This is a genomic window from Ruegeria sp. CDSA034 (genome assembly GCF_059612275.1).
This window is the reverse complement of the sequence record NZ_JBXWQH010000004.1, coordinates 225,328-277,635: the sequence shown is the minus strand read 5'-3', so window position 1 is coordinate 277,635 and position 52,308 is coordinate 225,328. Positions and strand designations below refer to the sequence as shown.

Here is a 52,308-nt window from a genome sequence, read left to right as displayed (position 1 = left end):
TCGACAACGCATATGGCGACAGAAACCTAATCTGCACATGCCCCCCAATGGACGCTTACGAAGAAGCCGCTGAGTAAGCGAGCTGAAACTCACGACCGACCCCCGAAATTATGGGGGTCGGCCATAAGAAATGGGCGGTGCCCCGAAGGGCAAAGCCAAAGACCATCAGGTGGAGGAACAATGAAACACTATGTCCTCAAAAATGCCCGTTCACGGCAAGCCTGCGTTGCCAGGCAAACACCCAACAGAAATCATCACGTCGATGTTGTCCTCTCTGGCGAGGACACCGAAGCATCTGCACAGATCGTCCTGGATTTCTTTGATGCCTTGAACAGGCTGGTCGAACATCATTCTTACATCATCAACATTCGCAGGTTGGCTAAAGATCCGGTCGAAGGGCCGCTGTACTGGTCTGGGCGAACGGCACTGTTTTGGGGGGATATCCACGAAAACTGGCGGTTGGATGACTCTGAGAAATCCTGGACCTCACAGGTTGTGAACCTGTCGTCGCGCACAATATTTGTCGGCAGCGCCGTTTTGCTGCTTGCTCAGATCGGGCGGGCAGAAAAAACAGTCGCCGCGGTGCACCCCAACTTCACGGCCGCAGCGCAGGAAATCGGACTGATCGAAGATGGATCGGGTATCCACATGGCCAATGATAACCGTTTGCACAGCGCATCGACCCGGTTAAGCGCTTTACGGTTGTTGTCCAATTTCGTTTCGATCGATCACGGAGAGCACCTCGCAGACACTCTGCGCGGATACATCGGACTGTCCGAGCCTAAAAGGACCGCCAAGAGCCATCTTGCAATCCGGCTTTTCCAACGGTCCGAGGCCGATCCACAAGTGCGACGAGCCATCGAAACGATGAGTGATAATCTTGAGGAGCCATTGCGGATCTCGGATCTGGCGCAAATGCTGGGTACGTCCACCCGACAGTTGCAGCGTCGATTCCTAAACAGAACCGGGACAAAGCTTTTGACAACGTACAGAGAGTTGCGTCTGGAACGGGCTGACACGTTGCTTCGGACAACGGATTTGTCGCAGCGAGAGATTTCGGCAGCCACCGGGTTTTCTTCTGCCGTCGCTTTGGGGCGCGCCTTTCGCGCCCATTACAAGACATCCCCGGACGACATCCGAAATCAACGCTTTGCGGGACAGTTATCCGCCAGGTAGGACGAAAAGGACCGCGCCCCGGCAAACAGTCGGTTCGTCACCCTCACCTTAAGTCAAACACACTCGCTGACCCACGCGTCGAGTGAGTTGCCGTTCCCATTGGGCCGTCTTCAGAGAGCGCACTGAAGCCGTTTTGGTTGGCTCAGTCTTGTAGGTTGTAGGCGCGCTCATCGCTGGCACATGACCGCCGGACCCCGCCTTTTGAAGTTACGACGGGCGCAACTCCCTGCATTTGTCAGGGATAGGGGGCACAAACGTGAGGCGCCGCCCGGCTTTCGACCAGACGCGCCAATTCAAAGGCCGAAACGCGGGTTCCAATGCCTTTAAGATCGAACGGTCCCGCCGGGGTCATATCTATCCGGACCTGACGCGCAGTTGCATTTGAGACAAGCACCTGACCGTCCTTGGCGATTTCACACAGGCGTGCCGCCAGATTGGGCGCAGGCCCGATGGCCGAGTAATCCAGACGACCCTCAAAACCGATCCGACCCAAGGTCGCTGCGCCCGTTGCGATCCCAATGCCGAGGCCAAGACCATGCTGCGCTATACCCGCCCTGTATGGGACCATCGCCTTTCGAACATCCACTTGCATTTTCTGGGCCAGATCAACGGCTCTCTGCGCGGCATCATCCAGCGGCACCGGCGCGCCGAACAAAACCATCAAACCGTCGCCAAGAAACCGTTCCAATGTTCCCCCGCAGGCCTCAACAAGCGGCCCGCAAGTGCCGTGAAATGAGTTGAGCGCCGCGACAACCTGATCCGCATTGGCAACGGTGGCGAAGGCCGTGAACCCGCGCAGATCAGCAAAAAGAACCGTGATCTCGGCCTTACGGGTTCTCAAGACATCCGCCTCATCCGTCGCGCCGACAATCATCGCTGCCACCTGCGCCGGCAAGAAACGTTTCAGACGATTGGTGCGCTCGATCTCTTCTATCTGGTTGGCGACCCGAGTTTCCAGCGCTGCATTCAAATCAGCTAGTTGTGCTTTTTGCACTTCGACTTGCCCGTAAAGCGCACCCAGTTTTTCGCTGGTCTGGTTCACGTGGTTTGCCAGCTCGCCCAGTTCGTCCCGATTGGGAACCGTAATCCGGTTGTCGAACCCACCCCGGGACAGCTTGCTGAGCACCGCATGGATACGTTCGATCGGCCACAACAGGGACGACGAAATCGAATATCCCAACAAAAGGGCAATCCCAATCGCCGCGATCGCCGCAGCCGTGATGCTTAGGCGTGAAGTCAAATATGCTTGTTCTGTAGTCCGCGCCAGTTCGCGCACTTCCTGTTCGACATTCTGCGCCACGGTATACGCCTCGCGCTGCATGGCTTGGAGCGGCTCGAACATGTGGTCGATACCGTGTTGCGCTGCGGCTAACAGATTGCCTTCGCGGTTTAGACGGCGCAGTTCAGTGATTGCCGGTAAAATGTCCTGAAGGTCAGATCGAAGGTTCGCAATCGCCTGCGCATCCGGCATTCCGGGCTGCCCGAAACTGCGAAAACCAAGGGCAAGGTTACGCTCTAGTGCTGCCGAAACGTGAAGTATCGAACGCGTAGAAGCTCCCAGAAATCCGTTCTGACGAGGAAAGTCTTTCAGGTTTTGCGGAACGAACAAGGACAGTAGATGTGTGTTCAGGTTCGAGATCGTCGTGTGGGTGTCATTAAAAAACGCAATACGCTCCTGATCGCGCATCATCGTCTCGGACCGCAGATTGGCCTGATGCAAAGCATATAGACCAAACAACACCAAACAGACCAGCAGACCGGTTATTCCTAGAAAAGCCACCAGCAGCTTGGCCCGAACCGAAAGAGCGACCTTGGCGACGCTGAGCGCAACCAAGGGCGGCCTGTCAGGGCCACCGTTGCGGTCGTGTGTCATGCTGCACCCCCCGCCGAAATACGCGGCAGAACTGGCATCATTGTACACAAACATGCGAAAAAACGCTAGCAAATATGCCAAAATGTCTGCGCTAATAACCCTATCGAAGCGGAATGTGCGCTACTTCTCGGACGAGTCGCGTTCGGCATAGTCACGCAGGCTTTGGATATCCGCGATTTCGGCGTGATTGCGATTGATCTTCACACCCACCGGCTTGAGTCGCGAAAACGCCCGGCTCAGACTTTCGGGTTTCATGCCCAAGCGCCCGGCAATCAGCATTTTATCATAAGGCAGCTCAACCTCGCAGCCGCCGGACACCTTGTCGGACAGGTTCAGCAAAAACTCGGCCACTCTTTGCGCGCCGGTTTGGGCCTTGAGTTGCTCCAGCTGCGCGACCAGTGAATGCAAATGGGTAAAGGTCGAAGCCAGGATCGACACGCCAATCTCAGGGTCTTCGCGCATCAGGGACAAAAGAAGTGGGCTGGGAATATGCATGATTTCGCAGGCCGAAACAGCCTCGGCAGAGACTGGGTAAGGCACATTGCGCAGCGCGACCGCCTCACCAAAGCTTTCGCCACGGGTAAAGACGCTGACGACGGCCTCGGCCCCAGTCGGCGCCATGCGAAACAGCTTGACCCAACCCGCCAGAACAACGTGTACGGCCTTGGCTTCTTCCTCCTGCAGAAAGATCGTCTCACCCCGGTCGTAGCGCCGCCAGATCGCATGGCTGAGCAGTTTGTCGATATGGTGCTCTGGCAGGCTTTTCAGCAGTAACGACTGTCTGGCGATTGCCTTTTGTGTTTCATGGGCCAAGAAGTGCCCCCTTTTTCCCTGGCCAATCTCTCAGCCGGTACATTCGTTGCCTTATGGCTATGCCAAACCTGAATCCTCTGCACCAGCTTTTTCCTGCGCCACAACTTGACAATTGTCATGTCATCGCACCGCCACCATGCCTAACCTCAGGTCAAAGCCAGTATTCCCGGGAGTGTGTGAGATGGACTACCAGCGATTTTTCACCCAGAGCCTTGATGATTTGCGGGATGAAGGAAACTATCGCGTTTTCATAGATCTGCAACGGAACTGCGGGGCCTTCCCGAACGCGCGCCAGACTGATGGAGCGGTGCAGCGAGATGTGCGGATCTGGTGTTCCAACGACTATTTGGGCATGGGACAGCATTCGGAGGTGATCGGTGCGATGCATGACGCATTGGATCGCTGCGGTGCAGGTGCGGGTGGCACGCGCAACATCTCGGGCACAACACATGACCACGTGCTGCTGGAAAATGAACTGGCCGATCTGCACGGGAAAGAGGCCGCGCTGCTGTTCACTTCGGGCTATGTCTCGAACTGGGCCGCGCTGGGAACTCTGGCGGCCAAAATCCCCGGCCTGATCGTTTTCTCTGATGCGTTGAATCACGCGTCGATGATCGAAGGCATCCGCCATTCGCGCGCGCAAAAGGTCATCTGGAAGCACAACGACCTTGAAGACCTCGAGGCGAAACTGGCCGCGGCCGCCCCCAACGCGCCCAAGATGATCGCGTTTGAATCTGTCTATTCGATGGATGGCGACATCGCTCCGATCAAGGATATCTGCGATTTGGCCGACAAATACGGCGCGATGACCTATCTGGATGAAGTTCACGCCGTTGGTCTTTACGGCCCCCGTGGCGGTGGCATTGCCGAGCGTGAGGGGCTGATGGACCGGCTGACCGTGATCGAAGGAACGCTGGGCAAAGCATTCGGCGTGGTTGGCGGTTACATCGCCGCTTCGGCTGCGCTGTGCGATTTCGTGCGCAGCTTTGCCAGCGGGTTCATCTTTACGACCGCCCTGCCCCCCGCGATTGCAGCTGGTGCTGCGGCCTCGATCCGGCATCTGAAACAGTCGAATACCGAACGTGATCTTCAGAAAGCACGCGTGGGGCAGGTGCGTGCCCGACTGGATGCCGAAGGAATTCCTCACCTTCCTAACCCCAGCCATATCATCCCCGTGATGGTAGGCGATCCGGTGAAATGCAAATTCATCTCGGATACGCTGTTGGAAGAGTTCGGTATCTATATCCAGCCGATCAACTATCCAACCGTGCCCAAAGGGACCGAGCGTTTGCGGATCACCCCCTCGCCTGTGCATACGGACGAGGATATCGACCATCTGGTCAGCGCCCTGTCGGCCCTGTGGCACCGCTGCCAGATCGCGCGGATGCCGATGGCCGCTCAATAGCCATGGTGCCCAATCGCACCTGAGAACTTGCCGCTCTTGAAGGCGGCTTTTTCTTTGATCACATGAGGTAGAGGGAAAAGATGACGAGCACAAAGCCGGTCAGCACCGCTGTGAATCCGCGCAGCCAGACCTGACTTTTTGCGAGATCCAGATACAATGCAAGGATAACGCGGGCTTTGATCAGCGCGAGGATCAGGATACCGGCGCCCAGAAGCTCCGGTAGTACCGGCAGCATAGTCAACAATGCGGAAACAACGCTTAGCACAAGCAATGTAAGCCAGGCGCGCGGGAGTGAGTTCGTGAGCCTCTGGCGGGCGCATTTGAAAAAAGATGAAGCCTGTGACACGGTGCCTATCCCAGAAGGTAAATCACGGGAAACAGCATGATCCATACCAGGTCGACCATGTGCCAGAACTGAGCGCCCGCCTCGATGTTACGTGCATCGTCGCGCCAGGCAACGAGCAGCAGGATACCCACCCCTGCCAACACATGTGCTGCGTGAAACCCGGTCAGCAGGTAGTAGAACATGAAAAACGGGTGGATCTCAAACGTGATCCCCTGCGCCGCTTTTCCCGTGTACTCGACACCTTTGATGATCAGGAACACTACTCCCAGCAGGGCAGCACCGATCAAGGCAAGACGCGCGGCACCACGGCGTGCCGCCTTGCGCCAGTTCAGCGCCTGCGCGGCGAGGAAACCTGACGTGACCAGCACTGCTGTATTGAAGGCCGCACCCGTGCGATAAAGATGCGACTGCGCCTCGGCAAAGCCCGCAGGGTCGGTCAGGCGAACGGCCATGAAGGCGATCAAGCCTGCCCCGAATACCAACAGCTCCGAGATGATGAGCACCCACATCAACAACTCACCTGGAAGCTCGTCGATCAGGGAGGTATCGCTCATGCGCCGACCAATTGGCGGTAGATCTGCGGCAGCGCCATAGTCAGGCGGTGCGGGTCGGGGATGACCGCAAACCCACCTTGTCCGAACATTCGCGGGAACCAGCTTTTGCCGGTTTTGTCGATGGTCACACCGAACACCGAATGCCCGGCGCGGCGCGCCTCGCGGACGGCCATGCAGGTATCTTCGATACCATGGCGCCCCTCGTAATGGTCCAGATCATTGGGCTTGCCATCGGTGATGACCAACAGCAACCGCCGCTTTCGGCTTTGACCTGCTAGATCGGCCGAGCAATGGCGGATCGCGGCCCCAAGCCGCGTGTAATGGCCCGGCCGCAGCGACGCGATGCGCTGTTCGACAGTCGTACCCATCGGCTCATCAAAGCGCTTGCAGCGCTGGACGTAGACACGTTGGCGTTTTAGCGAACTGAAGGCGTGGATGGCGAAATCGTCACCACAGGCGTTCAAGCCCCAGGCCAGCGCGGCCAGTGCCTCGCGCGCGATGTCGATCACGGCCCGTCCTGTGACGGCGCTTTCAGTGGAGCGGCTGACATCCAGCAGGATCGAGACGGCAAGGTCGCGCGCTTCGGGACGGGATTGCATCCAGATACGCTCGGTTCCTTCACCATTTGCGCAGCGATCAACCTGTGCCCGTACGGCGGCCTCGATATCCAGTTGGTCGCCATCCAGATGGCCGCGCGTCATGATACGACCGGGGCGCAACGCCTCGAACTGGCGCTTGACCGCGCGGATACGGCGGGCGGTGGCTGGGTCCTTGCCAAACTCCGCCGCGTCTTCGCGGATATCTGCATCCGAGAGCAGAACATTGACGTGATCGGGCAGATACCGACCCGTACGCACATCCCATTCGGGATAGAGGATACGGCCCGACAAACGCTCTCGGTTCACATCCTCAGGGGCGAGGTCCAGATGCAGTTTCAGCTTGGTGGGCGGGGCTTTTGAGATTTGTCCAAGGCCAATCTCTTCTTGGTCGTCGGCAGCCTTTTTGGCGTTGTCGGGATCATCGTCATCGATACGGCGATTGATGTTTAGAAACTCAGCCCAGCTGAGGATGGCTTCGAACTTGTGCAGTATGAAACTGTCACTACGGGATGCCTGATCCGATTTGCGGCGGCGGGCGCGATGGGTTTTCTCGCCAGATTCTTCGGGCGGGCCTTCAGTGTCTGGGTTTTCGACCTCGTTGTGTTCGGAAAAGCCGACGGCGCGCAGTTCGGGCCACAAGGGTATCGGGCGCATCGGCTGATAGCCGCGCGGGGCGACCACGTCATCGTCCAGCTTCAGAAACTGTTCGGCTTTTTCCGACAACGGATGCAGTTCGCCCAGGTTATATCGGATCAGCTCTTCGACAGCAGCCTCGACGGGTGGAAGGCTGGGTATGTCGCGTTGATGCAGCACCCCTCTGCAAAGCTCGGCGTAAAGTGGGCGCAAGCCGGGGGCGTTCTCCAGTGTCGCCTCGACCATGTGTCGAGCGGCGATCAGCGCAGTCAAGTCGGCGCGTAACGGATCATAGTCATCAATTCGGGTTCCGGCATGGGCGGCCGCAGCCGCCAGCCAGACGTACAGTGCGCCGTTGGCCGCGCGCACGGGAAACACCGCCAGACGATCTGGCAGGCGCAGAACCTCGCCATCAAACGAGGCGCGCGGCATCAATTCAGTCTCGGTAGCCAGCCGGCGACGCCAGCTCAAACGATGACGAGAAACCTCGGGTGAGACCGGACGCAATTCAACGCCCGGACTACCTCCCAGCCCTCGGAAAAGGACTGCCAGCCGCCCCGCGACCTCAGAGAGGTCGACCGCGGCTCCTACGTGCACCTCAGGTGCATCAAGGCGGCTGGCGAGGGTGTGCCACAGTTTCCCGATCGTTTCTTCGGGTTCCCATGGCTCAAAGTCGATCTTGACCATCGGCCGGCCTCACCCAAAGACAGCCGTGACAAGATCGAGGAGCCCGCGTTTGATATCCTCGTCATCCGTCAGAGGTTCGATCATTGCGGCAAGGATGGCGCGGTCGGTGGACATGCCTTGTGCGATCAGCGTCGCGGCATAGACGACCAGACGGGTGGAAACGCCTTCCTCCAGATCCTGACCCTTGAGGCCCCGCAGCTTGCCTGCAAGGCGCACCAGTGGTTTGCAGCGCTCCAGCGGCAGACCGCTTTCCTGGGCGACAACTTCAGCCTCCATCTGGGGCGACGGAAAGTCGAACTCCAGCGAGATAAACCGCTGCCGGGTCGAAGGTTTCAGGGTTTTCAGGATATTCTGATAACCGGGGTTGTAAGACGCCACCAGCATGAAACCGGGCGCAGCCTCGAGCTCTTCACCTGTGCGGTCGATCGGCAGGATGCGCCGGTCGTCGGTCAACGGGTGCAGCACGACAGTCACGTCCTTGCGGGCCTCGACGATTTCATCGAGGTAACAGATTGCGCCTTCGCGCACCGCGCGGGTTAGTGGGCCATCGACCCAGACGGTTTCGCCACCTTTCAGTAGGTATCGCCCGATCAGGTCGGCCGCGGCCAGATCGTCGTGGCAAGCCACTGTGTAAAGCGGGCGGCCAAGACGGGCGGCCATATGGGCCACAAAGCGGGTTTTTCCGCAGCCTGTCGGACCTTTCAGCAGGACCGGCAAGTTGTTGGCATAGGCGGCGGTGAACACATCGCGTTCATCGCTTTGGGGCAGGTAGAAGGGGGCGTCAGCCGCCCCCGTTCCCATTTGAATGGAGCCATCCATTTGCATCACTCCGCTGGGGTTTCAGCTGCGCCCGGCTCGATGATCTCTTTGCGAGGCACCCAGACCGAGTAGATGAACAACAGCGCACCAAGGACCACCACGACGCCAGAGCCAAAGCGCATCCAGTAGAAGATCGCGATCTGGTCTTGCACGTCCATGAAGTAGTCTCCGACCACGCGCTGCATGTGCGTCTGCACGGTTCCGCCGAAAGTCAGCACGAAGGTCATGAAGACCATGCCGCTGGTCATCAGCCAGAACGACCCCATGTTCATCACCTGATTGTACGGATCGCGGTTTTTGAGGATCGGCATGGCATAGCTGAAGATCGCCAGGTTTAGGCAGACATAGGCACCGTAAAAGGCCAGGTGACCGTGGGCTGCGGTGATCTGCGTACCGTGGGTATAGTAGTTCACCCCGTGCAGCGTGTGCAGGAAGCCCCATACCCCGGCGCCAAAGAAGGCCAGCGTGGCACAGCCAAGCGACCACAAAAGCGCGGCCTTGTTGGGATGGTCCCGACGGCCCTTCCAGACCATGACGAAAGCAAAGGCCATCATCGCGAAGAACGGGATCACTTCGAGGCTCGAGAAGATCGAACCGATCCACTGCCAGTACGCGGGTGTCCCGATCCAATAGTAGTGGTGCCCAGTTCCAAGGATGCCCGAGAACAACGCGGCCGCGACGATGACATAAAGCCATTTCTCGACCACCTCACGGTCAACACCGGTAAGCTTCAGCATCAGGTAGGCAAGGATCGAGGCCATGATCAGTTCCCACACACCTTCGACCCACAGGTGGACAACATACCACCAGTACTGCTTGTCCAAGGACAGGTTGCCAGGGTTGTAGAAGGCAAACAGGAACAGCAGCGCCAGCCCCCAAAGACCCAGCAGCAAGATGTTGGTGATCGCGGTCTTCTTGCCCTTCAGAACGGTCATCGACACGTTGTAAAGGAAGATCAGTGCGGCCACGACGATGCCGGCCTTGACCCATTTGGGTTGCTCAAGGAACTCGCGCCCCTCTTTGCCCAGCAGCCAGTTTCCTTCGAACAGGTTGAACGTATAGGTCAAAACCACGCCCAATGTACCGACCACCAGAATAATCAGCTGCAAATAGGCCAGCATGGGCGAATGAATCTCACGCTCGGCCTCTTCCGGGATCAGAAAATAGGCCGCGCCGAAGAAGCCCAGGATCAACCAGACGATCAGCGCATTTGTGTGCAGCATCCGCACAATGTTGAACGGCAAAAGCTCGCTCAGGAAATTGGGCGATACATAGATCCAGCCGGCGATCAGACCGCCGATCACCTGGATCGCGAACAAGCCCATCGCTACGGCAAAGTAGGCATAAGCAATTTTTTGGGATTCGTATTTCATTACTCTGTTCCCTTCCTCAGCCGGCCTCGTTGGGCGGCCAGTCCTGAGCGTCGATATTGTCCGTCCAGATCAAAAAGTTGGTCAGATCACGGATTTCTTCGTCGCTGAGGTTGAAATTGGGCATCTGCCGACGACCAGGAATGCCTGTGGGTTGTGCTTCCATCCATCCCTTGAGGGCATCAAAGGCCGATTCCGGATCATCCAGAACATCCCACCGGGTCATCACGTTGCCGACCTCTGGGGCAAAGTAAGCCCCTTCACCCAGAATCGTGTGACAATTGATACAGGCGTGTTTTTCCCAGACGTGTTTGCCCCGCACCACGCTGTCATCAAGATTCGCGGCATTCTCGGAATTCACGATGTACCAGTGGGAATGGGCCGACAAAGCCAGAAAGATAAGAATAAAGAACAGTGACCCGCCATAGAAAATATTGCGGGCCATGCTCTTGGTCATGACTTCTCGCATCGCGCTCTCCTTTGCGCAGATTAGCTTGTGAAGATCAGCATGCAGTTGGGGACCGTGCAGCGCCTTAACGAAAGTCAAGACTGGCAAACATCGCTGATGAAGCACCCAGAGCCCGCAACAAAAAGGCCAACCCGAGTGTGGCCTGCGGGAGACTATTGCACCTACAATTGGTCTAAATACCCCAAAAATGCCGTTTTAACGCCTTGAAAAACGTCGCCAGACTTAGCAACATTTTTTCGTGAGCACTCAGTAGCGACGCTTTTGCGCGGCCTCGCAGAAGCAAAGCACACAAAGGTCAGGGTAACGATGGCAATTGATATTTACGGTGCATTCCGTTCTGACTCGACGATGTCGACCAGTCAGGCGCAACTTTACCAAGTCAATACTACATTCCAGATATCTCAATACAGCCAGATTACGATTTCCGACGGTGCCGATCCTACGATCATCGATGGGGATAACGTATCCAATGAAACTCCCAATGACCCAACCCAGACATATCTTGGGCGCGCGTTTGATTGGGATTACACCATCCGGGTCCGTGATGAAGATGGCAATACTTATGAAATCGGCGTCATGGATTGGGACATCAACAACAACGGGTCTATGAATACCAACTCCGCTGAGCAGGGTTACTTCCTTGGCTTTATTGGCGGCAGCGTCCCTCCTCTGAACACGACGCTCACTATTATCGAATTGACCGACAATGGCCCGGACATTCCGGTTGATACGGTTGTGCCGTGTTTCACAAAGGGTACGCTGATCGAGACGCCAGATGGCATGCGCCCTATCGAGGCGCTCGCGGTCGGGGATGAGGTGGTGACGATGGACAGGGGTCCGCAGCGTATTCGCTGGATCGGCGCACGCGCATTGACCGGCCAGGAGCTGTCGGAAAAGCCCAAACTTCGCCCGATCCGCATCGCGGCTGGAACATTGGGCAGCGGACTGCCGCAGCGCGACTTATTGGTATCGCCACAGCATCGGATGCTGGTGCGCTCGGCCATCGCGATCCGAATGTTCAACACCAGCGAAATTCTGGTGGCTGCTCATGCGCTGGTTGGCGTTCCCGGCATAACGGTCGAGGAAAACGCAGAGTCGGTCGAGTATTTTCACATGCTGTTCGAACAGCATGAGATCGTCTTTGCCGAAGGCGCCCCATCAGAAAGCCTGTTCGCCGGAGCCGAAGCGCTCAGAACCGTGCCACTTGCAGCCCGGGCAGAAATGCTGGAGATGTTTCCTGCCCTGGCCACCGAGGATTTTGTGCCGCCATCCGCGCGTCCGATCCCGAGCAAAGGCAAACAGGTCCGACACATGGTGCAACGCCACATCAAAAACAGCCGCTCATTGATCGAATGATTTCGATCGTTTGAAACGATAAGGAACCTAGTCTTGCTTCGCGCGCGGTCTTGTCAATGCGGGCCACATCGCAACCAGATACAGCGCAAAAGCCGTGACCCACAGACCGTCAGACAACAGCATTGCGACCAAATAGCCCGTGTCCATCTCGGCCCCGATCCAACGCGACAGCGCCGCCGCCGCCATCAATCCATAGGCCACAACCATCGGTCCGGGTGCGACCAGCGCGCGACCGCTATGTCCGAGCGCGGCGCGACTCATGACCGCCAGTGTCATGCCACCTACGCAACCGATACCCAGGACATGCAGGGCGGCAACCTCATTGCCAAGACCCAGCACCGCCAAGCCCCACAGGATCAGACCCAGTGCCAGCATACCCAACCCCAGATGCAGCGCCAGCAGGATCGGTTCACGCGCAGCCCAAATTGTCCGCCACCGAGCCATGCGCAGGATTTGCACAACGCCCAACGTTAGGGCAACAGCCCCGGCAATTTCCCAATCGCCTGATGCCAGAACGCTTAGCGGCAAGATAAGCGACAATCCCATACCGGCCTTGTTCAGCGCACCGACGGAAACGGGCCAGTCAGCCTCAGACGCCCCGGCGCGTTTCATGGCGTTGCGGGTAAAGGCCGGCGTGATCCGCCCGCCCAGAATGGCTATCATCGCGCAGAGCGTCAGCAAACCCATCCGCAACCCGGATTGTAACGTGTCATCCGTCAGCCCGATCCACTCAAAATGAGTCAGCAAGTCCGCGATCCAGATCAGGCTGAGCAACAGTAGGAAAATCATGTTCTGCGGTTTCGGCCGGCGGATCAACAGCGTCGCTATCTTGGCTGCAAGGATCGGAACAAACGCAAGGTCGATCACGGCAACCATAACCGGCGGTAGCATACCGGAAAACCACATTGCCATCCGGCCTGCCAGCCATACCCCTGCCGCGAGGGCGATGAACCGCGCGCGTGCGTCAGGTGCACCGGTCCAGTTTGGCACCGCCGTCAGAAAGAACCCGCCCAGCGCCGCAGTGGCATAGCCAAAGATCATCTCATGCGCATGCCACATAGGCGGCGTCATGCCGTAATCCGGTGCCACGTAAGGCACCGTCAGCCACAAGCCCCAGACTAGCCCCACAAACAGGCCATACAGCCCGGCGGACAGAAAGAATACGCGGAACCCCTCACCAAAAATACGGGTGATGACTGCGGGCATGGCTGCTCTCCTAGGTCGTTTTTCCAAGCCCTAGCAGCCTGCTTGTTCGCGGCACTTAACCAAAATCAAAACGGCGGAAAACATGCCTCTAAAACACAGATTTTCTGAGGTTTTTTGGGTGAATTTTTGCATCTCCACCCCGGTTTACGCCCCATCCGTTGACTTTCGTCAAGGAGCCGAAGGCTTCGGTGGGCCAACCTTAGCCCTGCCTCACCAGCAAATGGAGAGTGATCATGTCACTTGGAATCAGCTACAAAAAAACTGGCCGTGCCTTTGGGGTCGGTTTGGCGATGCTGCTGGGCAGCGTCGCTGCTCCGACACTCGCCGAAGAGCCAACCCTTGATAAGGACGCCTTTGAATCGTCAAAACAATTGTACTTTGAACGCTGCGCTGGCTGTCACGGCGTGTTGCGCAAAGGGGCGACGGGCAAAAGCCTTGAACCATTGGTGGAAACGAAAAACGCCGACGGCACCGTGACCGAATCCGGCACCCTCAAACTAGGACAGGAACGGCTCGAAAAAATTATCGCTTGGGGCACCGAAGGCGGGATGAACAACTTCTCGGACGTTATGTCTGAGGACGAGATCAGCAATATGGCGACCTATATCCAGATGGAGCCACCCAAGCCGCCGGAAATGTCGCTTGAGCAAATGATGGCGACCCGTAAGGTCTATGTCGAACCCGAAGATTACCCAAGCGAGCCACTGCACGGCCGAAACTGGGAAAACTTCTTTGTGGTTATCGAACGTGACGTAGGCAAGGTGGCTGTGATCGACGGCGACACCAAAGAAGTGCTGGCGCATATTCCGACAGGCTATGCCGTGCACGTTCTGAAAGCGTCCGAGCACCATAAACTGGAAGAGCCGGAAAACCCGGGCCGCTTCTGGTACACCATGGGCCGCGACGGCAAGATGACCAAGATCGACCTGTGGCAGAACCCTGAGAATATGCTCGTGGCCGAGGTCACCATTGGCTATGACGCCCGCGACGTGGCCGTTTCTGGTGATGGTAAATACGTGATCGGTGGGGCTTATTGGCCGCCGCATTTCGCGATCGTCGATGCCGAAACAATGGAACCGAAGAAGGTTGTCTCGACCCGAGGCTACAACGTAGACGGTGACTACGTGGAAGAGGCGCGTGTTGCGGCGATCTACACCACTCCGAACGAGCCAACTTGGATCGTCGCCGTGAAGGAACTCGGCCAGCTCTGGCAAGTGGATTACTCAGACCTGGACAACCTGCGGATCGACAAGATCGACAGCGCCAAGTTCCTGCATGACGGGTTCTTTGATCCAACCGGCCGTTACTTCCAAATCGCCGCGAACGCGTCGAACAAGATGGTTGTGGTCGATACCGAAACCCACAAGCTGGAAGCCATGATCGACACGGCGCCGCTGCCGCACCCCGGCCCGGGAGCCAACTGGGAAGACCCGAATTGTGGCCCGGTTGCCGGTACGACCCACCTGGGCGAAGGCACTGTCACTGTGTGGGGCAACGACCCCGAAGGTCGTCCGGATGACGCCTGGAAAGTCTGCTACGAAGTGGAAACCGACGGACCCGGTCTGTTCATCCGGACACACCCGGAATCAGATTATATCTGGGCCGACCAGACCAAGCACCCCGAGCCTGAGGTTCAGCAATCGGTGCAGGTCATTGACAAGGCAACCGGTGAGATCGTGAAAACGATCCAGATCACAGAAGAGGAAGGCAACGTCGCCGTCCACTTCGAGTTCAACCAGGACGGTTCCGAGGTTTGGGTTTCCAAGTGGAACCGCTCGACCTCGAAGGAAGCGAACGGTGAGATCGTGATCTACGACGCCAAGACGCTGGAAGAGATTGGCCGCGTGAAGGGGCTGTTTGCACCGACCGGAAAATTCAACGTCTACAACCGGTCGAACCACGTAACCTGACGGATTCTCTACCAACTTCGGAAAGGGCGGGCCCCTCGCCCGCCCTTTCCTCGTTTGTTCACTCAGCCAAACTCACCGGCCTGCCATCCAAGGCCAGACAAGACAGCCAAAACGGAGCCCGGATATGACTTCCGAACCGGAAAAGAAAAAACCGATCTGGCGCCGGTATTTCCTGTGGGGAATGCCCGTGGCCGGTATTGCCGCAGCCTTTGTCGGCGGCATCATCTTCTGGGGCGGATTCAACACCGCCATGGAAGCCACCAACACCAAAGATTTCTGTATCTCTTGTCACGAGATGCGCGATTTTGTCTATGAAGAATACACCGGCACGATCCATGACGTGAACCGGTCCGGTGTCGGTGCGGTCTGTTCCGACTGTCACGTGCCCAAGGACTGGACCCACAAGATGATCCGCAAGATCAAGGCGTCCAAAGAGCTGTACGGCAAGGTGGTTGGCACCATCAACACGCGTGAGAAGTTCGAAGCCAAACGCGTGCATTTGGCGATGAATGAGTGGGAACGGATGAAGGCCACCGACTCGCGTGAATGCCGCAACTGTCACGACTTTGAATCGATGATGCCTGAATTCCAGAAACCCCGCGCGCGTCAACAGCACCTGAACGCGATGACTGTGGGCCAGACCTGTATCGACTGTCACAAGGGGATTGCGCACTCGGACGCCCGCGACCGGGCCGACGAAGAGTATCTGGAAGAGCTTGAAGCGCCGAACCCGGACTTTATCCGTCAGATCCCGCCGGAATATATGGCGAGCCTTGAACGGATCGAAGCCAAGGAAGCCGCAGAAGCCGAGACCGAGAAAGCCGCCAAACAGGCGCAACATGAAGCCGTGCAGGCTCAAATCGCTGCGGCGGTGGATGCGGCCGTGGCCGAAGAACGCGCCAAATCCAACGGTGATGAAGCAGCAGCGCCCGCAAGCGGGGGTGGTGACGATGTCGGCGCGGATATCGACTGGAACGCGGTTGCCAGCACCGATTTGAAACTGTTCTACCCCGGTCAAGCCTCGTTTGAATGGGTCCAAAACGGTAAGTTCCACGGCGGCGCGCGTCCTCTGACCAAAGGTGGAGACCAGTGTACGACCTGCCACGCCAAAGAGCTGGACACGATCGGCAACAAGATTGTTGCTGGCGGTGAATTGGAACCGACCCCGATCCCCGGCAAACGCGGCGTGATCGATGCGACCGTGCAGGCAGCGCATGATGACGAGAACCTCTATGTCCGCATGCAATGGCCGGATGCGGGTCACAATCCTGCGCCCTTTGTCGATGGCGGCAAGATGGATCCCGACAACCAGATCAAGGTTGCCATGATGATCACCGGCACCGGTATCGAACTGGGCGATCAGGTGGGGTGCTGGGCTTCGTGCCACGCCGACAACAGCTATATGCCCTTTGACCCCGGCGCGGATGCGATTGCCGCCAATGGCGACGTCGCAGGTCGCATGTCCGCGCAGGACACCGTGACCAAATACATCAGCGAAAGCCGCACGGATGTCGAAATCAAAGGCCGCCGTGGCAAAGCACTAGGCGGTTGGGACAAGCTGGAGGCCGAAGCACAGATCGAGCAGTACCTGGCCGATGGCACCTATCTAGACCTGATGCGCGTCTACGCCGATGGCAGCGCGACAAACGGCTATCTGCTGGAACAGCGCGTGGTCAATGACGGTGAAATCGCCGCCTCGGCGAACCTGTCCGGTGGCATGTGGACCGTGGTCTTTACCCGGCCGCTGAACTCGGGCGCGCCGGGTGACGTCCCGCTCGAGCCCGGCCAGACCTATACGGTTGGTTTTGCGATCCATGACGATTTCGCCGCCGCCCGGTTCCACCATGTCACGCTGGACACCAGCCTGGCATTGGACGACGACGCCGCCTTCATCAACGTGGTCAAACAATAACAGATCGGGGCCGGGCACTCCGGCCCCACCCCATTTTGGAAAGGAGACTTGGACGATGAAACCCCAACACCTTCTTCCTGCCGTGCTTTTTCTGTCCGCGCCAGTATGGGCCGAGGACACTGCCGAGCTGTGCGTCGAAGCCGAAGACCGTTATCTCACGCTTTTTGGCCAGCCAACCTCGGCGGTCGAGGATGCCGAGGTGGTGCTGATGTACAAGTACAACTTCTGCCCATCCGAACTGACCGTGAAGGCCGGCACCACTGTCCGCTGGGTCAATGTCGACAAGCGGACCAGCCACTCGGTCTTGCTGAAGGATGGCGGCAAGCCGGAAAGCGACCGGTTGTTCCCTGAAGAAACGGTCGAGATTACCTTCCTTACCCCGGGTCCGCAGGAATACCTGTGCGGCCCGCATTGGGAGATACAGAACATGATCGGAATGATCACAGTCGAACCCTGAGCCGAGGCAAAAAAATACAGGCAGAAAGAAAGGAGCGCGGGCGCAAATCCCGCGCTCCTTAACTTTAGTCAAGGAAACAGCGCAGTTAATGCGCAAACCTACCAGCATGACACGCCCGGTTGGCCCAGCGACGTCCTCAATTCGCCGAATGGACCCGGGTTTCGAAGACATTCAGACCAAGCGAGTTTGCACATGAGCGGTAAGGTTTTTCTGATTGGTGCCGGTCCCGGCGACCCCGAACTCATGACCCTGCGCGCACTGCGCATGCTGCAAGAGGCCGATGTGGTTGTGTATGACCGGCTGGTCTCGGCCGACATTCTGGACCTGCATGCCCCCGGCGCGCGGCTGATCCCGGTCGGCAAAGCGCCCAAGTGCCATACGGTACCGCAGGACCGAATTAATGACATTTTGGCAAAAGAGGCCCGCGCTGGTCACACCGTAGCGCGTTTGAAGGGTGGCGACCCGATGATCTTTGGTCGCGGCTCTGAAGAGGCCGCGTATCTTATGGCGCACGGTATCGCCATTGAATACGCGCCAGGCATCACAGCGGCACAGGGGGCATCCAGCTCCACTGGCGTGCCGCTGACCCATCGCGGTCTGGCAACATCGGTTCAATACGTCACCGGTCACAGGCAAGCCGACAAAGTGCTGGACCTGGATTGGAAACGGCTGGCCGATCCTGACGCGACGCTAGTCATCTACATGGGTGTCGCAAATATCGGTCAGATCGCCATGGGCCTGATGACGGAAAACCTGCCTGGCTCGACGCCTGTTTTGGCCGTAGGCAAAGCGACAACGCCAGACGAGCGTCGACTTGTTTCAAGACTGGACAAACTGGCGGCGGATGTGCGCGAGGCGGATCTGAAGGCCCCGACGCTGTTTATCGTCGGGCAAGTGGTTACCCTTTATGCGGATCAAACCGTGACGAACCTGCTGGAGCAGGCCCATGGCTAGTGTTGTCCAATCGATTGGCGGGCTTCCAGCATGGGCCTCACGCGCTTTACTCACAACGGCCGTACTCATAGCAACGTCAGCCCTTGCCGCCGATGTGCTTGATGGCAACGCGCTCAAGCGGCTTGTGCATCAGGATTGCGGCTCTTGCCACGGGTTGTCTCTGAAAGGCGGTCTTGGGCCGGATCTGCGGTCCAAATCGTTGGAGCATTACGATGCAAACGTTCTGACCGACGTCATCCTTGACGGTATCCCCGGCACTGCAATGCCCCCGTGGCGGCCCCTGATCAGCGAAGAAGAGGCCGAATGGATCGCCCATTACCTGCTGGAACAGGAGGAACAATGAAACACTTTTTCCTTGGCCTCGCGGCCATCCTGATGATGACAACGGCGCAAGCCGAACCCACCGCCACCGGCGACTTAGGCCTGGTGATCGAACGGGCCAAGGGCTCGGTCTTGCTGATTGATCAATCAGACCGTGTCGCGCTGGCCCGGATCGAAGGGCTTGGCGACCTGTCCCATGCCTCGCTGGTCTATTCGCCTGATGAACGCTTTGCCTATGTTTTTGGCCGTGATGGGGGCCTGACCAAGGTCGATATCGTCACACGCCAGATCGTGAACAGAGTCGTTCAGGCGGGCAATGCAATTGGCGGCGCGATTTCGGATGACGGTCAATTGGTAGCCGTATCGAATTATGAACCCGGCGGTGTGCGGGTCTTTGATGCCGACACGCTTGAAATGGTTGCCGACATCCCCACCGATAGCAAAACCATCGGTCTGGTCGACGCACCAGGCCGCCGGTTCGTGTTCACCATGTGGGACACGGGCGAGACCTGGATTGCCGATTTCTCGGCGGGCAAGCCAGAAATCACCAAGATCTTCGACATGGGCAAGAACCCATATGACGCGCTTATCACCGCCAATGGACGGACCTACATCACCGGGCTGTTCGGCGAAGACGGACTGACAGCGCTGGACCTCTGGGCTGACAACCCCGAACCGATCCGCGTGTTACCCGACTATGGACGTGGTCAAGAAGAGATGCCCGTCTACAAGATGCCCCATCTGGAAGGCTGGGCACTTACCGGGCGCGAGTTTGTGCTGCCCGCCGTCGGCCATCACGAGGTGCTCTGGATCGACGCCGATACCCTGACGGAAACCGGGCGCACCCAAACCCATGGCCAGCCTGTCTTTGCCATGTCGCGACCGGACGGGCGAGAGGTCTGGGTGAACTTTGCCCACCCGCTGAACGACACGATCCAGGTGATCGACAGTGTCAGCAAAGAGATCATCCACGAGTTCAAACCGGGGCCTGCCGTGCTGCATATGGAGTTCACCCCGCGTGGGCATGAGGTCTGGATCAGCGTGCGAGATGCCAACAAGGTCATGGTTTACGACACGCACAACTTCGAAAAGCTGCGTGAGATAGAAGCGGACAGCCCATCTGGCATCTTCTTCACCGCCCGCGCGCACAAAATGGGGCTGTAGGCGATGGAACATATCACCGACCCGATCGATCGCCGCCTGCTGGATGATTTTCAACGCAATTTTCCTGTAACGGACCGTCCTTTCCAGGTTTTGGCTTTCACGTTGGGGCTGGACGAGATTGAAGTGTTGGATCGCCTAGCCCGAATGCGGGCGACCGGCCGGATTACGAGAGTCGGCGCGACCATTGCCCCTGGCGCGGTTTCTGCCAGCACTCTGGCCGCCGTCGCCGCACCGGGTGAACGCCTGGAAGAAGTGGCCGCTATGATCGACGCCGAACCGGGTGTGAACCATAACTACCAGCGCGAAGACAAATGGAACCTCTGGTTCGTGGCAACCGGTCCAGACCGGGCGCATGTAAATGACACGCTGGCTCGGATCGCACAGCGCACAGGGCTGCAGGTTCTCGACCTTCGGTTGGTTCGTCCGTTCAACGTGGATCTGGGGTTTCGCATGTCCGGCAAGACCCGAAACGTTCCAAGCCCGCGCAAGATAGATCGATCGGTCTTGCAAGACGGCGATCGCGCGTTGCTTCAAGCCCTCAGTTCGGGTTTGCCGCTGGTCGCTGAACCCTATGCAGTGCTGGCCCAGTCAATAGGTCGCGACGCTGCGGGTGTGATGGATCGGATCGAGGTACTGCACAGAGCCGGTATCATCTCGCGCCTGGGCGTGATCGTGCGCCACCGTGCGCTCGGATGGTCAGCCAATGCAATGGTTGTCTGGGACTTGCCATCCGAACAGATCGACGCCGCCGGTCCTGCCCTTGCAGCCCACCCCGGAGTGACCTTGTGCTATGAACGGTGTCCGGCCGAAGGGGTCTGGCCTTATCGCCTTTACTCAATGATCCACGCCCGCACCCGCAGCGAAGCGCTGGAGATTCTGGCCGGTGCGCGCGCGCTGCCGGACCTGTTTGGCGCGCAGCACAAGGTTTTGTTCTCGACGCGCTGTTTCAAACAGACCGGCGCGCTGATCCAACCGAAAGAGGCCGCCGCATGAAACTGGATGGAACCGATCGCGCGATCCTGAACCGGATGCAGGACGATCTACCCTTGGTATCGCACCCTTATGCAGCCGTGGCAGAGGAGTTGGGCATTCCTGAAAGTGAAGTGCTTAACCGCCTGACCCGTATGAAAGACAGCCGAGTGATCACGCGCTTTGGTCCGTTCTTCGACGCCGCCGCCATGGGGGGCGCTTTTTGCCTGTGTGCAATGGCGGTGCCAACTGAAGAATTCGAAACCGTCCTGACCAAAGTCAATGCGCATGCAGAGGTTGCCCACAATTATGAACGTACGCACCGGCTGAACATGTGGTTCGTGCTGGCCACTGAAACTCCCGAGGGGATCGTGGGCACTGCTGATGCAATCGAACGGGAAACGGGGATCTGCGTTCTTCAATTCCCCAAACTACAGGAATTTTTCATCGGCTTTCGGGTGGCGGCATGATCGACGCAACAGATCGAGAGATTATCGAGGCGCTGCAAGGCGGGCTGCCCCTTGTGCCCGCGCCTTATGCGCAGGTGGCCGAGATACTTGGCATGGATGAAGATGCCCTTTTGTACCGCTTGGCCGAGTTGAAGTCGCGCGGTGTGATCCGTCGCATCGCTGCCGCGCCGAACCACTACAAATTGGGCATGACATCGAACGGGATGACCGTCTGGGATGTGGATGACGACCGGATCACCGAATTAGGTGCCCGGATCGGCGCGTTGCCCTTTGTCACCCATTGCTATGAACGCCCCCGCGCCCTGCCCGATTGGCCATACAATCTGTTCGCCATGGTACACGGCGCTGATCGTGACGAGGTCGAAGCAAAGCGCGCCGAAATTGCTGACATTCTAGGCGATGCCTGCCGGGCCAAGGACATCCTCTATTCCACGCGCATCCTGAAGAAAACCGGGTTGCGCCTGAAAACGAAAGGCTGAGACATGTTCCGCCTGACCGAATACATGCACCAACTCGTCAAACCGACACCAGTGCGTAAACGCCGGCCCGGCCCGGTGAAGCCGGTGGTGATCTGGAACCTGACGCGGCGCTGCAATTTGAAATGCCGCCATTGCTATACTGTTTCGGCGGATGTGGCCTTCCCGGGTGAGCTCAGCCATGAGCAAGCCATGGTAACCCTTGAGGATCTGGGCCAATTTCGCGTCCCGGCCCTGATCCTCTCGGGTGGAGAACCACTGGACCGGTTCGATTTCTTTGACATCGCCAAACGGGCCCGCGATCTGGTGCCGATGCTGGCATTGTCGACCAACGGCACGCGGATCTATGACGAAACCGCCGATATGATTGCCGATGTGGGGTTCAACTATGTGGGTATCTCGCTGGACGGTATCGGGGCCACAAATGACTGGTTCCGAGGGGTCGAAGGCGCCTTTGCCGACGCCCTGCGCGGCGTGCGTGAGTGTAAGAAACGCGGCATCAAGGTGGGACTTCGGTTTTGCCTGACTGAAGGTACTCAACACCATCTGCCCGATCTGCTGCAGCTGTGCGATGACGAGGGTGTCGACAAGTTCTACTTGTCCCATCTGGTCTATGCAGGTCGTGGAGACAAGAACCGAGGCGAAGATGCTGAACATCTGCGCACACGGAGCGGGCTGGACCTGCTGTTGGAGCGCGCATGGGAGGCTGCCTCGGGTGGTCGTCCTCTGGATATCGTGACCGGTAATAATGACGCTGACGCGGGGTATTTCCTGAACTGGGTCCGCGCGCGTTTCGATGCTGGAAAAACAGCTCATGTACGCGAGCATCTGGCGGCATGGGGTGGCAACTCCAGCGGCCTAGGCGTGGCCAATATCGACAATCTGGGCCGCGTACACCCCGACACTTACTGGTCGGACTACACTGTCGGCAATGTGAAGACCCGGTCGTTCTCAGAACTTTGGACCGGCGATGACCAAATGTTGGCCATGCTGCGCACACGTCCCCGCCCCTTGAAAGGGCGCTGCGGCGCCTGTCAGCTCAAGGATGTCTGTGGCGGCAACACCCGTATCCGGGCTTTGCAGGTGACCGGCGACCCGTGGGCGGAAGATCCAGCATGCTATCTGTCAAACCAAGAAATCGGCGTGGATGAGGCGGGCGATCGCCTGCAGGTCACGCCGTTCCGGGGGAAACGCCATGATCCGGCGCATCAGTTCTTCTAAGACACTCAAACTCGGCACTCTCTGCTCGCTGTTGTTGATCGGAACCGCGTGGGCTGACGCTCCTTCGGATTACGCTGAATTTTGTGCGTCCTGCCACGGCGAAAACCGCTTAGGCGGCGTGGGTCCGGCGCTTATCCCTGAAACGCTGAAGCGGATGCGCGGCCCCCGCGTTGCCGCGGTTATCGCCGAAGGGCGGACCGCGACCCAAATGCCTGCCTTCTCGCACGAGCTCGACGCTTTGCAGATTGAAGAACTGGCGGGTTGGTTGAAATCACCGCTGGAAAGCGATCCCGAGTGGGGTGAGGCCGACATAATGGCCAGCCGAATTCTGGACGAGAATTACGTCGCAGTTGAAGCACCCATCTGGGACAGCGACCCGATGAACATTACTCTGGCTGTTGAGACAGGGGACCATCATGTCAGCGTGCTGGACGGTGACACTTTCGAGGTTTTGGACCGGTTCGAGACACCCTTTGCCGTTCATGGCGGTCCAAAATTCAGCCCAGACGGGCGATATGTGTTCATCATGTCACGTGATGGCTGGGTCCAGAAGTATGACATCTGGGCCTTGGAACAGGTTGGCCGCGTGCGCGCTGGCCTGAACAGTCGCAACATCGCCATGTCGGGCGATGGCAAATGGGTGGCAGTGGCAAACTACCTGCCCAACAGCCTGACCTTGCTGTCGACCGAAGACCTGTCCGTGGTCAAGGTCATCGACATCAAAAGCAAGAAGGGCAAGCCCAGCCGCGTTTCGGCGGTCTATCAGGCCCCCCCACGCGAGAGCTTTGTTCTGGCCCTCAAGGATGTGCCCGAGATCTGGGAGGTCTTCTACGGGGCCAATCCTCCTCAATTTGGTATCGGTCATGATTTCCGCATCGAAGGACAATTCAAAAACCCTGACCCTTTCCCGGTGCGCAAGATCACCACGCCGGACTATCTGGATGATTTCTTTTTCGACCAGAGCTATGAATACGTCATGGGCGCATCCCGCGGCGGCGAGGGCGGTCAGGTGATTGATCTGGTCATCGGTCAGAAGGTCGCCGATCTGGATCTGCCGGGGATGCCGCACCTGGGCTCGGGGATCACGTGGAGGTATGGCGATACGACCGTGATGGCAACGCCGCACCTGACCGATGGCACCGTTTCCGTGATCGATATGGAGACCTGGAAAACTGTTAAGCAGATCAAAACCGAAGGGCCGGGGTTTTTCATGCGCAGCCATGAGAATTCTCCTTACGTCTGGGCCGATGTGTTCTTTGGACCCAACAAGGATGCGATGCATGTAATTGACAAGCAAAGCCTTGAAATTGTTAGAACTCTACGCCCTGCACCGGGTAAAACCGTGGCCCATGTGGAGTTCACAAAGGACGGCAGCCACGCTTTGGTGTCCATCTGGGAAGATGATGGCGCGGTGATCGTTTATGACGCGCAAACATTGGAAGAGGTCCGCCGCCTGCCGATGCGCAAACCTTCAGGGAAATACAATGTCTGGAACAAAATCACCTTCTCAGAAGGCACCAGCCACTGAGGGTAATTGGCCGGTCTGGAAACTGGCCATCCTTTTGTATCCGGCCACGGCTTTGACCGTGGCCATCAACCTGTTTCTAGCGGGGCTGATCGCCAACAGCGCCGGGTTTGGCGTGATTACGCCTGTAGCCGCGATCCTGTGGTCGATTCCCCTGGGCGTACCCGCCGCGTGGTTGGCAGGGCGTTGGTTGCGCGGGTTGATGGATGAAGCGGACGAATAACGCGAAATTTCCTGCAGCCTAACCGAAGTCAAGTATCACCAAGCGAGAATCCCCTACGACTTAGGAACGATTTCCGAGTTGGATTCTCCATGCCCGCCCTTAGCCCTCTGCACAGCCTCCCTGTTCGCGCGTTACGTGCGACGTGTGCGTTGGCGGGTATCCTTATGCTGTTGTTGCAAACGATCGGTCCGGCGCTGGCGAGTCCCGGCCAAAGCATGTGGGTGGAAATCTGCTCGGAGGCAGGGGCGGTCTGGGTCCAGATAGACCTTGAGGAGGAAGACCTGGACCCAACCGCGCCCTGCCCCAAATGCGCCGATTGCGCCCTGTGTGCTGTCACCTCGGCTGCCCCGGTGCCGAACTGGCCTTTCCTGGCACGGGACAACGCTATTCACACCGAACACTCTTCGCCCCGCGATCTGGTTCAGGTCTGCAGCTTGAAACGATTGTGGCCTGAAACCCGTGGCCCCCCGGCTGCGCCCAAGAAATACCTCGAACGCGCCCAGCGCGCGTCCATAGCGTCAATCCAAGTATCCGGAGGTGCGCTGTGGCCGTAAGTCGCGCAATCCAATTCCTGCTGGCCCTTAACCTGTCCTGCCTGATGGCGATCAGTGCCCATGCTGACAGCCTCGCCAGCTTCCTGCCTGACATCACCCCTTCTGAGTTGGCCCCCGAAGCCGATGCCTTTGGTCCCGTGCGCGATGACGTGCCCGTTGCTCCGGTTCTAAAGGGCGGCGAGACCATCGCATGGGCTTTTCTGACCTCGGATTTCGTCGGCACCACCGGCTATTCCGGCAAGCCCATCCACGTGGTCGCCGCCATCGACGACGACGCAGTTCTGGCCGGAGTGAAACTAGTCAAACACTCGGAACCCATTGTTCTGATCGGCATACCCAATTCGCGCATGGTCGAGTTGACCGAAGGTTATGCCGGGCTGGACCTAAAAGTCGAAGCTGAGACCGGTGGTGAGGGGCATGACCTCGATATCATTTCGGGCGCGACTGTGACGATCATGGTGATTGATGACAGCCTGGTTCGTGGCGGCATCAAGGTAGCCCGTGCGCTGGGTCTGGGTGGTCTGTCGCCGCTACAGGCCGATGGTCCCAAGCGCGAAATCGATATGGCTAAGAACTCAGTCTATGACTGGACCACTCTGTCCGGCGATGGCTCGGTCCGGCGCCTGACTTTGGATGTCGGTCAGGTCAATGCCGCCTTTGCAGCCACAGGCGATCAGCGCGCCATCAAACGCCCGGAACCGGGCGAGCCGAATGACACGTTCATCGACATGCATGTGGCGCTGGTCTCGGTCCCATCGGTCGGCAAGTCCCTGTTGGGCGAGGCCGAATATCAGAATCTGACCGAGTGGCTGGACGAAGGTGAACAGGCCATTCTGGTGCTGGGGCGTGGGGCTTACAGCTTCAAGGGTTCAGGCTATGTGCGCGGCGGAATTTTCGACCGGATTCAGCTTATTCAGGGCGACAATTCGGTGCGGTTCTTTGACAAGCAGCAAGAGCGTCTGGGCAAGGTTGCGGCCCCGGATGCGCCCAGCTTCACCGAACTGGATATCTTCAAGATCCCTGCCGAGGCCGAGTTTGACCCCGCCGAGCCGTTCCGCCTCCAATTGCTGGTGCAACGGGCCGTGGGCGCGGTTGAGAAGACGTTCCTGACCTTCGATCTAGGCTACAAACTGCCCGAGCAATACCTGCTGCCCGTCACTGCCCCTGCGGTCGTAGACGATGCCACGGGCGAAGCCGCAGCCAAAGCCGCACTTTGGAAGCGCATCTGGAAGGACCGCACGGTCGAGATCGCCGTGCTCGGCATCATGCTGCTGGTTCTGACGGCGACGTTCTTCTTCCAGTTCCACGCGACGATGAATGCACGGGTCTTCTACTGGTTCCGCATTGGATACCTGACCATGACCCTGTTCTTCATTGGCTGGTACGCCAATGCACAGCTGAGCGTCGTGAACCTAATGGCATTGGCGGGCAGCCTGCGGACCGGCTTCTCATGGGATGCGTTCCTGCTGGATCCACTGGTCTTCATCCAATGGTTTGCCGTCGCCGCCGCGTTGCTATTCTGGGGCCGTGGTGCCTACTGCGGCTGGCTGTGTCCATTCGGCGCACTGCAGGAGCTGACCAACAAGATCGCGCGGGCCTTACGCGTCCCGCAATGGACGCTGCCTTGGGGCCTGAACGAACGCCTCTGGCCCGCAAAATACATGATCTTCCTGGGTCTCTTCGGCCTCAGCTTCGTCTCGATCCCGCTGGCCGAGACTTATGCCGAGATCGAACCCTTCAAGACGGCAATCATTCTGAAATTCATGCGGGACTGGCCCTTCGTGGTCTTTGCGCTGACCCTGCTGGGGATCGGGCTGTTCATCGAACGGTTCTACTGCCGCTACCTCTGCCCGCTGGGCGGAGCGCTGGCCATCCCCGCCCGAATTCGCATGTTCGACTGGCTGCGCCGCTACAAGGATTGCGGCACGCCTTGCCAAACCTGCGCCAACGAATGCCCCGTTCAGGCCATCCACCCCACCGGTGAGATCAATCCGAACGAGTGCGTCACCTGCCTGCATTGTCAGGTGCTCTACCAGTCCGAGGACAAATGTCCCGTCGTTATCCGCCAGCTCAAGCGGCGGGCCAAGACAGGGTCGGTCGATCTCAAGACCCCACTCGGACAACCACCGGCGAACCATCCGAACGCCAAACCGAAAACCGTTTCCTAAAGGAGGAACGATCATGTCGGAACATGACAACAAACTGAACATCACACGTCGCGGGATGTTGGGCGCAACCGCAACCGGCGCCGTGCTGGCCGGGACCGGTCTGGGTTCGACCCTGATGACCGCAAAACAGGCCAGCGCCGCCGCCAATGCCAATCTGCAGCCCGGCGAACTGGACGAATATTACGGCTTCTGGTCCTCGGGTCAGACCGGTGAACTGCGTATCCTGGGCTTCCCTTCCATGCGCGAGCTGATGCGGGTGCCGGTCTTCAACCGCTGCTCGGCCACCGGTTGGGGCCAGACCAACGAGTCGCTGAAGATCATGACCGATGGTCTGCTGCCGGAAACCAAGGAATTTCTCGCCAAGCGCGGCATGAAAACCTATGACAACGGCGACCTGCACCACCCGCATATGTCGTTCACCGATGGTACCTATGATGGCCGCTATCTGTTCATGAACGACAAGGCCAACACCCGCGTCGCCCGCGTGCGCTGCGATGTGATGAAATGCGACAAGATCACCGAGATTCCGAATGCCAAGGCGATCCACGGTCTACGTCCGCAGAAGTTCCCACGTACCGGTTATGTCTTTGCCAATGGTGAGGATGAAACCCCGCTGGTCAACGACGGCACAGTGCTGGACGATCCGTCGCAATATGTGAACATCTTCACCGCGCTGGATGGTGACACCATGGAAGTGGCGTGGCAGGTGATCGTGTCGGGTAACCTCGACAACACCGACTGCGACTATCAGGGTAAGTACGCTTACTCGACCTCGTACAATTCGGAAATGGGTATGAACCTGGCCGAGATGACCGAGAACGAGATGGACCACGTCGTTGTCTTCAACCTCGCAGAAATCGAAAAAGGTATCGAGGCCGGTGACTATCAGGAACTGAAAGGCGTCAAGGTTCTGGACGGTCGTAAAGGTCAAAACAAGAAGTACACCCGTTACATCCCGATCCCGAACTCGCCGCACGGCATCAACACTGCGCCGGACGGCAAGCACGTCTGCATCAACGGTAAGCTGTCGCCAACCGTTTCGATCATGGACGTCACCAAACTAGACGCCCTGTTCGAAAGCGATGCCGACCCACGCTCCTGCATCGTGGGTGAACCGCAGCTGGGTCTTGGCCCGCTTCACACCGCCTATGACGGTCAGGGCAATGCGTTCACCACGCTGTTCCTCGACAGTCAGATCGTGAAGTGGAACATCGACAAGGCAATCGAGGCATACGGTGGCGCCGACGTGGACCCGATCATCTCGAAAGTCGACGTTCACTATCAGCCGGGCCACAACTCGACCACCATGGGTGAGACCAAGGAGGCCGATGGCAAATGGCTGATTTCGATGAACAAGTTTTCGAAAGACCGGTTCCTGAACACGGGCCCGCTGAAGCCTGAAAATGAACAGCTGATCGACATCTCATCCAACGAGATGAAAGTGGTTCACGACGGTCCGACCTTTGCTGAGCCGCACGACTCGATCATGGTTCGCGCCGACATCGTCAACCCGGTCAACGTCTGGGACCGCGCCGATGTCACATGGGAAGACGCCCGCAAACAGGCCGAGGCTGATGGCATCGATTTGGAAGACGGCGCCGAGGAGCCCATCCGGGACGGCAATAAGGTGCGGGTCTATATGACCTCGCAGGCCCCGACCTTCAGCCTTGAGAAATTCACCGTCAAACAGGGCGACGAGGTAACAATCTACGTCACCAATCTGGATGACGTGGACGACGTAACCCATGGCTTCTGCCTGGGTAACTACGGCATCGCCTTCGAGATCGGGCCAATGGCAACCGCGTCGATCACCTTCACTGCGGACCGTCCGGGCGTGCACTGGTTCTATTGCCAGTGGTTCTGCCACGCGCTGCATATGGAAATGCGCGGCCGGATGCTGGTCGAACCGGCGGGAGCATAACCCATGCGTTGGCCCCTGCTCATACCGCTCCTGCTTGGCTCGCCCCTTTGGGCGGCGGACTGGGATGTGCCCAACCGGGCGGGGGCCATCAATGAAACACTGGCGCAGGCGGCGGATGGAGACACCCTCCGCCTGAGCCCCGGTGTCTACACCGAAACACTTGTGCTGGACCGGCCCGTCACCATCGACGGGCTGGGACAGGCCACCATCGACGGACAAGGTGAAGGCAGTGTCATCACCGTGACCGGGCCCGGCGTAACCGTGCGGGGTCTGGCAGTGATCGGTTCCGGTTCAAGCCATGACGGGATCGACAGTGGCATCCAGCTGACCAAAACGGCTAAGGCGCCGGTGGTCGAGGATAACGTGCTGCTGGGCAATCTTTATGGCGTCGACATTCATGGTGCCAAGGACAGCATCGTTCGTGGTAACCGCATTGAAGGTCGCCAAGACCAGCGAATGAACGACCGTGGAAACGGAGTCTATGTCTGGAACGCGCCCGGTTCCGTGGTGGATAGCAATGACATCCGCTATGGCCGCGACGGGATCTTTGTGAACTCGTCGAAAAAGAACACCTTCACCGGCAACCTGTTCCGCGACCTGCGTTTTGCGGTGCATTACATGTATGCCGACGACTCAGTTGTCAGTGACAATGTCTCGATCGGCAACGATCTGGGTTATGCGGTGATGTTCACGACCAATGTGAAAGTCGCCGACAACGTCTCAATCGGTGACCGTGAACATGGCGTGATGCTGAACTACGCCAACAAGAGTCAGATCACCGGCAATGTCGTGATCGGTGCCAAGGAAAAATGCACCTTCCTCTATAACTCCAACAAGAACGAATTCACCGACAACTGGTTCCAGGGATGCGGCATCGGTATCCACTTTACTGCCGGGTCCGAGCGCAACCGGATCGTCGGAAACGCCTTTGTCGGCAACCGGACCCAAGTGAAATACGTTTCGACCAAATGGGTCGAGTGGTCCGAAGACGGGCGCGGCAATTACTGGTCCGATTTTGCGGCCTATGACGTGGACGGCGACGGCATCGCCGACGCCCCTTATCGCCCCAATGACAGTATGGACCATGTGCTGTGGACCCAACCCGCGGCCAAACTTTTGCTCGGCTCCCCCGCCGTGCAACTGGTGCGCTGGTCCCAATCGACCTTCCCGGCGCTGTTGCCGGGCGGTGTGATGGACAGCAACCCACTGATGCAAGCCCCTGAACCCCCAGCAATGAAAAAGGTGCCTCATGACGGATAAGGCCCTGAGTATTACCCAAGTCAGCAAGGACCGAGGTAAAACCCGTGTTCTTGACGATATCACCCTGTCTCTTGCCCCTGGTCAGCGCGTGGCGCTACTGGGCCATAACGGCGCGGGCAAGTCGACCCTGATCAAATCTATCCTCGGTCTGACATCGATCCATGTCGGAACCATCCGGATCGGAGATGCCACTCCCGGCAGTGCGCAGGCGCGGCGGGATACTGCCTATTTGCCTGAGGCAGTGTCGTTTCATCCTGCGCTGACGGGCCGCGAGCAGCTGACCTTATTTGCGCAACTTTCTGGGTCCAGGGCCGATGTCCCCAGCCTGCTGGACCGCGTGGGCCTTGGCAACGCTCTGGACCGCCGGATCGGAACCTACTCTAAAGGCATGCGCCAACGTCAGGGTTTGGCGCAAGTGCTGCTGGGCCGGCCAAAAGTGGCGCTGTTGGATGAGCCAACAAGTGGTTTGGACCCGATCTCGCGGCAAGACCTATATGCCATCATCGATGAATTGGCCGGGCAAGGCACAGCGGTCCTGATTGCCTCCCACGCTCTCACCGAGGTCGAAGCCCGCACCGACCGCATCGCCATCATGCGCGAGGGCCGAATGGTTGCGGATGACACGCTCAACAATCTGTCGGCGCTGGCTGGCCTGCCGATCCGCCTCAAAGTGCGTGCCAGCGCGAACCCCGAAGCACTTGCCGCCGAACTGGGCGGCAACCGGATCAACGGAGCATCTGTGGAACTGCTCTGCTCGCCGGATGACAAGATGGAGGCTCTGCGCCGCATCGCCGGACTGGGCGACGCCGTGGCGGATGTGGAAATGACCCCGCCCAAACTTGAAGACCTCTACCGCCATTATGCACAGGAGGAGATGCAATGACCCGCTTCCTCGCCATCACCCGCACCGAAATGTTGATCCTGCGCCGCAACCGCTGGCTGTTGATGGCCACCCTGATAATGGTCCTGTTCGCCTTGGCCCTGACCTTTGCAGGCAGCGCGCCGACCGGCACGCTGGGCGTCGATATGCTGACGGTCTCGGTCGCTTCGATGACCACGCTTTCGGTCTATCTTGCGCCGCTGCTGGCGCTGATGATCGCTTTCGACGCCATAGCAGGCGACGTGGACCGGGGCAGTCTGTCGTTGCTGCTATCCTACCCCGCCGGACGCGGAGAAATTCTGCTGGGCAAATTCACCGCCCATCTAGCGGCATTGGCCTTTGCCATGACCATCGGTTTCGGCACCGCAGGCGCAGTGGCAGCGTGGTTCGGTGGGGCGGGCCCCGAAAGCCTGATGGCTCTGGCGCGCCTAATCCTTACCTCCATCTTGCTGGGCGCCGTTTTTCTGGCGCTGGGATACCTGCTGTCTGCTCTGGCAAGGGGCGCTACGGCGGCGGCAGGTCTGTCGGCCGGGCTCTGGCTGGTCTTTGTCGTCCTCTATGATCTTGGCTTGTTGGGAGCCGTGGTCATGGACAAGGGCGGCACATTCACCCAATCCGTCTTTCCATGGGTGATGGTGGCCAACCCGGCCGACGCATTTCGGTTGTGGAACATCGCCGCGACCGAAGGCGTCGCAATGGCGTCCGGCATGACCGGTGCGGCCCAAGCTCTGCCCGTCTGGGCCGCGCCTGCCTCGCTGCTGATCTGGCCGGTATTGGGCTTTGCTCTTGCCCGTGCCGCCTTCCGGAGGGTTGAGCCGTGAAACGTCTTGTGTTGATTGCGCTGATTGCCTTGGCGGCTTGCAAAGAGGAGGTCGCAGTTACCCCCGACCCGGTTGATCTGACTCCCGATGCGCTGAGCTTCTTCTGCCAAATGAATATCGCCGAGCATGGTGGCCCCAAAGGGCAGATCCATCTGGAAGGTTATCCCGCACCACTGTTCTTTGCACAGGTACGGGACATGGTGGCCTACCTCAAAAGCCCGGAGCGAGACGCCGACATAACTGCCATTTATGTCAGTGATATGAGTGTCGCGCCCAACTGGCTGCAACCAGGTGTGTCCAACTGGATCGCCGCCGATGTCGCCACTTTTGTTGTCGGCTCCGACGTCGCGGGCGGCATGGGGGCACGTGAAGTGGTGCCGTTTTCAAACCCCGATGATGCCGCATCATTCATCGACCAATATGGCGGCAACGCTTTGCCCCTATCCGGCATTCCCGATGCCGAGGTATTGGGCCCTGTCGATCTGGACCTGCTACTGGAGACACCCGCATGACCCTTCTGTCTCGCCGCCGGTTTCTGACCATCTCGGCTGCAAGCGCGGCCTGCCCTGCAATCGCTAGCCCTGCTACAGCAGCACGGTGGCGTGGTTCCGCGTTGGGCGCACCGGCAAGCATGCAGTTGGCCGGGCTGACAGATACCCAAGCCCGCCCCGTTTTTGCCGCCGTCGAAGCCGAAGTCACACGGCTGGAAGATATCTTCAGCCTGTATCGCCCGAAATCCCAACTTTCGCGCCTGAACCGCGATGGGTTTCTTATGCAACCAGCGCCCGAGCTCTTGAGCCTGTTCAGCCTGTGCACAGTTTTGCACCAGAATTCAGGGGGCGCTTTTGACCCGACAATCCAGCCTCTCTGGGCTGCTCTGATCAACGGTGACGACGCCACAACCGCCCGCAAATCCATCGGGTGGGACAAGGTCACGGTTAATAACGATGTCATCCGCCTGCCCTTCCCAGGGCAGTCGGCGCTGACTCTGAATGGAGTAGCGCAAGGGGCAATCACAGATCGCATTGCTGCGCTGCTCAGATCAAAGGGGTTGCAAGACGTTTTGGTCGATATGGGGGAAGTCGTGGCCCTGGGACAAACTCACAATGGACGCGATTGGCAAGTCGGTTTGGCAGGCGCCGAAGGTCAGATCACTAAGCGTATCTCTCTGCGCGACCGAGCTGTTGCGACCTCTGATGCCGGTAACCTGATGCTGACTGACGCTCACGGTCACATCCTCAGCCCCGCCGGTCAAACACCAGCGCGCCGGGTTTTGTCGGTATCTGCAAACTCCGCAGCGCTCGCCGATGGGCTTTCAACAGCCCTGTGCGCTCTGTCTGACGGAGATATACCGAGCGTTCTGAAACGTTTCCAAGATGCGCGACTAGAGATGAAAGTCTAACCAGGACCACACGCCCGGACAAAAACGTCGCGTATCATCGGCAACAAATGAGTTCGCGATTACGTCCGATTCAGAGTGTAATGGCGGAGACGAAGGGATTCGAACCCTCGAGACCCTTCCGGGCCTACTCCCTTAGCAGGGGAGCGCCTTCGACCACTCGGCCACGTCTCCGCTGGCGGGTATATCCTTGCATGTCGACCAGATACAAGACGATTTTGATCGAGCGCGATATTTTTCTGAAATCGATTGCGCTGATGCTGTTGGGATGCATTTGCTTGGCGAAAGCGCTGCCCCATCTGTTCCCTAATGCGATTTGGAACTATGAGGAGCGTCACCGCGACGTTAGCCCGGTTCGTCAGCTTCGATTGCCGCTCGCATGAGAAACAGTGTCGCCGGGTCCAGATTATTTTGAGCCATAATAGCTTCGAAGTTGGGGTTCAGTGCGTTGGTGCCCCAAGGTCGTACGGCCAGGGCAATCCAAATCGCAACAGTGCTGTCTTTGTCCAACTGATGCCTAAACACATCCAAGATCCGGGGTCGCAACTTGGGATAGGTCGTTCCGCCATCGGCCAGACTGCGGATCAGGAATCGCTTTTCGTCAGCCGTGCGTCCAGACCGTTCCAGCGACTTTTCGATTTCAAGTATTGCCTGTTCCCCATCCACTGCGATACCCGCCAAACCCCAGTCGTACAGGTTGAGACCCCCACTGCGAAGCGCGCTTTGATAGCCAAGCCTTACACGTTCTTTGGCCTTTGGATCCGACTGAAGACCCAACAATCGGATAAGTGCCGGTGCGTAGGCTAAACGATTGGGATTGCGAAGATCCTGCAATAATTGTGCGGTTGGCACGGCATCGGTCAGGTGGGTCAAAAGCCAAAAGGGCGCGCGATGGATTTCGATCAGCGCCGTGTTGCGCAACAGGCGATCTTCATGTGTGAGATAGGCACTAAAAAAGGCAACCTGCGCCGCGCGATCCGGCGCGCCACTGGCCCAGCCCTGCCCTTCGGCACGCAGTGTTTCAAGGAAATGGGCCCGATCCGGTGTCATCAAGAACCCCTTGGTCCAACCGCTGGGCAGGCTGCGGCCGGCCTTGTCCTGATACCCCGTCCCGTAGACCATCAAAACCGTTCTGTCCGGATTCGCACGAAAGGCGGATCGCATGACACTGTCGACCAGGAAAGGTATTTCGGGCAAAGCCTCAACCTGTTCCGGCGTGCCTTTCAAAACCGAAACGGGGGTGAACCTGAAAGGGTTGTCTGGCGATGGTGCCGCCAGCACGATCACACGCGCCGAAAGAATCCGGTCCGCCAGAGAATACTCCGGAAGCTCAACGCAGACGCCGCAGGCTTGAGCCGGGCGAGGCTCGAAGCCCACGCAAAGCGCGAGTACCGCAAGCATTTGCAAGACGCGCCACATGGATCACGCTCCGTCTAAAAGCACCCCAGCCTGAATGCGGGCTTTCGGGTTTCCTGATCATGTTATCCAAAAACCGGCTATTCGGCGAATGGTTTGCAATTTGCAGGCTGCACCGGTTGCAAATAGCCGCTGCACTTACATCAGGTCGTTTTCCACGTCCTCAGCCGAGATGCCCAGTGCATCCAAGCCATTTTCAAGGTGATCCGACAAGTGCGGCGTACCAATCAGGTAGTCCGCGCAAGGGGTCGAAGCCTCGGACTTGGCGGTTGCGATGGCCTCAGGCAGATCTTCGGCGAAAAAGCTTTCGCGCCCGACCCACATGACAGCCACCAGTTCGGCCTGTTCGTCCTCGCTCATCCGGTCGATGAAGGCGCGCAATTCGCCCTCGGCGCGACCCAACTCGCGCCCCATCATCGCAACCTGAGCGATTTTCCTTGGCGAAATTTCCATCATGACCCAGCTCCTCGTATTCGCGGTTTCAATAATACCACAACCATGAGCAGGGGGCTGAGTCTTTGATCTTAAGCAAAGACCTAAGCGCTAAGGTTTGCGACTGCGGGAAATCGGTTGATCGGGCACAGGGGCGGTCCGAAACGGGACAAACCGTGCCTTCTTGATCTTAAGTTTAATCGCCTGCCACACAATCAGGAAAAACGCACGTCGCGCACCGAAGGGGCGCCGCAGCAACGACCACAGGATCGCCCGGTTGGTCAGCGGCGCGCGCGGCCCGGTCAGGGTGGCAATCAATCCACCCGCTTTTCGACCATAGTCAATCCAGACGCCGATACGCTCGGGGCGGTTGTCGAACCGGAACTTATACGTCCCTTCGATCTTTTGAAACGGTGAGACATGCATCAGCTTGTCCGCAACGATGCGATCCGACGGCTGGATCGGCGCAAACCCGGGATTGTTGCACAGATAGCTGTGGCGCGTGCCGTAAGTGTTCGTAACCTCTGCTACCACCGCATATAGTTGTTCATCGGCATCGAAACAGAACCAGAAGCTGACCGGATTGAAGACATGCCCCAGCACCCGTGGCTGCGTCAGCAACTCAAGCCTTGCAGGTTGCGTCACACCCATTTCGTTGAATTTGGCTCGCAACCACACTGCACCCTTCCCTTTGCCGGGTTCACCGCCGTGGTCACGGTCTCGCCAATACATCGCATTTACACGGTTCATCGAAAACAAAAGCGGTGTGTCAGGCCGGGCCTCGGGGTCCAACAGGATGTAGTCGATAGAATACCGAAACGCATTCTCGATCCCGCCTTTTCGACCGTGGTAAGTATGGCCTGAAATATGGTCGATCCTGTTCATTCTCGTCAGTGTTCCAATTCGCCTGCAAGCCGTTCAAACGGCGCTGTTTTCTTCGACATATAGATACTTATCATACGAAACATGGTCCGGTTCGGATTAAAATCGCATCACAATGTGATCCAGCTTGGGGCTTACCGCGTAATGTTGTTATGTTTACCGAGATCGATACCGCGACCTTGGATGAACCGGTGGCCAGCAGGCCTTCACAGAAACCGTGGCGCGCAAAGAAACGCATCAAGGGAAAACCGGTGAACCGAGCGCAAGACAATTGTGACAAACGAGCTGAGTGGGTAGACCACGTCAGACGTATAAGGGACGCGCAGGATCAGGCAGCGTTTGCTGAGTTGTTTCAGCACTTCGCGCCGCGGATCAAGGCGTTCCTGATCAAATCGGGCTCAGATGCGGCCATGGCCGAAGAGTGCGCACAAGAAGTGATGGTCACGCTGTGGCACAAGTCACATTTGTTCGACCCCACGCGGGCAACCGTGGCCACATGGGTGTTTACGATCGCCCGGAACAAGCGCATCGACGTCCTGCGCAAACAACGCCGACCCGAGCCCGAAGAACTGGGATGGGGACCCGAGGCTGAACCGGAGCAGGACGACATACTCGTGCTGCAACAGGAGACCGCGCAGCTGCGCAACGCGATGACCGCGCTGCCAGAGGCGCAAAGGCAACTGATCGAGAAAGCCTATTTTGGCGATCTGAGCCATCGAGAAATCGCTTCTCAGACTGGATTGCCACTGGGAACGATCAAATCACGGATACGGCTGGCGCTGGACCGCTTGCGCCATGCGATGAATTGAGATGACGGATATGAGCAATAAGATCAAACATCACCTGACAGACGATCTGCTGATGGCTTACGCCGCAGGCACTCTGCCCGAGGCTTTCGACCTGATGGTCGCGACACATCTTTCCCTGTGCAATCAATGTCGTGCGCAGGCCGAAAGCTTTGACGCCGTTGGCGGATATGTCCTGGAAGAACAGGACGAGACCGTTGCGATGAACGACAAGGCACTTGCGGAAACGATGGCTTTGATCGCAAACGGTGCGCCGATTGCCAAACCCAGGCGACCCGGCTGCTCGGTTTTGCCAAGCCCGTTGCAGGATTACGTTGGCGGCGATGTGAATGACATCCGCTGGCGACCAATCGGCATGGGGGTCAAGCAGGCGATCCTGCCGACGACCGGTGATGCAACAGCTCGGTTGCTGTTCATTCCGGCGGGCACCGCAGTTCCGGATCACAGCCATAATGGCGTGGAGCTGACAATGGTTCTGCAGGGCGCGTTTTCGGATGAGGTCGACCGTTTTGCCCGTGGCGATGTGGAGATTGCAGATGAAGACCTGCACCATACGCCGACAGCCGACATCACCGAGGATTGCATCTGCCTGGCTGTCACTGACGCGCCGCTGAAATTCAACAAGCTGATGCCGCGTCTGTTCCAACCGTTCCTGAAGATCTGACGCAATCAGCACTCATATGGTATCCTGCCCTGCAAGCAGATTGGTGGAGGCATTTGAAATGATCCGGACTATGTTCTTTATTCTTGCCCTTATGGGTTTTTCATCTGTCGCTTCTGCCCAGTTGGTCGCTGACGTGAAGTTCGAACCGGGCAATTTCGGGACAATGGTCAATGGTACCGTCACTGGAAACGAGTACTTCGACTACAAGTTGGGTGCAAAAGCCGGGCAAGAGATGTTTGCCGACCTGAAGGTAAGCGACACAAATGGCTATGGCGTGATCTACTTCAACATCCTGCCGCCGGACAGTGATGGTTTCGCGATCTACAACGGCTCGATCGACGGGAATACCGCGCGCATCGAATTGCCTGAGGATGGAGACTACACGATCCGGGTCTACCTGATGGGCAATGACCGCGATACGGACAAGACGGTCGGCTACAATCTGGATCTGTCAATCCAGTAATGCCTAGCCTTCGGATTGGCCCAGAGGCACAACGTTGGTCTGATCGTCAGGCGCCAGTTCCTCGAAATCGAAGTTATCCAACCGCTGTGCCCGGCGGCCAGCCTTTTCCGCGCTGATCTTGATTTCCGAGATATCCTTGGCCGCTTGCCCAAAATGGCGGTCCAGATTGCCGACCCGATCACCCAAACGCTCAACATCCTTGTGCAGCAAACCCAGTTCTTTGCGGATCGCCCCAGCTTGTTCACGCATCCGCGCGTCTTTGAGGATCGCACGCATCGTGTTCAGTGTCGCCATGCAGGTGGTGGGCGAGACGATCCACACGCGTTTGGTGAAACTCTCCTGCACCAGTTCAGGAAATTTGGCATGAAGTTCGGCATAGACCGCCTCGGACGGCAGGAACATCAGTGCTCCATCTGCCGTTTCACCGTCCAGAATGTACTTCTCGGAAATATCCGTAATGTGCTTACGCACCGTGCTGCGGAACATCTGAACCGCCGCCTTCAACTCCATGTCATTGGTCGAACCGATCAGCGCCTCATAGGCCTCCAACGGGAACTTGCTGTCGATGACAATCGGTCCTGGAGGGTTCGGGAGGTTGATCAGGCAATCTGCGCGCCGTCCATTCGACAGGGTTGCCTGCAGCTGGAAACTATCCGAAGGCAGCGCCTTAGAGACGATATCATTCAGCTGAATCTCTCCGAAAGCACCACGCGTTTGCTTGTTCGACAGGATATCCTGCAAAGACAGCACGTCGCCCGACAGTTTTGTGATATTGTCCTGCGCCTTGTCGATGGCGGCCAAACGTTCCTGCAACTGCGTTAGCGATGTCGCGGTTTGTTTGGATGATCCATGCAGGGATTCCTTCATCCGCTCCTGCATCTCGGCCAAAGCACGCGCCGATTTCATCGCGTTATCCGCCAGTCGGTCATTCATCTGCTGCTGGACCGAGGACAGACGGGATTCAACCGTTTGGATCACCTGCACCTGCGCATTGGCCTGCGTGTCCGAAACATGCTGCAAGCCACCGCGCAATTGTTCCTGCCCCTGCCCCAATTGCTGCACATGCTGGCCAAGATGCGCCATCTGGCGGGACAGAGGTTCCGCCATCCGGGCCGACCGGTTGGCTGCGCGCAGCGACAAAAACAGCAACAGCAGGATCAGCGTAACAACCCCGCCCACGGTCAGGATCACGGGGTCGTTCAGCGCATATTGGGTTCCTGCAATCTCGATCATGTCGCCTCGGGTGTTCTTGTTTTATTCTCCATAGCCCAACCAAGCCAATGGATCAACTGCGGCCGAACAATCGCTCGATATCGCTCAGCTTCAATTCCACATAAGTCGGCCGCCCGTGGTTGCACTGACCGGAATGGGGCGTGCCCTCCATTTCCCGTAGAAGGGCGTTCATTTCTTCGGCCCGCATACGGCGACCCGACCGGACCGACCCATGACAGGCCACCCGGCTGAGAATCGCCTCAATCCGCGCCTGCACGGTCTGGCTTTCGCCCTGATCGGCCAGTTCGTCGAGGATATCGAGGATCATCGCCCGCGCGTCCATCTCCCCCAGAATGGCAGGAGTTTCACGCACCGCGATGGCACCGCCACCGAAAGGTTCAATGGTCAGACCCAGCTTTGTCAGGTCATCCGCAACCTGCATCAAGCGCGCGCAATCGCTGTCGGACAGTTCAACAATTTCCGGGATCAAAAGCGCCTGCGCGGCAACCCCATTCTCGGCCATCTGTTTTTTGAGCTTTTCATAAACCAGCCGCTCATGTGCCGCATGTTGATCGACGATCACCATGCCGTCTGCGGTTTGGGCGATGATGTAGTTTTCATGTACCTGCCCACGTGCCGCGCCCAAAGGCAGGTCTTCGACCGGAGCCTCGGCGGTTGGCACAGGGCCCGGCTCGACCACGTTGCCGCTGTAATCTTGTGACAGCTCGGCAAACCCCGGCGCCTGCGCTTGATATGCCGCCTGCCGTGCAGATGGCGAGGGTCGGTCCATTTGATAGACGCGTGCTGGCGCAGGTTGTGCGGGTTCCGGACGCATCGCGCCCAGTGTCGCATTGGCCACTGTGGAGGAAGCCCTGTGCCCGGCCTCGGCCAGCGCGTGCCTCAAGGCCGAGACGATCAACCCGCGCGCAACGCCCGGATCGCGGAACCGGACCTCGGACTTTGCCGGATGCACATTCACGTCGACCAAAGTCGGATCGCAGTCGATGAACAATGCTGCTGCCGGATGACGATCCCGGCTGAGGAAATCGAAATAGGCCGCCCGCAGCGCGCCCGTCAGCATCTTGTCGCGCACAGGACGACCATTGACGAACAGATACTGCGCCACCGCCGCACCGCGCGAATAGGTCGGCAAGGCGGCGTAACCGTACAACCGGATCCCCTCGCGCGTGGCATCGATCTGCAGGGCATTTTCAGCAAACTCGCGCCCTATAACGCGAGCCAACCGGGCATGCAGTGCGTCGAACAGATCACCATTTTCGCGGTCAGCGCGGAAGGTCACGCGCCCCTCTCCACCACCAGAGACGTCACGCAAAGTGAAAGTCACCGAAGGCTCGGCCATGGCCAGCCTTTTGACGGTGTCGGAGATTGCCTGGGCTTCGGCCCGGTCGGTGCGCATAAATTTCAATCGCGCAGGCGTTGCAAAAAAGAGATCGCGCAGTTCGACCACTGTGCCAGCACGTAAGGCGGCAGGTTTCACCGCCTCGATCCGACCACCCGCCACATGGACCGAAGCCGCCTCGCCCCCCGGCACCCGGCTGGTAATGGTCAGGCGCCCGACGGCACCCAGCGATGGCAATGCCTCACCTCGAAACCCGAAGGTGTGGATATTCAACAAATCGGACCCATCAATTTTCGAGGTCGCGTGGCGCGACAAGGCCAATGGCAGATCCTCAGCAGCAATCCCACAGCCATCATCGGTGACTCGAATCAGCGTCTTACCCCCAGCGGCAACGTCGATCGCGACGCGGGTTGCACCTGCGTCGATGGCATTTTCCACCAATTCCTTGACCGCAGAAGCCGGACGTTCAACAACCTCGCCTGCCGCAATACGGTTGATTGCTGCGTCGTCAAGTTGCCGGATGACCGGTCGATTTTCGCTGATATTGGGGTGTGCCTGCGCCATACCACCAGACCTAGCACATTCGCGCGCGATTCTGCCACCGCTTTGGCTTGCATTTAATGTGAGGAGGGGGCGTTCGAACAATCGCACCTTGCCAGCCTAGACTTGCGGCCAGTCTGGGCGCGATTGCTCGAACGATCCGGAGTGAGTGGTGGTCATCCAATAATCAATGGGTCATTTCATACCACGAATACGGTTTCACGATGCGAAGACTCTCTGGGCCTCAAGTCGGGTGGCGAAGTTTGGCCGATACCACGCAGGACCCAGCGGCGGGAAAATGCCGGGTCAAGCGGCTCCGGGTGCACCCGCCCGCGTCCGGCACGGCCCCCACAAAGCCGCAAACGCAAGGATCAGACCAGACATCGTTGCGATCATGCCCGCTGCACTGACCGCGTCCGCCGCCCCTAGCCAGAGCGGACCATATCCAGCCAGCACATACCCGGAGACAGCCGACAGGATGGCAAAGACGATGCTCCACGCGATCTGGGATTCGAGCCGGTTGGTCATCATGCGCGCCGCCGCCGGGGGACAGATAAACATGGCAATCACAATGATCGAACCCACGGCGTCAAATGCCGCCACGGCGGCAATAGCTGCCGTGATCACAAGGGCCATGCCCAGAACTCCGGTCCGGACACCAATGGTGCGCGCGAACCCTTCGTCAAAGGTGGAAATCTTCAGCGGCCGCCAGAACAGCCATACAAAGACAGATACCGCCAGCAAAGTCAGCGCAATCCGAGGCAATTCCGGCGGCAACCCCGCCAGCGCCACGGGATCCAACACCGAAGACCAGCCCACAGCGTCCAACCAGATCAGGCTTTCCAGATTGCCATAAAGCGCATGTTCAACATCCAGGTGCACAGTCGAAGTATCGGTTTGTTCGAGCAGCAGCACACCGGCTGCAAACATCGTAGTGAAAACCACCCCCATCGCGGCACCCGCCTCGATCTGCCCCAGCCGCCTGACGGCTTCGATCAGAACCACAGCCACCACTGCCGCGCCCGCGGCGCCCAGCATCATTGGCCAGGTCGAAATCGTTCCGGTTAGCAGAAAGGCCACGACAATACCCGGCAGCACCACATGGCTGATCGCATCCCCGATCAGGGCCTGTTTGCGCAGGACCAGGAAGTTCCCGGGCAAAGCGCAAGCGATGGCGGCAAACGTGCCGATCAGCAAGGGTGTCAAAGACAGGGGTACGAATTCTTCACCGTTCATGCCGGAACCTCCTGCGGGCCGCCGATCTGGCGGTCGATCTCGGCGATCTGATCTTGGGTCAGGACGGTTTCGATGTCCCGCAACCCGTCGTACATCGCTGCCGTTGCCTCATGCATCTGATCGGCCCTGACGATTTCCCAGCGCTTTTCATCCCGCAGCGCCTTGGCAGCCCGGGCTTTGCCGATTTCGGTGGCCACGCCATCTGCCCGCGCAAAACCGGCACGCCGCAACAGGCGCAAGGTCAACGGCTCATAGATCTTTTGCCCTTGCGCCAGTGCCAGCAGACCCTGCCGAATGTGAACCCGACGCTGGAACCGCAGTTGCCGCAGAACCGCTGCCAGAACACCCCGAACAGGCGCAAGTAACAGGGACAGTGCGAAAAAGCCAAAGCTGACCAGAACAATGATCGGGCCGGTGGGCAAATTGGGGGCCGAGGCCGACATCGCCGCCCCCAGATAGCCCGCCAACCCTCCGGCCAGGCCAGCCAGCAGCACCACGCGGTCCGAGCGGTCCGTCCAGAACCGCGCCGTGACAGGTGGGATGATCAGCAGCGCCACAATCAGGATTAGCCCGACAATTTTCAGGCCCACCACGGTAACCGCCATGACCAGCCCCATCATCGCCAGATCAATCCGGTGCACCGGCAGCCCCCGGGCAGCGGCGTATTCCGGGTCGAAAGCCACCATGGTCATAGGTCGGCGGATGATCATGACCAGCAACAGCGTCGCTGCCCCACCGATTGCGATGACCAGCGCATCGGCCCACAACATCCCTGCGGTCGAGCCAAGCAGGAACCCTTCCAGCCCGGCCTGACGACCGACGCCCATGGTTTGGATCACGGTCAACAGCACGATGCCAAGACCGAAGAACACCGACAGGATGGCACCAATGGCGGCATCCTCGGCCAGTCGTGTTTGGCGTGTCAGCCAGTTCATGCAAAGTAATCCAACCCAGGCCGACACCGCCGATCCGGCCAGCAGACCGATCAGGTTGCGCCCATCGCCGCCAAGGGCGACCAAAACCATGAACCCAAGGCAGACACCGGGCAGAGTCGCGTGGCTGATTGCGTCGCTGACCAGCGCGCGTTTGCGCAGGAACAGAAACGTGCCGGTCACACCAGCGGATATACCCAGCAAGGTCGCACCAATCGCGACCAGCGTGGCGTTATAGCCCAGCTGCAGGGTCAGAGCATCCCAAAGCATGATTTACCCCAATGCGCGCGAAATCTGGTCGATCTGCGCAGTGGCCAAACGGCCGCCATACGCCGATTGCAGGGTTTCGGCGGTAAAGGCCTCGGCCACAGTTCCCTCGGCCACTTTGCGGGTATTGATCAGGAATACATGGTCGAAATAATCAGTCACCGTGGCCAGATCGTGATGCACGACAACAACGGTCTTGCCCGCCTCTTTCAGCGATTTCAGCACTGCGATGATTGCTTTTTCCGTCGCTGCATCGACACCTGCGAATGGCTCATCCAACAGATAAAGATCAGCATCCTGCGCCAGAGCACGGGCAAGAAAAACGCGCTGTTGCTGGCCGCCGGACAATTGACCAATCTGACGATCGGCAAAATCGCGCATCCCGACCCGGTTAAGACAGTCCATGGCCCGGGACATATGCCGGGCACGGACACGACCCAGCAAGCCCAGCTCGCGGGACAGACCCATCAACACAACATCAATCACGCGCGTCGGAAAATCCCAGTCGACGCTTGCGCGTTGCGGCACATAGGCAATTCGTGCACGCTGTTTCTCCAGCGGTTCACCAAAGACGGACACCTGCCCGGACAGGGGCGAAACGATGCCCAGCGCCGCCTTCAGAAGCGTAGACTTCCCCGCCCCGTTCGGGCCGATGATCGCCGTCATCGCGCCGGGTTGCACGGTCATATCCACCGAAAACACGGCAGGTTTCTGACCGTATGAGACAGTCAGGCCGCGAATGGCCAGCGGGCAGTCCTTTGTAATTTTTTCAGCAACCGAAGCACCCTGATGCGCAGCCAGCGACAGCATCGTTCAAGACCCCGCCGACAATTTGCCGTTCATGCCGCGTTCGGGCACGTCTGCGCCTAGCGCTCCGGCAATCACAGAGATGTTGTGATCCAGCATCCCGATATACGTGCCTTCATAGGTGCCCGGTTCACCCATTGCGTCGGAATACAGCTCTCCGCCGATGCCAACATCATGGCCTTTGGCCGCGGCCCCTTCGATCAGCGCGCGCATGGACCGATCAGAAACCGAGCTTTCCACGAAGACTGCCGTCAGCTGCTGATCCACCAAGGTATCGACCAGCTCGCCAATCCGGTTCAGACCGGCTTCGGACTGGGTCGAGATGCCCTGTATACCAAGCACCTCATAGCCGTATTCCTCACCGAAATAGCCAAAGGCGTCATGCGCCGTTACAAGCACACGGTTGTTTTCCGGTACGTCGGCCAGCACTTGTTTACCGTAGGCTTCCAACTGATCAATCTCGGCCAGATGTGTCTGCGCGTTCGCGGCGAAAAAATCAGCAGCCTCGGGGCGGGCCTCTGTCAGGGCTTCTTGAACCTCGACCACCACATCGCGCCAAACTGCCGGGCTCATCCATACATGCGGGTCATACTTATCGGCATAGTCGTCATGCGCGCGCAGTTTGGACTTATCGACACCTTCGGCCACAGCCACGACCGGACGTTTACGTCCGAGATCATGGAAGAAGTCTTCCATCTGCGCTTCAAGGTAAAGACCGTGCCACAGGATCAGATCCGCCCGGGTCATAGCAACGATGTCGCTGCGGGTCTGACGATAGGCATGCGGGTCGACGCCCGGGCCCATCAAGCCCTTGACCTCAACCTGATCGCCACCGATCTGACGTGCCGCATCAGCGATCATGCCCGTGGTGGCAACAACCTTCAGCGGCGCCTCGGCCCATGCCGCGAGGGGCAAAGCGGCGGCAAAAGCCATAACCGCGAGAAAACTACGACGAATCATTTTTGACCCCATTTAGGTATCCTCTTGAGAATGAATATGCGAACCATTCGCAACTAAGTCAACGCTATTGCGAATTATTCGCAAGAAAACCTCAAATTTGTCCATTTGGTCAAAAAAATTGCACACGGAAGGCCGCTATGCCTTCCAATTAGCGCCAAGCCGTGCGAATTTGGCGCAAACCTCCCAAAGGATGTGAAGATGGAAACGCAGAGCTCAGAAAGCCCCGTGCGCACCGCGCATCTGCCGCAAGTGACCGAGCCCAGAAACCCCGGTATGGATCTTGATCTGGACTGGGTACGCGCCGTGCAGGTCAATACTTCGGCCATTGAACGCCGCGCCGCGACCCTGCCCGGTCGTCGGTCCGTCAAAAAAGAATATCAGGCCGCATGGCTGTTAAAGGCGGTCACGATGATCGACCTGACCACCCTGTCGGGTGACGACACGGTTGGTCGAGTCCGCCGTCTGTGTGCCAAGGCACGGCAACCCGTTGCACCTTCGGTTCTGAAGGCGCTGGATATGCCGCCTATCACAACCGGGGCCGTTTGCGTCTATCACGACATGATCGAAACCGCTGCAGGCGCGCTGCATGGCACCGGCATACCTGTTGCCGCGGTTTCCACCGGCTTCCCGGCTGGTTTATCGCCATTCCATCTGCGCGTGGCCGAGATCGAAGAAAGCGTAAAGGCCGGGGCCGAAGAGATCGACATCGTGATCTCGCGCCGTCATGTCCTGTCGGGTGACTGGCAGGCATTGTATGATGAGATGAAGGCTTTCCGCGTCGCCTGCGGCGATGCACATGTCAAAGCCATCCTCGCCACCGGAGAGCTGGGCAGCCTGCGCAACGTCGCGCGTGCTTCGCTGGTTTGCATGATGGCCGGGGCGGATTTCATCAAGACCTCGACCGGCAAGGAAAGCGTCAACGCCACCTTGCCGGTTTCGCTGGTCATGATCCGCGCGATCCGCGACTATTATGACCGCACCGGATACCGGGTCGGCTATAAACCGGCAGGCGGCATATCCAAGGCCAAGGACGCGCTGGTTTACCTGTCGCTGATCAAGGACGAACTGGGCGACCGCTGGCTGGAGCCGGACTTGTTCCGTTTTGGCGCGTCGTCCTTGTTGGGCGATATCGAGCGACAGTTGGAACACTATGTAACTGGCGCATACTCCGCCGGTTACCGTCACTCCATGGGCTGAGGACAAAAACAATGACAGTCAAAGAGATATTCGAAACCATGGATTACGGCCCTGCCCCCGAAAGTGCCGCCGAGGCTCTGGCCTGGCTGGTCGATCAGGGCGACAAGTTCGGTCACTATATCGATGGTGCGTTCACCAAACCCGGCAAAGGGTTCGACAGCCGCAACCCGGCGACCGGAGAGGTTTTGGCCAAGCTGACGCAGGCCAAACAGGCCGATGTGGATGCTGCCGTTTCTGCCGCCCGAAAGGCGCAACCGAAATGGGAGAAGCTGGGCGGTGCAGGCCGTGCGCGGTACCTCTATGCCATCGCGCGCTTGTTGCAGAAGCATTCGCGCCTGTTTGCGGTGCTTGAGAGCCTCGACAACGGCAAGCCGATCCGTGAATCACGCGACATCGACATCCCGTTGGCGCAGCGTCATTTCTACTACCACGCGGGCATGGCGCAGCTGATGGAAAGCGAACTGCCCGATGCTGAGGCGTTGGGCGTCTGCGGGCAGATCATTCCGTGGAATTTCCCGCTGCTGATGCTGTCGTGGAAGATTGCCCCGGCCCTGGCCATGGGCAACACGGTGGTTTTGAAACCTGCCGAGTACACCTCGCTGACAGCCCTGTTGTTCGCCGATATCTGCACCCAAGCTGGATTGCCCAAAGGCGTAATCAACATCGTCACTGGTGACGGCGCAGTGGGTGAGATGATCGTGAACTCGGACGTGGACAAGATCGCCTTTACCGGCTCGACAGTTGTGGGCCGCCGCATCCGTGAAGCAACCGCGGGTTCCGGCAAGGAACTGACATTGGAGCTGGGCGGCAAGTCAGCCTACATCGTATTTGACGACGCCGATATCGACAGTGCCATAGAAGGTCTGGTCGATGCGATCTGGTTCAATCAGGGTCAGGTTTGCTGCGCAGGGTCCCGCTTGCTGGTCCAAGAAGGCATCGCGGACCGTTTCCACGAGAAGCTGCGTTCCCGGATGGACTCGCTGCGTATCGGCGATCCGCTGGATAAGTGCATCGATGTGGGCGCGGTTGTAGACCCTGTCCAACTGCAAACCATCAAAAGCATGGTCGAAAGCAACACCGCCGGTCACGTGCATCAAGCGACATGCGATCTGCCGGCGAACGGGTGTTATTACCCGCCGACGCTGATCTCGGGCCTCGAGACATCCGACCCGCTGATGCAAGAAGAAATCTTTGGTCCGGTTCTGGTGTCGTCAACCTTCCGCACACCGGAAGAGGCGGTCGAGCTGGCCAACAACACCCGTTACGGGCTGGCCGCGACCGTGTGGACCGAGAACGTGAACCTTGCACTGGATATCGCGCCCAAACTGGTCGCGGGCGTGGTTTGGGTGAATGCCACCAACCTGTTCGACGCGGCAGCCGGATTCGGCGGCGTGCGCGAAAGCGGCTTTGGCCGTGAAGGCGGCTGGGAAGGGCTGACGGCCTATACCAGGCTCAAAGGCAAAGCTAAGCCGTTGGCGAAGGTCGAAGCGGCCATCGGCGAGGGCTCTCCGGTCGATCCGATTGACCGTACCGCCAAGATGTATGTCGGAGGCAAGCAGGCACGGCCCGATAGCGGCTATTCGAAACCCGTCTGGGGTAAATCCGGGCTGTTGGGCCACGTGAGCCTCGCCAATCGCAAGGACGTCCGCAATGCGGTTGAAGCTGCGGCAGGGGCCAAAGGTTGGTCCAAGACCACCGGCCATCTGCGGGCACAGATCCTGTATTACATCGGCGAAAACCTCTCGGCTCGCGCCGACGAGTTTGCCGCTCGCATCGACGCAATGACCGGCAAGAAAGACGGTGCGAAAGAGGTCCAAGCTTCAATCCAACGCCTGTTCTCCGCCGCCGCTTGGGCCGACAAATATGACGGTCAGGTGCACGGCGTTCCGATCCGTGGCGTGGCGATTGCCATGAAGGAATCCGTGGGTGTCATCGGCGCGCTTTGTGCGGATGAGGCGCCTTTGTTGGGTCTGGTCTCGGCCATGGCCCCGGCGATTGCGATGGGGAATCGGACAGTTCTGGTGGCTTCGGAGCCCTACCCGCTGGCGGCTACCGATTTCTACCAAATCCTCGAAACCTCGGACGTGCCCGCCGGTGTAGTCAACATCCTGACCGGCAGCCATGCGGAATTGGCGAAACCGCTGGCCTCGCACCTGAATGTCGATGCGGTCTGGTCGTTCTCATCCACCGACTTGTCGAAAGAGATCGAGGTCGTCTCGGCTGGGAACCTGAAACGGACCTGGGTGAATAACGCGACGGCATTTGATTGGGGCGTGGACCATTCTCGCCGCTTCCTGCAGGCTGCGACCGAAGTCAAAAACATCTGGGTGCCCTACGGCGAGTAGGGCTCCCCGCCAAGGGAGGCCTACATGGACTTTTCAGAAAAAACCGTCGTCGTCATCGGTGGAACCAGCGGTATCAATCGCGGCATTGCCGAGGCCTTTGCGGCCTCGGGTGCCAAACTGGCGGTCGCCAGCCGGTCGCAGGAAAAGGTCGATGACACCGTTGCTGCGCTGAAAGCTGCGGGGGCCCAAGACGCCATCGGTACGGCGTTCGATGTACGTGACCCGGAGGCAGTCGCTGAGGGCCTCAAACAGTTCTACGATGTATTCGGTGACTTCGACGTTTTGGTGTCGGGCGCAGCAGGTAATTTTCCGGCGCTCGCGGCAGAGATGTCGGTCAATGCGTTCAAGACCGTGATCGATATCGACCTGATGGGCACGATCCACGTGATGAAGGGGGCCTATCCTTTCCTCAAGCGTCCGGGTGCCAGCATCATCAACATCTCGGCCCCGCAATCCTACCTGCCTTACGAAGGCCAGGCCCATGTCTGTGCCGCCAAGGCAGGCGTGGATCAGATCACCCGCACCCTGTCGATGGAATGGGGCGTCGAGGGTATCCGCGTGAACTCGGTCGTGCCGGGCTTTATCGAGGGCACCGAAGGGGCCAAGCGTTTGGCCCCCACGCCGGATGCCGGAGAAGCGTTGCGTAAGGACGTCCCCCTGGGCCGTTGGGGTCAGCCGCAGGACGTGGCGAACGCCTGTATGTTCCTAAGTTCTGATCTGGCTAGCTATATCAGCGGCACGGTTCTGGCCGTCGATGGCGCGTTGTACCAACGTGGCTCGGGCAAGTTCGGCCAGATGATGGGGCAAATGTTGCGCGCGCAGGCGAAAGCACGCTCATAAAACCCATTAACCTGTGAGGTTGTTCATTTACGGCTTCACGTAATTGGCACAGCGTAAGACCCATTCATTGCGAGGGTGGGTCCTTACATGCTGAATAGTCCATTTGAATTTACCGAGTTTGTCGAATTGGCCACCATGATCGGCGTGGCCGGGGCTGGCCTTTACATTCTGAACTACTTTTTACTGCAAATCGGCATAGTCCGCGGCAATGGCGTGCTCTACCCGTTTCTAGTTATCGTTGCTGCAACCTGCGTTCTGATCAGCAACAAGCATACGCTTCGGGCACAGAAACAGCCCGTCGCGGCCTGAACGGGTTTAGCCGTCCAGACCTTCAGGCTTACCGACAATGGTGAAGTGGAGCCCATCAGGGTCCAGCAATTCGCTGGCGACCCGGTTGATCTCTTCAAGCGTGATCGCATTCACCTTGTCGTTGCGGGTGGCAATATAGTCGATGGGCAGATCTTCCATCTGCATCCCGACCATGATCCCCGCGATCTGGCCATTGCCATCAAACCTTAGCGGGTAAGCGCCCGTCAGGTAGGTTTTGGCATCGTCCAATTCTTTCTGGGTTACACCTTCGGACGCGGCACGAGCCCACTCGTCGCGGATCACCTCGACCGCTTCGGCAATGCGATCATTGCTTGACGACACGGACCCCAGATAGATCGAGGCCAGGTCCTTGGGCACCAGATAAGTGCCGATTCCGTAGGTCAAGCCACGCTTTTCTCTCACTTCCTGCATCAGGCGGCTTTCAAACCCGCCCCCGCCAAGGATGTGGTTCAGGACAAAGGCGGCAAAGAAATCGGGATCATCGCGGTCAATGCCGGCATGTCCGAACAGGGCCACAGATTGCGGCGTGTCGAACTCGACAACGCTGACACCACCGGGAATGGACACATCAGCACGTTCAGGGATCGGCTTTCCAGTTTTTGGCAGGTCGGCCAGCAGTTTATCCAGCAACGCGCCCAGCTCTTCGGGGGTGATGTCACCCACTGCGCCGACATACATCCGGTCTTGGACAAAGACATCCTGATAGGCGGTGACCACGTCATCGCGCGTCAGCGCGGTCACGCTTTCGATCGTACCCTTACCTTCGGTGCCGTAAGGGTGGTCGCCATAGGCCATTTGGGCAAAGTTACGACCCGCAATGTCATTCGGGTCGGTTTGATCGGATTTAAGGCCGGACAGCACCTGCGCCTTTACCCGGTCCACCGCGTCCTGATCGAAGCGCGGCTCGTGAATGGTGGTGCGCAACAGGTCGATCACGTCGTCCCGGTTTTCGGTCAGGAACTGCGCGGTGATCGATACCGAGTCATCAGTTGCACCGTACCGGAACGAGGCCGCCAGCGATTCCAGCTCACGCGCATAGGTGCGGGCATCCATGTCACCTGCGCCTTCCTCAATCAGGCCGCTCATCAGGTAGACCGCACCGCGTTTGTCCGCGTCATCCAGCGATGTGCCGCCGCGAAAACGCAGCTCCAGCGCGGTGAAGGGGATCGAGTGATCCTCGACCAGCCATGCGGTGATCCCACCAGGAGAGGTGACCTCTTTGATTTCGATATCAGCCCAGGCAGCGGGCAGAGCGACAACGAATGCGATCAGGGTTGCGAAAATCCGTTTCATTGTGTCACCTCATCATCGCGCATCAGCCAGCCGGTGACGGATGTTTCCGGTTGTATTACCTCGCGGGCAGCGGCGATGATCTCATCCCCAGTGACAGCTTGCAGAATATCGGGCCAGGCCTGCACGTCCCCAACCGTCAGGCCGCTGGTCAACGCACGGCCATAGCGGTTGCCAATCCCATCCACATTGTCGCGCGCATAGGTTTGAGCTGCCCGTAGCTGCATCTTGATCCGATCGAGGTCTTCCTCGTTCACACCCTCAGCGATGAAGTCGGCAACCACCTGATCCATTGCATCTTCGGCCTCTTGCAGGGAAACGCCTGCGGCCGGGACAACGATAAGGTCAAAGGTCGTATCATCCAGCGAGACACCCCGATAGAACGCCCCGGTGTAGACAACCTTCTGCTGCTCGAACT

General features: G+C 58.6%; 50 protein-coding genes and 1 tRNA gene (1 of these 51 only partly in view). 30 read left to right on the top strand and 21 right to left on the bottom strand.

Annotated elements, in window-relative coordinates:
• Positions 1–180 precede the first annotated feature (180 nt).
• Positions 181–1,176: a helix-turn-helix domain-containing protein gene (locus AC2FLJ_RS10615; RefSeq protein ID WP_496697112.1), complete on the top strand. Its 996-nt coding sequence runs from the start codon at positions 181–183 to the stop codon at positions 1,174–1,176.
• 235 nt (positions 1,177–1,411) lie between these two features.
• On the opposite strand, the gene AC2FLJ_RS10610 is transcribed toward AC2FLJ_RS10615, so the two are convergent.
• Together AC2FLJ_RS10610 and AC2FLJ_RS10605 are read right to left on the bottom strand one after the other, a co-directional pair.
• The gene (locus tag AC2FLJ_RS10610) at positions 1,412–3,049 is read right to left on the bottom strand and encodes an adenylate/guanylate cyclase domain-containing protein (protein WP_282121479.1); all 1,638 of its coding nucleotides are present in this window, start codon (positions 3,047–3,049) and stop codon (positions 1,412–1,414) included.
• A gap of 120 nt (positions 3,050–3,169) precedes the next feature.
• Positions 3,170–3,862, bottom strand: a complete 693-nt coding sequence (locus AC2FLJ_RS10605) for a Crp/Fnr family transcriptional regulator (RefSeq protein WP_058274905.1) — start codon at positions 3,860–3,862, stop codon at positions 3,170–3,172.
• A 181-nt stretch (positions 3,863–4,043) separates the two neighbouring features.
• Here AC2FLJ_RS10605 and hemA point away from each other — a divergent pair, with 181 nt between their 5' ends.
• Complete coding sequence (gene hemA / locus AC2FLJ_RS10600; protein ID WP_496697115.1) at positions 4,044–5,267, top strand: 5-aminolevulinate synthase; 1,224 nt, start codon at positions 4,044–4,046, stop codon at positions 5,265–5,267.
• Positions 5,268–5,325: 58 nt separating this feature from the next.
• On the opposite strand, the gene AC2FLJ_RS10595 is transcribed toward hemA, so the two are convergent.
• From AC2FLJ_RS10595 to AC2FLJ_RS10570, 6 genes are read right to left on the bottom strand one after another with little or no spacing between them, the layout of a single operon-like run.
• Complete coding sequence (locus AC2FLJ_RS10595; RefSeq protein WP_496697116.1) at positions 5,326–5,658, bottom strand: cytochrome C oxidase subunit IV family protein; 333 nt, start codon at positions 5,656–5,658, stop codon at positions 5,326–5,328.
• The gene (locus tag AC2FLJ_RS10590) at positions 5,619–6,167 is read right to left on the bottom strand and encodes a cytochrome c oxidase subunit 3 (RefSeq protein WP_496697118.1); all 549 of its coding nucleotides are present in this window, start codon (positions 6,165–6,167) and stop codon (positions 5,619–5,621) included. The genes AC2FLJ_RS10595 and AC2FLJ_RS10590 overlap by 40 nt, the downstream gene beginning before the upstream one ends.
• Positions 6,164–8,086: a nitric oxide reductase activation protein NorD gene (locus AC2FLJ_RS10585; protein ID WP_496697120.1), complete on the bottom strand. Its 1,923-nt coding sequence runs from the start codon at positions 8,084–8,086 to the stop codon at positions 6,164–6,166. Before AC2FLJ_RS10585 ends, AC2FLJ_RS10590 begins: the two co-directional genes overlap by 4 nt.
• Before the next feature lie 9 nt (positions 8,087–8,095).
• Positions 8,096–8,905: a CbbQ/NirQ/NorQ/GpvN family protein gene (locus tag AC2FLJ_RS10580; RefSeq protein ID WP_496697122.1), complete on the bottom strand. Its 810-nt coding sequence runs from the start codon at positions 8,903–8,905 to the stop codon at positions 8,096–8,098.
• Between the two features lie 5 nt (positions 8,906–8,910).
• The gene (locus tag AC2FLJ_RS10575; protein WP_058274912.1) at positions 8,911–10,278 is read right to left on the bottom strand and encodes a cbb3-type cytochrome c oxidase subunit I; all 1,368 of its coding nucleotides are present in this window, start codon (positions 10,276–10,278) and stop codon (positions 8,911–8,913) included.
• A gap of 16 nt (positions 10,279–10,294) precedes the next feature.
• Positions 10,295–10,744, bottom strand: a complete 450-nt coding sequence (locus AC2FLJ_RS10570) for a c-type cytochrome (RefSeq protein ID WP_058275223.1) — start codon at positions 10,742–10,744, stop codon at positions 10,295–10,297.
• Positions 10,745–11,050: 306 nt separating this feature from the next.
• Between AC2FLJ_RS10570 and AC2FLJ_RS10565 the strand changes: the two genes are divergently transcribed.
• Positions 11,051–12,100: a Hint domain-containing protein gene (locus AC2FLJ_RS10565; protein WP_496697125.1), complete on the top strand. Its 1,050-nt coding sequence runs from the start codon at positions 11,051–11,053 to the stop codon at positions 12,098–12,100.
• A 27-nt stretch (positions 12,101–12,127) separates the two neighbouring features.
• Here the strand turns inward: AC2FLJ_RS10565 and AC2FLJ_RS10560 are convergent, their stop codons facing one another.
• Entirely contained in the window at positions 12,128–13,306 is a 1,179-nt protein-coding gene (locus AC2FLJ_RS10560; RefSeq protein WP_496697127.1) for an NnrS family protein, read from the bottom strand.
• Positions 13,307–13,539: 233 nt separating this feature from the next.
• On the opposite strand from AC2FLJ_RS10560, the gene AC2FLJ_RS10555 reads away from it, so the two are divergent.
• The 20 genes from AC2FLJ_RS10555 (at position 13,540) to AC2FLJ_RS10460 (ending at position 33,914) form a co-directional block, all read left to right on the top strand.
• A complete protein-coding gene (locus AC2FLJ_RS10555; protein ID WP_058277288.1) occupies positions 13,540–15,216 on the top strand; it encodes a cytochrome D1 domain-containing protein in 1,677 nt (558 codons plus the stop codon).
• A gap of 124 nt (positions 15,217–15,340) precedes the next feature.
• Positions 15,341–17,128, top strand: coding sequence for a NapC/NirT family cytochrome c (locus tag AC2FLJ_RS10550; RefSeq protein WP_496705698.1), 1,788 nt, complete (start codon positions 15,341–15,343; stop codon positions 17,126–17,128).
• A 55-nt stretch (positions 17,129–17,183) separates the two neighbouring features.
• A complete protein-coding gene (locus AC2FLJ_RS10545; protein WP_496705696.1) occupies positions 17,184–17,585 on the top strand; it encodes a cupredoxin domain-containing protein in 402 nt (133 codons plus the stop codon).
• Positions 17,586–17,777: 192 nt separating this feature from the next.
• Positions 17,778–18,539 carry a uroporphyrinogen-III C-methyltransferase gene (gene cobA / locus AC2FLJ_RS10540; RefSeq protein ID WP_496705694.1) on the top strand — a complete coding sequence of 254 codons (762 nt, stop codon included), beginning with the start codon at positions 17,778–17,780 and terminating at the stop codon, positions 18,537–18,539.
• Positions 18,532–18,882 carry a c-type cytochrome gene (locus tag AC2FLJ_RS10535; protein WP_496705692.1) on the top strand — a complete coding sequence of 117 codons (351 nt, stop codon included), beginning with the start codon at positions 18,532–18,534 and terminating at the stop codon, positions 18,880–18,882. Before cobA ends, AC2FLJ_RS10535 begins: the two co-directional genes overlap by 8 nt.
• The gene (locus AC2FLJ_RS10530; protein ID WP_496705690.1) at positions 18,879–20,024 is read left to right on the top strand and encodes a cytochrome D1 domain-containing protein; all 1,146 of its coding nucleotides are present in this window, start codon (positions 18,879–18,881) and stop codon (positions 20,022–20,024) included. Before AC2FLJ_RS10535 ends, AC2FLJ_RS10530 begins: the two co-directional genes overlap by 4 nt.
• Before the next feature lie 3 nt (positions 20,025–20,027).
• Positions 20,028–21,017, top strand: a complete 990-nt coding sequence (gene ahbB / locus AC2FLJ_RS10525; RefSeq protein ID WP_496705688.1) for a siroheme decarboxylase subunit beta — start codon at positions 20,028–20,030, stop codon at positions 21,015–21,017.
• A complete protein-coding gene (locus AC2FLJ_RS10520) occupies positions 21,014–21,463 on the top strand; it encodes an Lrp/AsnC family transcriptional regulator (RefSeq protein WP_496705686.1) in 450 nt (149 codons plus the stop codon). The genes ahbB (AC2FLJ_RS10525) and AC2FLJ_RS10520 overlap by 4 nt, the downstream gene beginning before the upstream one ends.
• Entirely contained in the window at positions 21,460–21,942 is a 483-nt protein-coding gene (ahbB, locus tag AC2FLJ_RS10515; RefSeq protein ID WP_496705684.1) for a siroheme decarboxylase subunit beta, read from the top strand. The genes AC2FLJ_RS10520 and ahbB (AC2FLJ_RS10515) overlap by 4 nt, the downstream gene beginning before the upstream one ends.
• A 3-nt stretch (positions 21,943–21,945) precedes the next feature.
• Positions 21,946–23,160 (top strand): heme d1 biosynthesis radical SAM protein NirJ, encoded by a 1,215-nt coding sequence (nirJ, locus tag AC2FLJ_RS10510; RefSeq protein ID WP_496705682.1) that lies wholly within the window; start codon positions 21,946–21,948, stop codon positions 23,158–23,160.
• A complete protein-coding gene (locus AC2FLJ_RS10505; protein ID WP_496705680.1) occupies positions 23,135–24,688 on the top strand; it encodes a cytochrome D1 domain-containing protein in 1,554 nt (517 codons plus the stop codon). The genes nirJ and AC2FLJ_RS10505 overlap by 26 nt, the downstream gene beginning before the upstream one ends.
• Positions 24,645–24,908 carry a hypothetical protein gene (locus tag AC2FLJ_RS10500; protein WP_496697143.1) on the top strand — a complete coding sequence of 88 codons (264 nt, stop codon included), beginning with the start codon at positions 24,645–24,647 and terminating at the stop codon, positions 24,906–24,908. Before AC2FLJ_RS10505 ends, AC2FLJ_RS10500 begins: the two co-directional genes overlap by 44 nt.
• Before the next feature lie 89 nt (positions 24,909–24,997).
• Complete coding sequence (locus tag AC2FLJ_RS10495) at positions 24,998–25,462, top strand: hypothetical protein (RefSeq protein WP_058274927.1); 465 nt, start codon at positions 24,998–25,000, stop codon at positions 25,460–25,462.
• Between the two features lie 44 nt (positions 25,463–25,506).
• Complete coding sequence (locus AC2FLJ_RS10490) at positions 25,507–27,630, top strand: 4Fe-4S binding protein (RefSeq protein ID WP_496697639.1); 2,124 nt, start codon at positions 25,507–25,509, stop codon at positions 27,628–27,630.
• A 13-nt stretch (positions 27,631–27,643) separates the two neighbouring features.
• A complete protein-coding gene (gene nosZ / locus AC2FLJ_RS10485; RefSeq protein WP_496705678.1) occupies positions 27,644–29,551 on the top strand; it encodes a TAT-dependent nitrous-oxide reductase in 1,908 nt (635 codons plus the stop codon).
• A gap of 3 nt (positions 29,552–29,554) precedes the next feature.
• The gene (locus AC2FLJ_RS10480) at positions 29,555–30,811 is read left to right on the top strand and encodes a nitrous oxide reductase family maturation protein NosD (protein ID WP_496705676.1); all 1,257 of its coding nucleotides are present in this window, start codon (positions 29,555–29,557) and stop codon (positions 30,809–30,811) included.
• Positions 30,801–31,694: an ABC transporter ATP-binding protein gene (locus AC2FLJ_RS10475; RefSeq protein WP_496697149.1), complete on the top strand. Its 894-nt coding sequence runs from the start codon at positions 30,801–30,803 to the stop codon at positions 31,692–31,694. Before AC2FLJ_RS10480 ends, AC2FLJ_RS10475 begins: the two co-directional genes overlap by 11 nt.
• Entirely contained in the window at positions 31,691–32,512 is an 822-nt protein-coding gene (locus AC2FLJ_RS10470) for an ABC transporter permease (RefSeq protein ID WP_282121458.1), read from the top strand. Before AC2FLJ_RS10475 ends, AC2FLJ_RS10470 begins: the two co-directional genes overlap by 4 nt.
• On the top strand, positions 32,509–33,024 hold the full coding sequence (locus tag AC2FLJ_RS10465) for a nitrous oxide reductase accessory protein NosL (protein ID WP_496697151.1): 516 nt from the start codon (positions 32,509–32,511) through the stop codon (positions 33,022–33,024). Before AC2FLJ_RS10470 ends, AC2FLJ_RS10465 begins: the two co-directional genes overlap by 4 nt.
• Positions 33,021–33,914 carry an FAD:protein FMN transferase gene (locus tag AC2FLJ_RS10460; RefSeq protein ID WP_496697153.1) on the top strand — a complete coding sequence of 298 codons (894 nt, stop codon included), beginning with the start codon at positions 33,021–33,023 and terminating at the stop codon, positions 33,912–33,914. The genes AC2FLJ_RS10465 and AC2FLJ_RS10460 overlap by 4 nt, the downstream gene beginning before the upstream one ends.
• An 81-nt stretch (positions 33,915–33,995) precedes the next feature.
• Here AC2FLJ_RS10460 and AC2FLJ_RS10455 read toward each other — a convergent pair.
• The 4 genes from AC2FLJ_RS10455 to AC2FLJ_RS10440 all read right to left on the bottom strand — a co-directional run bounded on the left by AC2FLJ_RS10455 (position 33,996) and on the right by AC2FLJ_RS10440 (position 36,644).
• Positions 33,996–34,085 (bottom strand) — tRNA-Ser (locus tag AC2FLJ_RS10455).
• Positions 34,086–34,256: 171 nt separating this feature from the next.
• A complete protein-coding gene (locus AC2FLJ_RS10450) occupies positions 34,257–35,330 on the bottom strand; it encodes a hypothetical protein (protein ID WP_496705673.1) in 1,074 nt (357 codons plus the stop codon).
• 135 nt (positions 35,331–35,465) lie between these two features.
• Complete coding sequence (locus AC2FLJ_RS10445) at positions 35,466–35,783, bottom strand: DUF3775 domain-containing protein (protein ID WP_058275224.1); 318 nt, start codon at positions 35,781–35,783, stop codon at positions 35,466–35,468.
• 87 nt (positions 35,784–35,870) lie between these two features.
• A complete protein-coding gene (locus AC2FLJ_RS10440) occupies positions 35,871–36,644 on the bottom strand; it encodes a DUF1365 domain-containing protein (RefSeq protein WP_496705671.1) in 774 nt (257 codons plus the stop codon).
• Positions 36,645–36,793: 149 nt separating this feature from the next.
• Between AC2FLJ_RS10440 and AC2FLJ_RS10435 the strand changes: the two genes are divergently transcribed.
• From AC2FLJ_RS10435 to AC2FLJ_RS10425, 3 genes are read left to right on the top strand one after another with little or no spacing between them, the layout of a single operon-like run.
• Positions 36,794–37,450, top strand: a complete 657-nt coding sequence (locus AC2FLJ_RS10435) for a sigma-70 family RNA polymerase sigma factor (RefSeq protein WP_282152347.1) — start codon at positions 36,794–36,796, stop codon at positions 37,448–37,450.
• 10 nt (positions 37,451–37,460) lie between these two features.
• Positions 37,461–38,111 (top strand): ChrR family anti-sigma-E factor, encoded by a 651-nt coding sequence (locus AC2FLJ_RS10430; protein WP_496705669.1) that lies wholly within the window; start codon positions 37,461–37,463, stop codon positions 38,109–38,111.
• Between the two features lie 58 nt (positions 38,112–38,169).
• Positions 38,170–38,574, top strand: a complete 405-nt coding sequence (locus AC2FLJ_RS10425) for a hypothetical protein (protein ID WP_282119538.1) — start codon at positions 38,170–38,172, stop codon at positions 38,572–38,574.
• A 3-nt stretch (positions 38,575–38,577) separates the two neighbouring features.
• On the opposite strand, the gene AC2FLJ_RS10420 is transcribed toward AC2FLJ_RS10425, so the two are convergent.
• The 6 genes from AC2FLJ_RS10420 to AC2FLJ_RS10395 all read right to left on the bottom strand — a co-directional run bounded on the left by AC2FLJ_RS10420 (position 38,578) and on the right by AC2FLJ_RS10395 (position 45,888).
• The gene (locus AC2FLJ_RS10420; RefSeq protein ID WP_282170229.1) at positions 38,578–39,807 is read right to left on the bottom strand and encodes a DNA recombination protein RmuC; all 1,230 of its coding nucleotides are present in this window, start codon (positions 39,805–39,807) and stop codon (positions 38,578–38,580) included.
• A 52-nt stretch (positions 39,808–39,859) separates the two neighbouring features.
• The gene (mutL, locus tag AC2FLJ_RS10415) at positions 39,860–41,710 is read right to left on the bottom strand and encodes a DNA mismatch repair endonuclease MutL (RefSeq protein ID WP_496705666.1); all 1,851 of its coding nucleotides are present in this window, start codon (positions 41,708–41,710) and stop codon (positions 39,860–39,862) included.
• Between the two features lie 282 nt (positions 41,711–41,992).
• Positions 41,993–42,922 carry a metal ABC transporter permease gene (locus tag AC2FLJ_RS10410; RefSeq protein WP_496705664.1) on the bottom strand — a complete coding sequence of 310 codons (930 nt, stop codon included), beginning with the start codon at positions 42,920–42,922 and terminating at the stop codon, positions 41,993–41,995.
• Positions 42,919–44,124 (bottom strand): metal ABC transporter permease, encoded by a 1,206-nt coding sequence (locus AC2FLJ_RS10405; protein ID WP_496705662.1) that lies wholly within the window; start codon positions 44,122–44,124, stop codon positions 42,919–42,921. The genes AC2FLJ_RS10410 and AC2FLJ_RS10405 overlap by 4 nt, the downstream gene beginning before the upstream one ends.
• Before the next feature lie 3 nt (positions 44,125–44,127).
• Positions 44,128–44,931 carry a metal ABC transporter ATP-binding protein gene (locus AC2FLJ_RS10400; RefSeq protein ID WP_058274943.1) on the bottom strand — a complete coding sequence of 268 codons (804 nt, stop codon included), beginning with the start codon at positions 44,929–44,931 and terminating at the stop codon, positions 44,128–44,130.
• A 3-nt stretch (positions 44,932–44,934) separates the two neighbouring features.
• Positions 44,935–45,888 (bottom strand): metal ABC transporter solute-binding protein, Zn/Mn family, encoded by a 954-nt coding sequence (locus AC2FLJ_RS10395; protein WP_472724640.1) that lies wholly within the window; start codon positions 45,886–45,888, stop codon positions 44,935–44,937.
• A 198-nt stretch (positions 45,889–46,086) separates the two neighbouring features.
• Between AC2FLJ_RS10395 and deoC the strand changes: the two genes are divergently transcribed.
• From deoC to AC2FLJ_RS10375, 4 genes are all read left to right on the top strand, one after another.
• Positions 46,087–47,085, top strand: coding sequence for a deoxyribose-phosphate aldolase (gene deoC / locus AC2FLJ_RS10390; protein WP_496705660.1), 999 nt, complete (start codon positions 46,087–46,089; stop codon positions 47,083–47,085).
• A gap of 11 nt (positions 47,086–47,096) precedes the next feature.
• Positions 47,097–49,430, top strand: a complete 2,334-nt coding sequence (locus tag AC2FLJ_RS10385) for an aldehyde dehydrogenase family protein (protein WP_496705658.1) — start codon at positions 47,097–47,099, stop codon at positions 49,428–49,430.
• Positions 49,431–49,454: 24 nt separating this feature from the next.
• Entirely contained in the window at positions 49,455–50,270 is an 816-nt protein-coding gene (locus tag AC2FLJ_RS10380) for an SDR family oxidoreductase (RefSeq protein WP_496697172.1), read from the top strand.
• An 87-nt stretch (positions 50,271–50,357) separates the two neighbouring features.
• The gene (locus tag AC2FLJ_RS10375) at positions 50,358–50,579 is read left to right on the top strand and encodes a CBU_0592 family membrane protein (RefSeq protein WP_496705656.1); all 222 of its coding nucleotides are present in this window, start codon (positions 50,358–50,360) and stop codon (positions 50,577–50,579) included.
• A gap of 6 nt (positions 50,580–50,585) precedes the next feature.
• Here the strand turns inward: AC2FLJ_RS10375 and AC2FLJ_RS10370 are convergent, their stop codons facing one another.
• Positions 50,586–51,893, bottom strand: coding sequence for a M16 family metallopeptidase (locus AC2FLJ_RS10370; protein WP_496705654.1), 1,308 nt, complete (start codon positions 51,891–51,893; stop codon positions 50,586–50,588).
• Positions 51,890–52,308, bottom strand: the final stretch of a protein-coding gene (locus tag AC2FLJ_RS10365) for a M16 family metallopeptidase (protein ID WP_496705652.1). Its footprint extends 922 nt past the window's final position; 419 of the gene's 1,341 nt are visible here — the last part of the coding sequence; its start codon lies off the right edge, out of view; it ends in the stop codon at positions 51,890–51,892. Before AC2FLJ_RS10365 ends, AC2FLJ_RS10370 begins: the two co-directional genes overlap by 4 nt.

Coding starts and splice junctions, on each gene's coding strand:
- AC2FLJ_RS10555 (WP_058277288.1), top strand. CDS start 13,540: ATGTCACTTGGAATCAGCTACAAAAAAACTGGCCGTGCCTTTGGGGTC.
- AC2FLJ_RS10530 (WP_496705690.1), top strand. CDS start 18,879: ATGAAACACTTTTTCCTTGGCCTCGCGGCCATCCTGATGATGACAACG.
- AC2FLJ_RS10400 (WP_058274943.1), bottom strand. CDS start 44,931: ATGCTGTCGCTGGCTGCGCATCAGGGTGCTTCGGTTGCTGAAAAAATT.
- AC2FLJ_RS10470 (WP_282121458.1), top strand. CDS start 31,691: ATGACCCGCTTCCTCGCCATCACCCGCACCGAAATGTTGATCCTGCGC.
- deoC (WP_496705660.1), top strand. CDS start 46,087: ATGGAAACGCAGAGCTCAGAAAGCCCCGTGCGCACCGCGCATCTGCCG.
- AC2FLJ_RS10500 (WP_496697143.1), top strand. CDS start 24,645: ATGTCTGGAACAAAATCACCTTCTCAGAAGGCACCAGCCACTGAGGGT.
- AC2FLJ_RS10610 (WP_282121479.1), bottom strand. CDS start 3,049: ATGACACACGACCGCAACGGTGGCCCTGACAGGCCGCCCTTGGTTGCG.
- AC2FLJ_RS10425 (WP_282119538.1), top strand. CDS start 38,170: ATGATCCGGACTATGTTCTTTATTCTTGCCCTTATGGGTTTTTCATCT.
- ahbB (WP_496705688.1), top strand. CDS start 20,028: ATGGAACATATCACCGACCCGATCGATCGCCGCCTGCTGGATGATTTT.
- AC2FLJ_RS10520 (WP_496705686.1), top strand. CDS start 21,014: ATGAAACTGGATGGAACCGATCGCGCGATCCTGAACCGGATGCAGGAC.
- AC2FLJ_RS10475 (WP_496697149.1), top strand. CDS start 30,801: ATGACGGATAAGGCCCTGAGTATTACCCAAGTCAGCAAGGACCGAGGT.
- AC2FLJ_RS10585 (WP_496697120.1), bottom strand. CDS start 8,086: ATGGTCAAGATCGACTTTGAGCCATGGGAACCCGAAGAAACGATCGGG.
- cobA (WP_496705694.1), top strand. CDS start 17,778: ATGAGCGGTAAGGTTTTTCTGATTGGTGCCGGTCCCGGCGACCCCGAA.
- AC2FLJ_RS10460 (WP_496697153.1), top strand. CDS start 33,021: ATGACCCTTCTGTCTCGCCGCCGGTTTCTGACCATCTCGGCTGCAAGC.
- AC2FLJ_RS10370 (WP_496705654.1), bottom strand. CDS start 51,893: ATGAAACGGATTTTCGCAACCCTGATCGCATTCGTTGTCGCTCTGCCC.
- AC2FLJ_RS10545 (WP_496705696.1), top strand. CDS start 17,184: ATGAAACCCCAACACCTTCTTCCTGCCGTGCTTTTTCTGTCCGCGCCA.
- AC2FLJ_RS10420 (WP_282170229.1), bottom strand. CDS start 39,807: ATGATCGAGATTGCAGGAACCCAATATGCGCTGAACGACCCCGTGATC.
- nirJ (WP_496705682.1), top strand. CDS start 21,946: ATGTTCCGCCTGACCGAATACATGCACCAACTCGTCAAACCGACACCA.
- AC2FLJ_RS10505 (WP_496705680.1), top strand. CDS start 23,135: ATGATCCGGCGCATCAGTTCTTCTAAGACACTCAAACTCGGCACTCTC.
- AC2FLJ_RS10595 (WP_496697116.1), bottom strand. CDS start 5,658: ATGGATCATGCTGTTTCCCGTGATTTACCTTCTGGGATAGGCACCGTG.
- AC2FLJ_RS10375 (WP_496705656.1), top strand. CDS start 50,358: ATGCTGAATAGTCCATTTGAATTTACCGAGTTTGTCGAATTGGCCACC.
- AC2FLJ_RS10560 (WP_496697127.1), bottom strand. CDS start 13,306: ATGCCCGCAGTCATCACCCGTATTTTTGGTGAGGGGTTCCGCGTATTC.
- AC2FLJ_RS10440 (WP_496705671.1), bottom strand. CDS start 36,644: ATGAACAGGATCGACCATATTTCAGGCCATACTTACCACGGTCGAAAA.
- AC2FLJ_RS10480 (WP_496705676.1), top strand. CDS start 29,555: ATGCGTTGGCCCCTGCTCATACCGCTCCTGCTTGGCTCGCCCCTTTGG.
- AC2FLJ_RS10380 (WP_496697172.1), top strand. CDS start 49,455: ATGGACTTTTCAGAAAAAACCGTCGTCGTCATCGGTGGAACCAGCGGT.
- AC2FLJ_RS10430 (WP_496705669.1), top strand. CDS start 37,461: ATGAGCAATAAGATCAAACATCACCTGACAGACGATCTGCTGATGGCT.
- AC2FLJ_RS10550 (WP_496705698.1), top strand. CDS start 15,341: ATGACTTCCGAACCGGAAAAGAAAAAACCGATCTGGCGCCGGTATTTC.
- hemA (WP_496697115.1), top strand. CDS start 4,044: ATGGACTACCAGCGATTTTTCACCCAGAGCCTTGATGATTTGCGGGAT.
- AC2FLJ_RS10405 (WP_496705662.1), bottom strand. CDS start 44,124: ATGCTTTGGGATGCTCTGACCCTGCAGCTGGGCTATAACGCCACGCTG.
- mutL (WP_496705666.1), bottom strand. CDS start 41,710: ATGGCGCAGGCACACCCCAATATCAGCGAAAATCGACCGGTCATCCGG.
- AC2FLJ_RS10575 (WP_058274912.1), bottom strand. CDS start 10,278: ATGAAATACGAATCCCAAAAAATTGCTTATGCCTACTTTGCCGTAGCG.
- AC2FLJ_RS10565 (WP_496697125.1), top strand. CDS start 11,051: ATGGCAATTGATATTTACGGTGCATTCCGTTCTGACTCGACGATGTCG.
- ahbB (WP_496705684.1), top strand. CDS start 21,460: ATGATCGACGCAACAGATCGAGAGATTATCGAGGCGCTGCAAGGCGGG.
- AC2FLJ_RS10435 (WP_282152347.1), top strand. CDS start 36,794: ATGTTTACCGAGATCGATACCGCGACCTTGGATGAACCGGTGGCCAGC.
- AC2FLJ_RS10395 (WP_472724640.1), bottom strand. CDS start 45,888: ATGATTCGTCGTAGTTTTCTCGCGGTTATGGCTTTTGCCGCCGCTTTG.
- AC2FLJ_RS10590 (WP_496697118.1), bottom strand. CDS start 6,167: ATGAGCGATACCTCCCTGATCGACGAGCTTCCAGGTGAGTTGTTGATG.
- AC2FLJ_RS10535 (WP_496705692.1), top strand. CDS start 18,532: ATGGCTAGTGTTGTCCAATCGATTGGCGGGCTTCCAGCATGGGCCTCA.
- AC2FLJ_RS10490 (WP_496697639.1), top strand. CDS start 25,507: ATGGCGATCAGTGCCCATGCTGACAGCCTCGCCAGCTTCCTGCCTGAC.
- AC2FLJ_RS10615 (WP_496697112.1), top strand. CDS start 181: ATGAAACACTATGTCCTCAAAAATGCCCGTTCACGGCAAGCCTGCGTT.
- AC2FLJ_RS10445 (WP_058275224.1), bottom strand. CDS start 35,783: ATGATGGAAATTTCGCCAAGGAAAATCGCTCAGGTTGCGATGATGGGG.
- nosZ (WP_496705678.1), top strand. CDS start 27,644: ATGTCGGAACATGACAACAAACTGAACATCACACGTCGCGGGATGTTG.
- AC2FLJ_RS10570 (WP_058275223.1), bottom strand. CDS start 10,744: ATGCGAGAAGTCATGACCAAGAGCATGGCCCGCAATATTTTCTATGGC.
- AC2FLJ_RS10385 (WP_496705658.1), top strand. CDS start 47,097: ATGACAGTCAAAGAGATATTCGAAACCATGGATTACGGCCCTGCCCCC.
- AC2FLJ_RS10410 (WP_496705664.1), bottom strand. CDS start 42,922: ATGAACGGTGAAGAATTCGTACCCCTGTCTTTGACACCCTTGCTGATC.
- AC2FLJ_RS10495 (WP_058274927.1), top strand. CDS start 24,998: ATGCCCGCCCTTAGCCCTCTGCACAGCCTCCCTGTTCGCGCGTTACGT.
- AC2FLJ_RS10580 (WP_496697122.1), bottom strand. CDS start 8,905: ATGGATGGCTCCATTCAAATGGGAACGGGGGCGGCTGACGCCCCCTTC.
- AC2FLJ_RS10450 (WP_496705673.1), bottom strand. CDS start 35,330: ATGTGGCGCGTCTTGCAAATGCTTGCGGTACTCGCGCTTTGCGTGGGC.